The sequence below is a fragment of the Siphonobacter curvatus genome (genome assembly GCF_002943425.1).
Lineage (GTDB): Bacteria > Bacteroidota > Bacteroidia > Cytophagales > Spirosomataceae > Siphonobacter > Siphonobacter curvatus.
This window is the reverse complement of sequence record NZ_PTRA01000005.1, coordinates 115,344-173,014: the sequence shown is the minus strand read 5'-3', so window position 1 is coordinate 173,014 and position 57,671 is coordinate 115,344. Positions and strand designations below refer to the sequence as shown.

General features: G+C 47.6%; 48 protein-coding genes and 1 riboswitch (2 of these 49 cut by a window edge). Of the genes, 25 read left to right on the top strand and 23 right to left on the bottom strand.

Features of this window, described 5'->3' with window-relative positions:
* From C5O19_RS20830 to C5O19_RS20820, 3 genes are all read left to right on the top strand, one after another.
* Positions 1-731: the 3' portion of an SDR family NAD(P)-dependent oxidoreductase gene (locus C5O19_RS20830; protein ID WP_104715312.1), read on the top strand. 271 nt of this gene lie to the left of the window's left edge; the window shows 731 of its 1,002 coding nt (coding positions 272-1,002); its start codon lies off the left edge, out of view; the stop codon is at positions 729-731.
* Positions 732-1,151: 420 nt separating this feature from the next.
* On the top strand, positions 1,152-3,503 hold the full coding sequence (locus tag C5O19_RS20825) for a GH92 family glycosyl hydrolase (protein WP_104715311.1): 2,352 nt from the start codon (positions 1,152-1,154) through the stop codon (positions 3,501-3,503).
* 196 nt (positions 3,504-3,699) lie between these two features.
* The gene (locus C5O19_RS20820) at positions 3,700-4,797 is read left to right on the top strand and encodes a serine hydrolase domain-containing protein (protein ID WP_207766484.1); all 1,098 of its coding nucleotides are present in this window, start codon (positions 3,700-3,702) and stop codon (positions 4,795-4,797) included.
* 318 nt (positions 4,798-5,115) lie between these two features.
* On the opposite strand, the gene uvrA is transcribed toward C5O19_RS20820, so the two are convergent.
* Both uvrA and C5O19_RS20810 read right to left on the bottom strand, forming a co-directional pair.
* Positions 5,116-7,638, bottom strand: a complete 2,523-nt coding sequence (gene uvrA, locus C5O19_RS20815) for an excinuclease ABC subunit UvrA (RefSeq protein WP_104715310.1) — start codon at positions 7,636-7,638, stop codon at positions 5,116-5,118.
* Positions 7,639-8,048: 410 nt separating this feature from the next.
* Positions 8,049-8,528, bottom strand: coding sequence for a DUF3108 domain-containing protein (locus C5O19_RS20810; protein WP_104715309.1), 480 nt, complete (start codon positions 8,526-8,528; stop codon positions 8,049-8,051).
* 900 nt (positions 8,529-9,428) lie between these two features.
* Here C5O19_RS20810 and C5O19_RS20805 point away from each other — a divergent pair.
* The 6 genes from C5O19_RS20805 (at position 9,429) to C5O19_RS20780 (ending at position 20,120) form a co-directional block, all read left to right on the top strand.
* Positions 9,429-11,711, top strand: a complete 2,283-nt coding sequence (locus tag C5O19_RS20805; protein WP_165796083.1) for an ATP-binding protein — start codon at positions 9,429-9,431, stop codon at positions 11,709-11,711.
* Positions 11,712-12,194: 483 nt separating this feature from the next.
* Entirely contained in the window at positions 12,195-12,785 is a 591-nt protein-coding gene (locus C5O19_RS20800; RefSeq protein WP_104715307.1) for an RNA polymerase sigma factor, read from the top strand.
* A 72-nt stretch (positions 12,786-12,857) separates the two neighbouring features.
* Positions 12,858-13,949: a FecR family protein gene (locus C5O19_RS20795; protein WP_104715306.1), complete on the top strand. Its 1,092-nt coding sequence runs from the start codon at positions 12,858-12,860 to the stop codon at positions 13,947-13,949.
* Positions 13,950-14,077: 128 nt separating this feature from the next.
* The gene (locus C5O19_RS20790) at positions 14,078-17,518 is read left to right on the top strand and encodes a SusC/RagA family TonB-linked outer membrane protein (RefSeq protein WP_104715305.1); all 3,441 of its coding nucleotides are present in this window, start codon (positions 14,078-14,080) and stop codon (positions 17,516-17,518) included.
* Between the two features lie 21 nt (positions 17,519-17,539).
* Positions 17,540-19,387 carry a RagB/SusD family nutrient uptake outer membrane protein gene (locus C5O19_RS20785; RefSeq protein WP_207766482.1) on the top strand — a complete coding sequence of 616 codons (1,848 nt, stop codon included), beginning with the start codon at positions 17,540-17,542 and terminating at the stop codon, positions 19,385-19,387.
* Between the two features lie 10 nt (positions 19,388-19,397).
* Positions 19,398-20,120: a DUF3823 domain-containing protein gene (locus C5O19_RS20780; protein ID WP_104715303.1), complete on the top strand. Its 723-nt coding sequence runs from the start codon at positions 19,398-19,400 to the stop codon at positions 20,118-20,120.
* 304 nt (positions 20,121-20,424) lie between these two features.
* Here C5O19_RS20780 and C5O19_RS20775 read toward each other — a convergent pair whose 3' ends face one another.
* On the bottom strand, positions 20,425-21,393 hold the full coding sequence (locus tag C5O19_RS20775; protein ID WP_104715465.1) for an aldo/keto reductase: 969 nt from the start codon (positions 21,391-21,393) through the stop codon (positions 20,425-20,427).
* 80 nt (positions 21,394-21,473) lie between these two features.
* On the opposite strand from C5O19_RS20775, the gene C5O19_RS20770 reads away from it, so the two are divergent.
* Positions 21,474-21,836: a winged helix-turn-helix transcriptional regulator gene (locus C5O19_RS20770; RefSeq protein WP_104715302.1), complete on the top strand. Its 363-nt coding sequence runs from the start codon at positions 21,474-21,476 to the stop codon at positions 21,834-21,836.
* 336 nt (positions 21,837-22,172) lie between these two features.
* Positions 22,173-22,547: a VOC family protein gene (locus C5O19_RS20765; protein WP_104715301.1), complete on the top strand. Its 375-nt coding sequence runs from the start codon at positions 22,173-22,175 to the stop codon at positions 22,545-22,547.
* Positions 22,548-22,605: 58 nt separating this feature from the next.
* Here C5O19_RS20765 and C5O19_RS20760 read toward each other — a convergent pair whose 3' ends face one another.
* A complete protein-coding gene (locus C5O19_RS20760) occupies positions 22,606-23,349 on the bottom strand; it encodes a helix-turn-helix domain-containing protein (RefSeq protein WP_104715300.1) in 744 nt (247 codons plus the stop codon).
* 181 nt (positions 23,350-23,530) lie between these two features.
* A complete protein-coding gene (locus C5O19_RS20755) occupies positions 23,531-24,460 on the bottom strand; it encodes a helix-turn-helix domain-containing protein (protein ID WP_165796082.1) in 930 nt (309 codons plus the stop codon).
* A 118-nt stretch (positions 24,461-24,578) separates the two neighbouring features.
* On the opposite strand from C5O19_RS20755, the gene C5O19_RS20750 reads away from it, so the two are divergent.
* A complete protein-coding gene (locus C5O19_RS20750) occupies positions 24,579-25,751 on the top strand; it encodes an FAD-dependent monooxygenase (protein WP_104715298.1) in 1,173 nt (390 codons plus the stop codon).
* A gap of 474 nt (positions 25,752-26,225) precedes the next feature.
* On the opposite strand, the gene C5O19_RS20740 is transcribed toward C5O19_RS20750, so the two are convergent.
* Positions 26,226-26,690 (bottom strand): MarR family winged helix-turn-helix transcriptional regulator, encoded by a 465-nt coding sequence (locus C5O19_RS20740; protein ID WP_104715296.1) that lies wholly within the window; start codon positions 26,688-26,690, stop codon positions 26,226-26,228.
* Positions 26,691-26,724: 34 nt separating this feature from the next.
* The gene (locus C5O19_RS20735; protein WP_104715295.1) at positions 26,725-27,087 is read right to left on the bottom strand and encodes a VOC family protein; all 363 of its coding nucleotides are present in this window, start codon (positions 27,085-27,087) and stop codon (positions 26,725-26,727) included.
* Between the two features lie 298 nt (positions 27,088-27,385).
* On the opposite strand from C5O19_RS20735, the gene C5O19_RS20730 reads away from it, so the two are divergent.
* Entirely contained in the window at positions 27,386-27,742 is a 357-nt protein-coding gene (locus C5O19_RS20730) for a winged helix-turn-helix transcriptional regulator (protein ID WP_104715294.1), read from the top strand.
* 233 nt (positions 27,743-27,975) lie between these two features.
* On the opposite strand, the gene C5O19_RS20725 is transcribed toward C5O19_RS20730, so the two are convergent.
* Positions 27,976-29,022 (bottom strand): LLM class flavin-dependent oxidoreductase, encoded by a 1,047-nt coding sequence (locus C5O19_RS20725; RefSeq protein WP_104715293.1) that lies wholly within the window; start codon positions 29,020-29,022, stop codon positions 27,976-27,978.
* Between the two features lie 478 nt (positions 29,023-29,500).
* On the opposite strand from C5O19_RS20725, the gene C5O19_RS20720 reads away from it, so the two are divergent.
* The gene (locus C5O19_RS20720; RefSeq protein WP_104715292.1) at positions 29,501-30,667 is read left to right on the top strand and encodes a hypothetical protein; all 1,167 of its coding nucleotides are present in this window, start codon (positions 29,501-29,503) and stop codon (positions 30,665-30,667) included.
* Positions 30,668-30,753: 86 nt separating this feature from the next.
* On the opposite strand, the gene C5O19_RS20715 is transcribed toward C5O19_RS20720, so the two are convergent.
* From C5O19_RS20715 to C5O19_RS20710, 3 genes are all read right to left on the bottom strand, one after another.
* Positions 30,754-31,695 (bottom strand): NAD(P)-dependent alcohol dehydrogenase, encoded by a 942-nt coding sequence (locus C5O19_RS20715; RefSeq protein ID WP_104715291.1) that lies wholly within the window; start codon positions 31,693-31,695, stop codon positions 30,754-30,756.
* Between the two features lie 288 nt (positions 31,696-31,983).
* The gene (locus tag C5O19_RS26485) at positions 31,984-32,136 is read right to left on the bottom strand and encodes a hypothetical protein (protein WP_317046520.1); all 153 of its coding nucleotides are present in this window, start codon (positions 32,134-32,136) and stop codon (positions 31,984-31,986) included.
* A gap of 44 nt (positions 32,137-32,180) precedes the next feature.
* Positions 32,181-33,059 (bottom strand): alkene reductase, encoded by an 879-nt coding sequence (locus C5O19_RS20710; RefSeq protein WP_317046517.1) that lies wholly within the window; start codon positions 33,057-33,059, stop codon positions 32,181-32,183.
* A 247-nt stretch (positions 33,060-33,306) separates the two neighbouring features.
* Between C5O19_RS20710 and C5O19_RS20705 the strand changes: the two genes are divergently transcribed.
* Positions 33,307-33,807, top strand: a complete 501-nt coding sequence (locus C5O19_RS20705) for a cupin domain-containing protein (RefSeq protein ID WP_104715290.1) — start codon at positions 33,307-33,309, stop codon at positions 33,805-33,807.
* A gap of 4 nt (positions 33,808-33,811) precedes the next feature.
* Here the strand turns inward: C5O19_RS20705 and C5O19_RS20700 are convergent, their stop codons facing one another.
* The 6 genes from C5O19_RS20700 to C5O19_RS20675 all read right to left on the bottom strand — a co-directional run bounded on the left by C5O19_RS20700 (position 33,812) and on the right by C5O19_RS20675 (position 40,601).
* Positions 33,812-34,792: a helix-turn-helix transcriptional regulator gene (locus C5O19_RS20700; protein WP_104715289.1), complete on the bottom strand. Its 981-nt coding sequence runs from the start codon at positions 34,790-34,792 to the stop codon at positions 33,812-33,814.
* Positions 34,793-35,068: 276 nt separating this feature from the next.
* Positions 35,069-35,863 carry an SDR family oxidoreductase gene (locus C5O19_RS20695; protein WP_104715288.1) on the bottom strand — a complete coding sequence of 265 codons (795 nt, stop codon included), beginning with the start codon at positions 35,861-35,863 and terminating at the stop codon, positions 35,069-35,071.
* Between the two features lie 94 nt (positions 35,864-35,957).
* On the bottom strand, positions 35,958-36,536 hold the full coding sequence (locus tag C5O19_RS20690) for a TetR/AcrR family transcriptional regulator (RefSeq protein WP_104715287.1): 579 nt from the start codon (positions 36,534-36,536) through the stop codon (positions 35,958-35,960).
* Between the two features lie 280 nt (positions 36,537-36,816).
* Entirely contained in the window at positions 36,817-38,919 is a 2,103-nt protein-coding gene (locus tag C5O19_RS20685; RefSeq protein WP_243406464.1) for a TonB-dependent receptor, read from the bottom strand.
* Between the two features lie 79 nt (positions 38,920-38,998).
* The gene (locus C5O19_RS20680) at positions 38,999-39,628 is read right to left on the bottom strand and encodes a cytochrome c biogenesis protein CcdA (RefSeq protein ID WP_104715286.1); all 630 of its coding nucleotides are present in this window, start codon (positions 39,626-39,628) and stop codon (positions 38,999-39,001) included.
* Positions 39,629-39,737: 109 nt separating this feature from the next.
* Positions 39,738-39,993: riboswitch (cobalamin riboswitch) on the bottom strand.
* A 59-nt stretch (positions 39,994-40,052) separates the two neighbouring features.
* Complete coding sequence (locus C5O19_RS20675; RefSeq protein WP_133163411.1) at positions 40,053-40,601, bottom strand: hypothetical protein; 549 nt, start codon at positions 40,599-40,601, stop codon at positions 40,053-40,055.
* A 774-nt stretch (positions 40,602-41,375) separates the two neighbouring features.
* Here C5O19_RS20675 and C5O19_RS26405 point away from each other — a divergent pair.
* Positions 41,376-41,501 carry a hypothetical protein gene (locus tag C5O19_RS26405; RefSeq protein WP_262509737.1) on the top strand — a complete coding sequence of 42 codons (126 nt, stop codon included), beginning with the start codon at positions 41,376-41,378 and terminating at the stop codon, positions 41,499-41,501.
* A gap of 9 nt (positions 41,502-41,510) precedes the next feature.
* On the opposite strand, the gene C5O19_RS20670 is transcribed toward C5O19_RS26405, so the two are convergent.
* The 3 genes from C5O19_RS20670 to C5O19_RS20665 form a co-directional block, all read right to left on the bottom strand.
* On the bottom strand, positions 41,511-42,599 hold the full coding sequence (locus C5O19_RS20670; protein ID WP_104715284.1) for a glycosyltransferase family 4 protein: 1,089 nt from the start codon (positions 42,597-42,599) through the stop codon (positions 41,511-41,513).
* Positions 42,600-42,796: 197 nt separating this feature from the next.
* Entirely contained in the window at positions 42,797-42,931 is a 135-nt protein-coding gene (locus tag C5O19_RS26400) for a hypothetical protein (protein WP_262509736.1), read from the bottom strand.
* A 62-nt stretch (positions 42,932-42,993) separates the two neighbouring features.
* Positions 42,994-44,076: a fatty acid desaturase family protein gene (locus C5O19_RS20665; protein ID WP_104715283.1), complete on the bottom strand. Its 1,083-nt coding sequence runs from the start codon at positions 44,074-44,076 to the stop codon at positions 42,994-42,996.
* 491 nt (positions 44,077-44,567) lie between these two features.
* On the opposite strand from C5O19_RS20665, the gene C5O19_RS20660 reads away from it, so the two are divergent.
* Positions 44,568-45,023: a GNAT family N-acetyltransferase gene (locus tag C5O19_RS20660; protein WP_133163410.1), complete on the top strand. Its 456-nt coding sequence runs from the start codon at positions 44,568-44,570 to the stop codon at positions 45,021-45,023.
* On the opposite strand, the gene C5O19_RS20655 is transcribed toward C5O19_RS20660, so the two are convergent.
* Entirely contained in the window at positions 45,012-45,419 is a 408-nt protein-coding gene (locus tag C5O19_RS20655; RefSeq protein ID WP_104715282.1) for a winged helix-turn-helix transcriptional regulator, read from the bottom strand. The genes C5O19_RS20660 and C5O19_RS20655 overlap by 12 nt on opposite strands.
* Positions 45,420-45,574: 155 nt before the next feature.
* Between C5O19_RS20655 and C5O19_RS20650 the strand changes: the two genes are divergently transcribed.
* Positions 45,575-46,696 (top strand): NADH:flavin oxidoreductase, encoded by a 1,122-nt coding sequence (locus C5O19_RS20650; protein WP_104715281.1) that lies wholly within the window; start codon positions 45,575-45,577, stop codon positions 46,694-46,696.
* Positions 46,697-46,805: 109 nt separating this feature from the next.
* Here C5O19_RS20650 and C5O19_RS20645 read toward each other — a convergent pair whose 3' ends face one another.
* Positions 46,806-48,068, bottom strand: coding sequence for a PepSY-associated TM helix domain-containing protein (locus C5O19_RS20645; RefSeq protein ID WP_104715280.1), 1,263 nt, complete (start codon positions 48,066-48,068; stop codon positions 46,806-46,808).
* Between the two features lie 285 nt (positions 48,069-48,353).
* On the opposite strand from C5O19_RS20645, the gene C5O19_RS20640 reads away from it, so the two are divergent.
* The 7 genes from C5O19_RS20640 (at position 48,354) to C5O19_RS20610 (ending at position 57,145) form a co-directional block, all read left to right on the top strand.
* Positions 48,354-48,923 carry an RNA polymerase sigma factor gene (locus C5O19_RS20640; protein ID WP_104715279.1) on the top strand — a complete coding sequence of 190 codons (570 nt, stop codon included), beginning with the start codon at positions 48,354-48,356 and terminating at the stop codon, positions 48,921-48,923.
* A 138-nt stretch (positions 48,924-49,061) separates the two neighbouring features.
* Positions 49,062-50,057, top strand: a complete 996-nt coding sequence (locus tag C5O19_RS20635; protein ID WP_104715278.1) for a FecR family protein — start codon at positions 49,062-49,064, stop codon at positions 50,055-50,057.
* A complete protein-coding gene (locus C5O19_RS20630; protein WP_104715277.1) occupies positions 50,054-53,305 on the top strand; it encodes a SusC/RagA family TonB-linked outer membrane protein in 3,252 nt (1,083 codons plus the stop codon). The genes C5O19_RS20635 and C5O19_RS20630 overlap by 4 nt, the downstream gene beginning before the upstream one ends.
* 7 nt (positions 53,306-53,312) lie before the next feature.
* The gene (locus tag C5O19_RS20625) at positions 53,313-54,773 is read left to right on the top strand and encodes a RagB/SusD family nutrient uptake outer membrane protein (protein WP_094815875.1); all 1,461 of its coding nucleotides are present in this window, start codon (positions 53,313-53,315) and stop codon (positions 54,771-54,773) included.
* A gap of 41 nt (positions 54,774-54,814) precedes the next feature.
* A complete protein-coding gene (locus C5O19_RS20620; RefSeq protein ID WP_104715276.1) occupies positions 54,815-55,429 on the top strand; it encodes a hypothetical protein in 615 nt (204 codons plus the stop codon).
* Between the two features lie 87 nt (positions 55,430-55,516).
* On the top strand, positions 55,517-56,638 hold the full coding sequence (locus C5O19_RS20615; RefSeq protein ID WP_104715275.1) for a cytochrome-c peroxidase: 1,122 nt from the start codon (positions 55,517-55,519) through the stop codon (positions 56,636-56,638).
* A gap of 84 nt (positions 56,639-56,722) precedes the next feature.
* Entirely contained in the window at positions 56,723-57,145 is a 423-nt protein-coding gene (locus C5O19_RS20610) for a hypothetical protein (RefSeq protein WP_104715274.1), read from the top strand.
* A 121-nt stretch (positions 57,146-57,266) separates the two neighbouring features.
* Here the strand turns inward: C5O19_RS20610 and C5O19_RS20605 are convergent, their stop codons facing one another.
* A protein-coding gene (locus tag C5O19_RS20605) for a Gfo/Idh/MocA family oxidoreductase (protein ID WP_104715273.1) crosses the window boundary here: on the bottom strand, positions 57,267-57,671 show its end. It continues 933 nt past the right edge of the window; the window shows 405 of its 1,338 coding nt (coding positions 934-1,338); its start codon lies beyond the right edge, outside the window; the stop codon is at positions 57,267-57,269.

Genomic DNA, 57,671 nt, shown 5'->3' with positions numbered 1-57,671 from the left:
TAATCGATCCGAACTCTATTGATCGTTTTGCCGCCCAATTTATCGCCTCGGGTAGACCCCTGCATTTGCTCATCAATAACGCTGGAATCATGTTTGTCCCCTTACGCCGGGATTCCAGAGGTTTTGAATCGCAATTAGCGGTCAATTATTTGGCTACATTCCAGCTAACGGCCCGTTTGTGGGATGCTCTCAAACAAGCGGACGGAGCTCGGGTCGTTAATGTTTCTTCATTAGGGCACCATTTTGCCCCTTTCAATTTCGACGATCCAAACTTTGATCGCCGGAATTATGAAACCTTACAGGCCTACGGGCAATCCAAATCTGCCCTCAACTTATTTTCTCTTGAATTGGATAATCGGGCGAAATCCTTCGGGGTAAGGAGTTACTCGCTTCACCCGGGTAATATCTGGGGAACGGAATTGACCCGCGAAGCACCCTTGGAAATACTCCAGCAACTGGGCTTTTACGATGAGCAGGGCAATCCCATTGCGGAAGTCATCGACTCGCTTAAAAGCATTCCACAAGGAGCAGCGACAACGGTTTGGTGTGCGACCAGCCCCTTGCTGGATCAGCTGGGAGGTGTGTATTGCGAAGATGTAGAAGTTGCTGATTTAGCTACGGATGCTTCTCCCATGCGTGGCGTACAACCCTATTCATTAGATGAAGCCAATGCCCGGCGATTATGGAAATTAACCGAAAACTGGACGGGCGTCTCCTTTACCATTCATTGATAGAACATTAGGAAAAGGACTTTCCAGTCTCTCTCTCCTGTGGTATTGAACCTTTTTATAGTCCAGAGCGAGGCGGTTCTTGTACCCTCGCTCTGGACTATTTTTCTGATAAACGGTTCACTATCAGCCTCCTGTTCTAGTAACTAATCATTTGAAAGTATGAGCTTCCGCGTAATTGGAATAAACGTATATCCCTAACCCATCCAGCTTTCGCTTCGCATTTACGTATATCAATAGACGAATCCTAAGCATTTCTTTGCAATTTCGGCCTGCGGTGTAAGTCTGCCTTCTGATCGGCAACCTACGCTAACCCAATCGAAAAGCATACGAAGGCGAATAAGCTCGTCCGATTGAATTTCGCTCTCGTAACGTATACGACCTCAAAAGGGCGATTGCCCGCTTGTTTTTATTGAATCACGAATGAATTACGCGAAGCTTTTAAGTAGCATTTTGCTGGCTGTGCTAATAACCTCTTGTGCAGCCAGGCGTCCAGACGTTCTCCGTTACGTAGATCCCAACATCGGTACAGCTCACAGCCGCTGGTTCTTCTATACTCCCGCTGCTGTACCCCACGGAATGGCTAAATTGGCTCCATCCACCAACGGGCACTACGGCAACAAGCAGGGCTGGGAAGCCGTGGGGTACGACACTCGGCATCAATCCATTGAAGGCTTTGTGCATTTTCACGAATGGCAGGTCGGTGGCGTAAGCGTGATGCCCGCAACCGGATCCCTTAAAGTAAAACCAGGCGATCTGGAAAACCCCGATAACGGCTACCGCTCCCGTTTTGACCGGAAAAATCAGCGGGCTGAACCCGGTTATTACAAAGTTTTGCTGGACGATTACCGGATTACGGCGGAACTGACGGCTACGACGCACGTCGGTTTTCACCGCTACACGTTCCCTAAACATGATCAGTCAAGGATTATACTCGACATTGGAAATGTACAGGGCGAAAGTGGCGAAGTAAGGAAGGCCGAAGTACGCATGACCGACGCGACCCACTTTGAAGGATTCGTTACTACCTACCCCAAGTACGTAAAGACTTACGATCCAAAGGGACTGATTTCCATGTACATCTGGGGCGAAGTAAGCAAAGCTCCACGGTCGGTAGGTGCCTTCACCGAAGCAGGAATTCAGGCTCAACGCAACACGGCTCAGGGTAAAGGAGCCGGGCTTTTCCTAGAGTACACGACCAGCGATAATGAGGCTATTGAATTGAAAATAGGATTATCCTATACCTCCATTGCCAACGCCAGGGCAAACCTGGACGCGGAGGCATCGGGCCTTTCGTTTGAGAAAGCCCGGCAAAAGGCTAAGAACACCTGGCAAAAAGAGTTAGGCAAGCTGGCCGTTGAGGGCGATCAAGTGAGCAAGGTTAAATTTTACACCGGCTTATTCCATGCCTTACTCGGACGCGGCGTAGCTAACGACGTAAACGGCTCCTTTCCCCGGCACGATGGCTCCATTGGCCAGTTGCCCCGCGATAAAAACGGGAAGTTCAGTCATAATTTTTACAATACCGACGCCATCTGGGGTGCCTACTGGAATCTGACGCAGCTCTGGGCTCTTTCCTACCCGGAGCGGTACAGCGATTTTGTCCATACCCAGCTGGAAATTTATAAGGAACGGGGTTGGTTTGGCGACGGCATCGCCAATAGCAATTTCGTGTCGGGCGTAGGGACCAATTTCGTGGGTCTGGCCATTGCAGCCGCTTATCAGGCGGGCATCCGGGATTATGATACTGATCTGGCCTTTCGAGCCATTCAGGCGAATGAATTAAGTGGTCGTAACCGACCCGTTGGCTCGGGCAAGCTGGACGTGGAAGCGTTCGTGAAGCGAGGGTACGTACCCTACCTCGATGCCGACAAAACCGATTCGACCGGCTCTCATTTTTCGGCCTCCCATACGCTGGAGTATAGTTTCAGTACGTTTGCGGCGGCCCAACTGGCCAGGGCCATGGGCAAGCAGCCCGAGTACGAACAGTTAATCCGGCTTTCCAACGGCTGGAAACTTCTGTATGAACCGAAGCAAAAACTGGTTCGTCCCAAGCGAGCGGATGGTACCTTCATTGACACGTTTGACCCTTCTGAACCCTGGCGGGGCTTTCAGGAAGGGAATGCCATCCAGTACACCTTCTTCGTTCCACAAAATCCGAAAGCTCTGATTGAGGCAATCGGTAAAGACGAATTCAATACCCGGCTCGACGACATTTTTACCACGGCTCAGAAAAATGGCTTTGGGGGTGGAAAGGAAATCGATGCGTTTGCGGGGATCAAGTCGTTGTACAACCACGGCAATCAGCCCAATTTACACGTGAGCTGGCTCTTCAATTTTTCCGGAAAACCCTGGCTCACCCAGAAATGGACCCGTGCCATCTGCGATGAATTTTACGGTACCGAGCCTATTCATGGCTACGGGTACGGCCAGGACGAAGATCAGGGCCAATTGGGTTCATGGTACGTCATGGCCTCCCTGGGCCTGTTTGACGTGAAAGGTTTTACGGACTTAAAACCCGTCATTGAATTAGGAAGCCCCGCTTTTGACCGGGCTACGATTCGGCTGGGCAATGGTAAACAACTCCGCATCGAGGCTAAAAATAATTCGGCAACGAATGTATACGTACAGTCAGCGACATTCAACGGTAAAGACCTTCCCCATTGCTGGCTCTACCGTGACGAACTGATGCGGGGAGGTAAACTAACCTTCGTAATGGGAAGTCAGCCTAACACCACCTGGGGTACGCAGACACCCCCACCCTCGGCTCAGTAAGTAGCGTTCAGTCACCGGATCCCATCTAACAGGCTTCAAAACGTTCTGCTATCAATAGTCTGCCAACCAGACTACTACTCTAAAAAAGATCCGGAGAAAAATTAAAAGGACGTAATAACTAAATTTTTAGTTATTACGTCCTTTTCTTTGTATCCTTGCTACTACCAAGCACTTAAACCTTCTAAATCCTTACCTTATGCAAAAGCTGCTACTGCTGATGAGTACGCTCATGTGCCTGAGTCTGCCAAGCCTTGGCCAAACGAAACCCGCTCAACTGGACAGTCTGTTTACCGAATTGTATCGTCAGGGATCGTTTAATGGCAATGTTCTGGTTGCCGAGAACGGCGTTCCAATTTTTGAAAAATCCTACGGCAAAGCGGATGAGCAATCGGGTCGGCCGTTGAATGCCGAATCCGTTTTTGAACTAGCCTCTTTATCCAAAGCGTTTACGGCCATGGGCATTGTCCTCCTCCAAAAACAGGGCAAGCTCCACTACGATGACCCGATCGCAAAACACCTGCCCGAACTGGCTGGTTATGACAAGATTACTATTCGGCACCTCCTGCATCATACCAGTGGCCTGCCCGACTATACAGATTATTTTATTGAACACTGGGACAAAAGCAAGTTTGCCACTAATCTCGATCTGATCAATGCCTTTGGCCAGGTTCGTCCGCCCGTTCTTTTTCAGCCCAACGAGCGATTCAACTACAGCAATACCAATTACGCTTTACTGGGAACCATCATTGAACGGGTATCGCATCAATCCTACGCTGATTTTCTGGCCCTGTCTATTTTTAAACCCCTGGGCATGAAGCGATCTCTGGTATACCAAAGCCGGTATAAACCCCAGAAGGTTGAAAACTATGCTCTAGGTCACCTGATTGATAGTACCGGTCATAAAGTGCAACCGGATGCGTACGGCAAAACGTTCTTCACGTATTTTCTGGATGGAATTACGGGAGATCGTACGGTGAATTCCAGCGTTCGGGACTTACTACTCTGGGACCAATCCCTGTACTCGGATCGATTGATTAATGATCGGGAAAAAGAAGAAGTATTCAGCGGCGTTACGTTGTTAAATGGTCAGACGACAGATTATGGCTTTGGATGGATGCTAAAACAAGATCCGACCTATGGAAAGCTCGTTAGTCATTCGGGTAGTTGGGCGGGCTATATTCACTACATCGATCGGCACGTCGATTCGAAAAAAACCATCATCATCCTGCAAAACATGGATAATTTCAATAACCGGGTGGCGATGGACCGCGTACGAAAAATTCTGTATCCCTGAGATTAGTCTTAGGATATGGAAAAGCCCGCTTAACGCAATAAACCTTTCTACATTGGGCGGGCGTCATAGATTCCAATGTTTCTCTATAGTTTTAACCTAGTCGAATGGACAGGAGCCCAAACCTCTCGCCATTCGAGCGGGAGAGGATTTTGATGGATTGGTTTTCATCCGGGAAACGACGGCCTCGAAACCCAAGCCCCCCATTCACTAAATGGTACTGGCTAGCATCGAAAACTTTGGGAAAAGAAAATCAATGTTTGAATGGTTACTACTACCCATCATCATTAGGGTAGTAGTAACCATCTTTTAGCTCGTGTATCACAGATAACGGTCTAAATAGGGAGCCGTGCGACTGTGAGCGTTTTGTGCCACCCGTTCAGGTACACCTTGAGCCACTACCTTTCCGCCCTGATGACCCGCTCCTGGCCCCATGTCAATCACCCAGTCACTAGCGGCTGCTACACTCATATCATGCTCAATGACCAGGACCGTGTTACCAGCCTGTACTAACCCATGCAATTGGATCATGAGTTTTTCAATATCCGCCGGGTGTAGTCCCGTGGTCGGTTCATCCAGAATATAAAGCGTACTCCCCTGCTGAGGTCTTTGTAACTCCGTGGCCAGTTTAATGCGTTGGGCCTCGCCTCCGGAAAGCTCCGTAGCGGGTTGCCCCAGACGCAGGTACCCTAGGCCTACTTCCCGAATGATCCCAAGTCCATGAGCGATGGAGGAATTATCCTTAAAAAAAGTGAAGGCCTCATCGACCGTCATCGCTAAGACGTCAGCAATATCTTTGGCATTGTATTTGACTTCTAGCGTTTCCGGATTGTACCTTTTCCCCTGGCAGGTAGGACAGGGAGCATAAACGCTGGGCAGGAATAGTAACTCAACCATCACTGAACCCTCGCCCTGACAGTGCGGACACCGGCCTTTTGCGACGTTAAAGGAAAACCGGCCCGCGTCATATTTTCTGGCTTTAGCCATTTTAGTAGCCGCAAACAATTTACGAATCGCGTCAAAAAGCCCCGTATACGTAGCCAGATTTGATCGGGGCGTTCTCCCAATCGGTTTCTGATCCACAACAATTAACCGCTTGAGGAATGACATTCCCTCCGTAATCGTACCTCCTAAGGTCTCAACCGTATGTTGCTCTAAAGGATTTTCATCTTCAACGTCCGTAGCCACAGCTAAAGAGGTGCCCAAAGCAGTGGCGACCAGGTCCACTAGTACCTGGCTGACTAGGCTACTTTTTCCAGAACCAGACACACCCGTAACGCAGGTAAACACCCCTAAGGGAAAGTCTACGGCCAGATGATCCAGATTATTTCTGGTGACGTCCGCTAATTTCAGCCAACCGGCGGGCTGACGATTGTAACGGGGTAGCTTGAAGACATCAAAAATATAGTTTCTAGTAACAGAAGCAGCTACGTCTTTTAGCCCCGCTGGTGGTCCGCTATAGAGCACTTGCCCACCCGACTCTCCCGCTGCGGGCCCTACGTCAACAATCCAGTCGGCGTGTTGAATCACTTCAGGCTCATGCTCGACGACAAATAATGAATTTCCGGCTGCTTTCAGTTGATCCAAGGTTCGGAGTAAGGCTTCGGTGTCGGCCGGATGAAGGCCCGCCGAAGGTTCGTCGAGTACGTATACGACGCCAAATAAATTGGAATACACTTGGGTAGCCAGACGTAACCTTTGCAATTCGCCCGGCGATAGCGTAGGGGTCGTGCGTTCAAGAGTTAAATACCCCAGTCCTAAGTCCAAAATCACCCGAAGACGGGCGAGCAGATCTTCGGCAATTCGATCCGCAACTATTAGCTTTTCAGGGGATAGGACGTCTGACTCGGGCGGCTTTTTTTCCTTAAGGAACGCCGAGAACAGATTAGCCATTTGTTCTAAGGAAATGCGACCCATCTCAGCAATATCCAACCCAGCAAAGGTTACACTTAACGATTCCCTTTTAAGCCGTTTGCCCTGGCAGACCTTACATTCACTACTGAGCATGTATTGAGCCACCCGCTTTTTCATCAAGGGGCTTTGCGTAGTGGCGAAGGTCTGCATGACGTAACGCTGTGCACTGGTAAACGTACCCATGTAATCAGGCGTGAGCTTTTTCCGAATGGCCTCCTGGACTGCCTCCCGGCTACGATTGGCATACACGGGTACTACGGGTTGCTCCTCGGTAAAAAGTATCCAATCCCGGGTCTGTTGGGGTAAATCTTTCCAGGGAACATCAACGTCGTAACCTAGCGTAGTTAGAATATCACGTTGATTCTGACCCTGCCAAGCCGGGGGCCAAGCCGCAATGGCCCGCTCCCGAATCGTAAGGGATGCATCGGGTACCATCGAACGCTCCGTTACTTCATAGACTCTTCCTAAGCCATGGCAATGCGGACAGGCTCCTTCGGGTGTGTTAGGAGAAAATCCTTCCGCGTAAATGATCGACTGTCCCTCTGGATAGTCCCCAGCCCGGGAATAGAGCATCCGTAAGAGGTTGGCAATTGTCGTTATACTGCCCACCGAGGAGCGAGTACTGACCGTTCCGCGTTGTTGCTGTAAAGCGACGGCCGGGGGTAACCCATCAATCTGGTCCACCTTGGGTACCTGCATTTGATTGAAGAGTCGCCGAGCGTAGGGCGATACCGAATCCAAATACCTCCGCTGAGCTTCGGCATACAGGGTTCCAAAGGCCAGTGAAGATTTTCCAGACCCGGAAATCCCCGTAAATACAACCAGGGCATCGCGGGGTATTCGTACGTTTACCGCTTTAAGATTATGCTCAGAAGCACCCCTCACCTCTATAAAACCAGAAAGTTCTTTATCTCGACCAGGCTTGTTCATGCGGTTGAAACGTATACTTGTGCAATTGATGGTTCAACATCATCGCTTAGTAAACCAATCAAGCGGATGCTTCACGTAAGCTATACCTTCTTTAAAAGGTTGGGCCACTCCAAAGATGGGAGCTCTACCCTTTCTATAAAAGCGGAGATCCCTCTAGGGTTTGCAAGCATCTTTGATTAGCATAGACTAGTATTCTCACTTCTATAGCACCTCGAGTCCCTCTACTCTTTACCTAAATGAATCCGCCTACCATCCAAAAAAAGTACTGGAATAGCAGCCCGGTCGCCAAGCCTTGGGTTGAAACATTGGTAATTTCTGCTGATGACCCTTATTTATATACTGACTCTACGGTGAATTGATCTGCTTACCTCTAGAAACGATGAGAAGTAAAGAGGTTAAGCTATTACATTTTACTCAACTGTCATCATCATCATGGCTCGTCCTTTCCCTGCCTCCATCGTTTGTTTCCAGAGTTTCCTATCTGTTTTGTCAATGAAGTAGGTAGAGGTGCCGTTGCTTATTTCATCCGTAACCGTGACAACCCACACTTCTTTTAAGCCATTTTTCTGGGTGGTATGCTGATCACTACTGACCCCAGTAATCGAAGCAGTAATGACTCCTATTTTAGCAGAAGGATTATAATCATAAATCGCTAGTTTCTGAGTAAACCCTTCTTTTAAAGGAAGCCACCGGATCAGGGTAGGGTAGAAATTGCTATCGAAATAAGTCGTTTGGGTAGTATCCGAAATAACGGTCTTTTTGCCCTGACGTTTGTCCGTATAAACCCCGGTTACGATTGGACCAAAATTGAGTATGATATCTCTTTGAGCATTATAGGAAGTATGACGAATAGGGCTGAAGGTTGCTTTTTGACACGTTGAGGAGTCCACCCAAATGCCGTTAGTTCCTTCATTGCCACGGTCGTAATCAACGTAATTTTATATTTACTATCGATTAATCTAGAAGAAACCTTACCTATTTCGAATTTAGCCGTATCGCGAAGCATATACCAAACCATATCATAAGCCTCGGTTTTGACCCGATTTTTCTCAACAATTTTATTAGCGGGTCTGAGCTGGGCATTCGCTAACGTAGCGTATCCTAAGCAAAACAGAAGTAGTATGTACTTCATGGGGTAAGATTTGATAGTGATGGGACAAAGTCACTATCAAATCGTGAAAAAATAAGCAGTTCTTTGACAAGAGGGAGAAAGAAAGGACTACTGGCAGAAGCTATTTTACAGCCGTTTAGAATCAATCCCACCCATGAGGGCAAATGGATTTTAGCGATCGTTCGTAAACTTTCGTATCCATTGAATGCCACTCTTTACGCAATTGGCCCTCCATAGAGGTTGTAGTGGCGATGGCACTGCTTAGCTACGGGAGGCGGTCAAACAGGGGTGGCTCATCAAAGCTCTCGCCGGGACCGCATATCCCTTGAATATATCCCTGCCTGTCCTCTTTAGACATTTATCCACGTATTCTTTCAGCTGTGTAACAGAGAACTCTTAACCCTTGTCAATTCGTACGCCCTAGGGCCTGATCAACCGAGATAGGGCATCTCTTGTCTTCACTCAAGGATCGCTAGATTCAAGAACTTTTTTTTAACAGAAAACGATTTCTCCTGCTCCTATCATACTATTTCAGTAGAAAATCGATAACTTTTTCATTTCAAATGGGTTTAGTTAATGCTTAAGTAGTCTTGCTCTATTGATGTCTTCTTCGAATCTACCTCCATCGATACTTTTAGCTTTGAAAGCCGCCAGATTAGGGACGTGGCAGCTAGATTCAATGACAAAAACGTTGCATGCGGATGCTTATGCTCAACAGTTATTGGGTGTCTCGGCTAATGCTGACTACCAAACGTTTTTGGATAGCCTCCATCCCAGTTCTCAACATCAGGTTAGTCAGTTGATTGAACAGGCTTTATACGAAGAAATACCGATAGACTTCACGTTTCAACGGAACGGCGATTCCAATCAGTGGATTCGCTGGTGGGGGGCATCGGAGCGGGAAGCCGGAAGTTTGGTACTTCGGGGCGTTGCTCAAGCAGTAACCCCGCCCGCCCCATCCAATCATTTCAATTCATTACAACCCCTATTTGAGCTATCGGATGATTCCGTAGTGGGTCTGGCTCTACTGGATGAAAATGACTTTACTTACCTTCGGGTAAATACGTGTTATGCGACCTTGAGCGGCAGTACGGTAGAAAAGCTTCTGGGTAGTTCTTTTATGAGAACCATTCCGGAAACGAAAAGAGTAGATCTTGAGAAAAGCTTACGACAGGTGCTTTCTTCAGGGGAAGTTCTTCGGGTTAATGAAGTGGAAATACCGCTGAAGTCTCCAGAAAAACGATCCTCTCATTACGTTGACCTTACCTATCAGCCTCAATGGAATGAGGACAGCCAGCGGTATACGCAGCTTTTAGTGCTTGCTACTGATGTGACCGGGCAAGTCTACATGAGAAGGGAGTTAGAAAACCAAAGGGCTCAACTTGAACACGTCATCCAATCGGCTCCTGTATCCATTGCCCGCTTGGTTGGACCTGAATTTAAGCTGTCCACCGTCAACCAAGCTTTCATCGAAATTGCCGGAAAAGGACCTCACATCTTGAATAAGCCTTTGATTGAAGTGATGCCAGAAATTGAGGGACAGCCTTTTCTGGCATTACTCGAAGAAGTATATACCGAGCAGCACGTTTTTGAGCAAAAAGCGTTACCCGCCTGGATCGTCGAAAAAGGCCAAACCCGTCATAAGTTTTTTAATGTTTGCTATGCTCCCTTAGCCAACGAAGATGGCCAGAGTTACGGCGTACTCTGCTTTTCCATTGATGTAACGGATCAAGTAAAGCTCCAGAAGCGAATTGAGCAGTCGAGCCAATCCCTGCAAAATGCCGTGGATCTGGCGGAGCTGGGTACCTGGACGATTCACGTAGAAGATCAGCTCCTTTCTTTTTCACCGAGTGTGAGTCGCTGGATTGGCTTTTCCTCTCCTTTAACGTTCGAACAGATCAATACCATGGCTTTAAACGCAAGGGTATTGGAAGAAGCTTTTCGAAAAGCTTTATCTAAACAGGGCAAGCGGCGACTAGAAGTAGAGTTTGAAATTGTCAACCCGCAAACGAAGCAAACCTACATACTCTATGCCTTAGGTACTACTCAATTCAATGAGCAGGACCGGGCGACGTATCTGCGTGGTTTCGTTCGGGATGTAACCGCTGAGCGGAAAATGCAGCAAGTGCTTGAAAGCAAAGTAGAAGATCGTACCCGGCAGCTAGCCACTTCTAATGAAAACTTACAAGCCAGCAACGAAGAACTCGTGCTAACGAATGAACATCTGAGTCGCTCGAATGAAAGTTTAGAACAGTTTGCTTTCATAGCCAGTCACGACTTGCAGGAACCCCTTCGCAAGATTCGGCAGTTTTGTGACTTACTCGTCAAATATTACAATCGGGATCAGGTCCTGAACGAAACCTATCTGGATCGTATCCGCCAGTCCGCCTCCCGAATGAGTGAGTTAGTAAGTGATCTGCTGGCTTTTTCTCAAATTTCTAACGCCACCCCCAAGTTAAAGGATGTAGACCTGAATAAAATCCTTGAACGGGTCCAAGAAAACTTATTCGTTTCGCTGGAAGAGACGCAGGCTCAATTACAGATTGCCCCCCTACCGAAAGTAATGGGCGATGCCCTGCAGCTTGAACAGCTTTGGCAAAACCTGGTATCCAACGCCCTGAAGTTTAGTAGCAAAGATCAAACGGGTCAAAAACAAACCCCACGCATTGTCATTGACGCTCAAATTGTACCGGCAAGCCAATTACCTAATCCATTACAGGTAAAAGCCAAGCGGTATTACCAACTTAGCATACAGGACAATGGCGTTGGTTTTGAAGAAAAATATGCTGAACGCATTTTTGGAGTATTCCAAAGACTCCACGGCAAAGCCGAATTCAAGGGTTCGGGTATTGGTCTATCCATCTGTCAAAAAGTAGCCCATAACCACGGCGGCTTGATTACGGCAGAAAGTCAGATAGGAAAAGGGGCTCTATTTAATGTCTATTTGCCCGCCCAGCTCTAGTACTCATCTGTATACCCAGCGAGTACAACGAACCTCTTTCTGAAAACAAGTGCTCACTTCGACTACTAAAGAACCCTTGCCCAGTATAGATGACGAGAAAAATAGTGTCCATCACTAAGGTATACTATTTCGTAGTCTCGCTCAATTAAGTCAACAGAGAAAGCTTCATGTATTGGTTTAAGCCTTAGGGATGCTCGCAAAGCTTCCACTCTTAAACGTATAATCCTTTTTTAGTGTAAACTCCCGTTACAAAATGTCGCAAAGACATTAATTGAATAATTCATTGATAAAAATTGATTATATGAATTAATTTGCAATACTCATCAGAGCATAGATTGTATACCCAACACAGCGATCAGAACCGTTTAGCGTTTACGCTCCCTAGCGAGACCTATCCTAAAGGAAAGTTAACTCGCTCAACTGGGTACGCATGTACTTTACATTGCTCTATTCTTGTGTATGATTCATAATGTCACTTCTGCGATGCGTACGACCTGCACTGATTCTGATTTATGGCAAGAGTATCTTGCTGGCGATGAAGCGGCATTAGGCAATATTGCCGAAAGGTATTATTCCACATTAAAGCATTACGGTCAGAAGTTTTCCGTTAGCGATTTCGTTGTCAAAGACTGCATACAGGACCTCTTTCTACAACTGTGGCAAAACAGAACGCAGATCAACGAAACCATTTCCGTTAAGCATTACCTGCTCAAAGGACTACGTAACCACATTTTCCTTCACATTCGCTCTGCCAAGCGAATGGTAAATCATGACCTTGACTGGGACATGGGACCTCTGGAAAACATCAGTGGAGAATCCATCCTAATCGAGGATGAAGCCTTCTTAAGCCGCGTTCATCAATTGAAACAGTTAATGAGTCAGCTTTCTCCCCGCGAACGGGAAGCCATCTACCTGCACTACTATCAGGATATGAGCATTGGAGAAATTGCGGAAGTCATGCAAGTGAATCGGCAATCGGTTTCCAATTTTCTAACCCGAGCCATGTCTAAGATGCGGAATCACTGCCAGCCACAGCACTTGCTCATCTTTTTGTATTTATTTTTAAAATTTTAGTATTAAACAGAGTATGTCCGACGGAGGTGTTGCATATAAGCAATAGATAATGCCCATGAAGCCGGACTATCCATGACCTCTTTTGATACAGTAGAAGATTTTTTAGCCAATGACGCTTTCCGGGAGTGGATCCTGGGCCGCAAGCCCCAAGACCACACTTATTGGCAGGAATGGCTCCGGCAGAATCCGCACAAGCGGGAGTTGTATGAACAGGCCGCTGCCCTTTGCCTGGTTTTAAGTGGCGACCCTCAGCCTTTAGCCGAAGCTCAGTATCCAGAAGAGATTGAGCAGATAAAACAATCCTTACAGGAGGCCAAATTGCGGGAGCTTTCTACGGGCAAAGTTCCCGTCTACCGACCGGCACTCCGATGGCTAGCTCCGCTGGCTGGTTTGGCGGCTTTAATAGTCATTGGTTTTTTTCTGAAAGATTTCATCAAGAATTCACCCAACATTTCTAATTCAACGCTGGCGGAAAAGAAGGCTTCAGCTACGAAAGACAGTTGGGAAAAGATTGTTAATTCGGGCACGTCGGATCAACTCATCACGCTTACCGATGGCTCTTCGGTTTTACTGGCTCAGGGGGGACAGTTATGGGTTAACCTCCAGGCTCAGCAGCGGGAAGTTTATTTAATCGGGGAAGGTTTCTTTGAGGTAGTCAAGGACGAGACCCGTCCATTCTGGGTCTATACGCCCGTTCTTACCACCCGGGTCGTAGGTACCAGTTTTCAGGTTCAGGCTATTCAGGATCAGAACATTGCTTTCGTAAAAGTAAAAACGGGTAAGGTTACCGTCAACTCCATGAAAGACCCCGAGCGGTACTTGGTTCTGGCGAAAAACGAGCAGGTCGAACTCGATATTCAAACGAATCAGTTAACTAAGCAGACCTTCGCTACCAACCACCATCGCTCTAATGCTGGCTCCGTTCTAAACGACAACCAAAACTTTGAATTCACCCCAGTTACCGAGGTTCTCAGCCGACTTCAGCACACGTATCACACCAAAATCGAATTTGACCAAGCGAATTTACGGGGCTGTACCTTCACCGGCGATTTGAATGGCGTTCCCTTCGCCGAAAAAATTAGACTGATCTGTTCGGCCGTTGAAGCTTCCTATGAAAAGCAGGGGGATACCATTTATGTAACTGGCCACAGCTGTAGCCCTTAATCGTCTCTTAGTCAGCAGAATTTTTTAGTCTATCCATCTACGCTATTACTCTTTTTCTTTTCTGCTTCACGCGGAGAACAGGATTTCTATTGCTCATTTTTATACCAAACTCCAGAACTCTAACGACAATGCTTCTACTATTACACATCCCAAAAGGCTATCAGCGGATGGCCCTTCGGCTGGTGGGCTGTTTGCTAAGTCTGCTGATTTTTCTACAGACGGAAGTTTATGCTCAACAAGATCTGAACCGCCGCATTTCCATTGTAGTCAAAGATCAGAACGTTGAAGATGTACTTAAGCGAATTGAAAAACTCGTTGGCGTCAAGTTCATCTACAGTCGGGAGATTATTCAGTCGAAACAGAAAATCAGTTACGAAGCTCAGAATCAGCCCATTCAAACCATCTTGAATGAGATTCTAAATCCGATTCAGGTTACCTATGAATCATCCGGTAATCAAATTTTGCTAAAACGGATCGTCCCACCTACCTCAACCTTAAAAAAAGAAACCAGTCTAGGTGCTGAAATTCCCATCACCGGTACCGTTTCTGACGACAAAGGTAATCCGGTGGTTGGGGTTAATATCCTCATCAAGGGTACTACGCGGGGTACCGTTACGACGAGCGATGGAACCTTTAAACTCTTGGTAACCAGCGAAGATGATGTATTGCTCTTCAGTTATCTGGGTTATAAAACTCAGGAAGTACGCGTAGGTAAGCAAAGTTCAATCAGCCTGACGTTGAGTGACGACAATAAAGTATTAGACGAAGTAGTTGTCGTAGGCTTTGGTCTTAAAAACAAAAAGGAGACGCTTTCGGGGGCCATTTCAACGGTAAATGCCGATGAGCTATCGCATGCGAGCACCGTTACAGCCGCTGGAGCTTTGGTGGGTAAGATTCCGGGTATTGCCTTTCGTCAAAGTTCAGGTCGTCCGGGCAGTGCTCCCGCCATTGAAATCCGTAACTACGGGACTCCGCTGGTTATTATCGATGGGATTCAGAAAGATTATGGCAGCTTTGCCCAACTCGACTTTAACGATATTGAGAATATTTCCATCCTGAAAGATGCGTCGGCTTCTATCTACGGAATGCAGGCTGCGAATGGGGTACTGGTCGTGACCACCAAACGGGGTAAACGCAATCAAAAGCCCGTCATTACGCTGCAAAGTTATTATGGCCTTCAAATCCCGGCGGGTTACAATAAGCCCGCCGATGCGGCTACGTATATGAAAGCCATTATTCAGGACGAGACTTATAATAATGTGCCCGATGCAGCTCGAACGATCAATCGGGAGCAGTATGACCAATGGGTCAGAGGTACTGAACCAGGGTTTCAATCCTTCGACTGGTACAATTACATCTGGCAAACCAGGCCTCAGGTTTACGGAAGTCTGAACATCTCCGGCGGTAGTGACAACGCGGATTATTACATCAGTTTAAACCGCATTGAGCAGAAGAGTATGCTGCGAAATTTTCACGGATTCGATCGTACCAACTTTCAAAGTAATGTCAACTTCAACATTACTAAAAAGCTTAAGATTGGGGTACAGATGAACGGGCGTCTGGAACGAAACCGGCAACCAGGCCTTCCGGGCGATGATTACGATTTTGCTCTCCAGGCAGCCTTCCGAAATTTGCCGACCAAACGACCTTTCGTTAATGACGATCCTCGCTACCCAGGAATCTCGGCAATTGATCCTCAATTTAGTTATGGCTGGATCAATGAAGAAATGTCGGGTAAATACGAGTCTCAGATCCGCATCATGCAAATTAACGGTACTGCCGAATACAGCATTTTCGATGGACTAAAAGCACGGGCTCTGGTTAGCTACTGGTACCGAAATATTCGAAACGATTTACGGGAAAAATCTCCGCTTTTGTACCGTTTCGACGAGCCTACCAACGCATACGCCATTGCCTATCAGGGCAATGCTCGCTACTTGGAACGTTACGTACAAAACGCGGAGGAGATGACCAGTAACGTGCAACTCGACTACGAGAAGACCTTTGGCAAGCACCACGTGCATTTGGTTACGGGGATGGAAACGAAGTCGGCTAATTACCCAAGTATATATATTCTGGGAAGCCAGGAAGCAAATGGTATTCCATTCCTGACGACCAAATCTACGACCAACGTAGGAGATGGTATTCCTTTTACCCAGAGCCGTCTGGGCGTTTTGGGAAGATTCAACTACGACTTTGATAACAAGTATATTATGGAGTTATCGGGTCGGTATGATGGCTCTTACTTCTACAAAAAAGGCAAACGTTTTGGCTTTTTCCCTTCCGGATCGCTGGCGTACCGGATTTCGCAAGAGGGATTTTGGAAAAACAATGCGTTCCTGAACCAGAAAATCGATGAAGTAAAAATTCGAGGTTCCTACGGCGTACTAGGGAAAGAGTTGGGGAGTGCTCTAACTTATATTACGGGTTATAACTTCAATCAGGGCTCGGCCATTCTGGATGGCCGGGATGTGGTTTCCAGCCGTATTACGGGCCTGGCTACCGATAACATTACCTGGGGCCGGGTGTATGTACTGGATTTTGGAATCGATGTAGGCTTATTGGGCAATCGCCTCACGGCGGGTTTTGACTGGTTTGATCGCCACCAGACGGGTGAATTAGCCAGCCGGTATGACGTCCTGTTACCCAACGAAATTGGTTTTAGCTTACCCGCTGAAAACCTGAACAGTGATCATACCAAAGGTATTGAAATGTACCTAAGCTGGAAAGACAATGTGCGGGACTTCAACTACTTTGTAAGCGGCAATTTCACCTTTTCCCGCTGGATTACGGGGACGCGTTACAAACCCAGATGGGCCAATTCTTATGATCGCTATCGGGACGTATGGAACACGGAAGGCCGCTTCCGGGATGGTAGCTTTCAACTCGTAGCCAATGGCCAGTTTCAAAGCTGGGAACAGATTGCCAATCACCCCATCGATCAAGATCACTACGGGAATACCACCATTCGCCCCGGTGATTACATCTATCAGGATACGAATAACGACGGTTACATCACCGATCTGGATATGAAGAACGTTACGTACCGCCTCAATAACGGAACGCCTTGGTTAAACTTTGCCTTCCAGGCTGGAGCCAGTTGGAAAGGGTTTGATTTTAGAGCCGAGTTTGCCGGAGGTTCGAAGTTTACTTACGAACAGCAATGGGTGATGCGGTACTTCGATGGAAACACCAATGTTTCGCAGTATCTGGCCAATAACTCCACCTGGTACAAAGACATCTGGGACAAAAACAGCGGATTTAATATCGGCAAATATCCCCTGCTAACTAAGGGAGTTAATAACTGGATGAATACCCACTGGCCCAATAGTAACTGGCAAACGAATGTTACGTATATAAAGCTACGTAATATTGAGTTTGGCTATACGCTACCTGACCGGATGATCAAAAAAGCTAAACTTTCGGGCTTACGGATCTACGTATCTGCTCAGAACATCCTGACTTTAACTAATATGCCTGGTGGCTTAGATCCGGAGATGACTGCCAATTCAGGCATCGCCTACCCTAACCCGCGGTTAGTCAATGCTGGTTTTTCCCTGAAACTGTAATACCTCTATTTACGCAAGATTATGAAACTCTCTCTTGGTTTACTGGCGATGGCTTTTCTGCTGAGTCTGGCGGGATGCACGACTGAACTGGATACCGAACCCACGAATATTTTACCCGAGCAGGGTGTCTTTACGGACAAAGCCCTGGCTCAGTCGGTTCTGGCTAATTTTTACGCTTCTGTTAATTACGGACAGACCAACAGTAATCACGGTAATTATCACTTGCTGGACGAAGCGAACCTTTCTTATGGACCCGCGACCACCACGGATGCCGAAAAGATCATCCCCCGTGATTTTTTTCAAACGTATGATTATGGCTTGGTTCGCCGCATGAATCAGTTTCTGGCGGGTATCCGTTCGAATGCGGCCCGATCGGCCTTACTGGAAGCAGACCGTAGTAATCTGGAAGCTCAGTGCCTCTTTTTAAGAGCCTGGTATCATTTCTGTATGGCTCGCTGTTTTGGCGGCATGCCCATTCTGGGGGATACGGTCTATACCTATGAATCGGGCATTGATCCGGTTCGGTTTCAGGTGCCACGATCCACGGAAGCAGGCATTTACGACTACGTCATTGCCCAGTGCGATCTGGCGGCGGCTAATCTAACTTCCGCTAAAACCACCAACGGAGGCGTTGCCAATAAATGGGCTGCCCTGATGCTCAAAGCACGGGCTGCGGTCTATGCCGGTTCCATTGCCAACTATGGCAATAAAATCACGCCTAGCATCAGAACCCAGAATTGGGAAGCCGGTATTCCCGCGGACCAAGCTAGTAAATATTATAAAATTGCCTTTGAAACGGCCGAACAGGTCATTCAACAAAGCCCTTACGTTTTGCAGATTGATCCTACGAACCTGGGCGAATCCTTTTATAAAGCGACGAGTGTAAAGTCGGGGAATACAGAAGTAATCTGGGCGATGGATCGACTACGACCCAATGTGGTGACTCAGTTTACGAATTTCACCATGCCCTACTCGCACCGGGATTTTACGGATGGAAATGCCCTCGGCGTCGTTTTGAATCTGGTAGAAGCCTTTGAAAACAAAGATGGCAGTGCCCCACAAATCAAGACAAAAAATGACGATGGGAGTTATGTATTCTATAATTCCGTAGAAGATCCTTTCACGAAAAAAGATGCTCGCCTCTGGGGAACGGTCCTCTACCCTAATGCTCCTTACCGACAGACGCCAGTCATTCTACAGGCTGGACAACTTAACAAATCCGGTAATGAATACGTGATCCGAACTTCCAGCGTTGGTGGCCGGGATCCGGAAGGAAATCTCATTACTTCCATCAATGGTCCCGTAGCTAATTCGGACAATTTTGTTAACAAAACCGGGTTTCTGGTTCGGAAATTCCTGGACGAAACACCCAATGCAGGACTTAATCCGGGTTTTAGCGAAATGTGGTGGCCGAGATTCCGTATTGCCGAAGCGTATCTGATTGCCGCCGAGGCCGCTTTCGAGCTTGGTGATAAAGCCAAAGCAGTGACAAACTTGAACGCTACACGTCGCCGGGGTGGTATCACGCCCGTAACCGAATCAACAATTACGTTTAACCACATTGTCAATGAATATCGGGTTGAATTCGCTTTTGAAGATCACCGGTACTGGGACTTAAAACGTTGGCGATTAGCCCATACCATCTGGAACGGTACGCCCAATGATCCCACGGCTCAGATGTACTCCCTGTTTCCCTATAAAGTAGTGGCTGCGGGCGATGCGAATAATGGCAAATGGGTTTTTACCAAACAGGTCTCGTACAAGATGGCCCCCAATCCCCGCAATTTCCCCTTAATGAACTACTACATGGCGATTCAGCCCAGCTGGCGAGCTAATAACCCCAAACTGGTATACAACCCTTTACAATAGTATTGATCTCATGACTATACCATCCGTTTTTTACCGTCTGATCCTTTTTCTACCCGTGCTTTTCCTGGTAGGATGTAGCACGGAAATTGATAACTGGGACTACCCTTCTTCCAAGGTTTCGGGCCAGTTTCTCTATAAAGGACAACCCATGCAGCTCATGAGTACCGCTTCTGACGCGACCGGCTCCAACATGCTTCAGCTCCACCAAACGGGCGAAGGTTGGATTCAGGGCTTTGTGAAGGTATTCTCCAAAGAGGACGGCAGTTATACCATTAACACGTTCGATGGAGACTACTACCTCAACCTGACTCCGGGGCGGGGTCCGTGGGTGCCCAATACCGACACCTTGCGGTTTTCCCTGAAAGGCGAAGAGAAGAACATCAATTTCGAAGTGACGCCTTATTTCTGGCTGAGTGATTTCAAAAGTAATTATCAGGATTCGGTCTTCACGGCCACGTTCAATCTAACACAAGTGGTTGCTTCGGCTACTATGGAAAAGGCGGTGATCCACCTCGCTCCAACGGCCATCGTGGACAATACTTCTAAGGTCTACGAAAAAGCGTTTACCACCGTGGTACCGGGCAGTAATACCATCACCCTAAACTTAAAGACCTTATCAAACGCCGAAAAAACAAATCTGAAGCGAACGGGCTTTTTGTTTGCACGGATCGGAATTAAAACCCGGAATGTGTCCGATTTGATTTATTCCAAAACCGTACCGCTTACGCCCTGATTCTCTTAGGTATTTTCAAAAATACTCAGCTTCACCGGCTCATCTTTTTATTGTATTAAAGGCTGAAGGTTACATACCGGCTGGCATCCATAGATTCAGCGGGTTTCAAAGTGACGTGTTTGTACCCTGGGTGCAAAGACTGATTATTTATTTTAGCGGAAGTTTTTACATCCCGATGCCTCAGGTACCGGGATGTTTGATGATCTGCTTTATCCGTAAAGTAGGCTTTCATAGGCAGCTTTCTTCCGGCCTCGCATCCAATATTCTTTCGTAATGGTTGCTGATTGACAGCATCGTCAATCTTTTAGTATTTGGTCTGAACCTTAGCCAGTAAGTCGTGGGGGTAGCCCTTTGACTGAGCACTGACGACATCCAGTCGTGCCACTTGACTTTCACTGAGACTGATGTGGATTCCCTTTAAACTTGTCTCCAGATGATCTCGACTGCGGGCACCAATGATGGGAAAGACTCCTTTACTTCGCACCCAGGCCAGTGCCAGTTGTCCCAACGTAGCATCCATTTCGCTAGTCATTTGCTTTAATTCATCCAGAATAGCCTGGGTACGTTCGTCTTCCTGATAACCATCGGTGTTTAATCGGGTGACCCGTCCAGTAGAACCTTGTCGGTACTTACCGGTTAGTACGCCTCCCGCTAAGGGGGAATAGGCCATCTTACCTAAGCCAAAGTAATCGGCCATGGGCGTTAACTCCCGCTCTGCGGTTCGTTCTAAAAGGTTGTATTCAAATTGAATTGCTGCTAGCGGTATCGAAGTGGCCAAAGAAGCCGCTTTCCAGGCGGGGAAATTAGCTACTCCCGTGTATAAAACTTTACCCGCTTTCACCAGGTCTTCCAGCCCCCGAGCGATTTCTTCCAGCGGCGTAATGCCATCATCAAAATGTGGGATATAGAGATCAATGTAATCGGTTTTCAGTCGCTTTAAGCTACCCTCTATCGCCTGACGCATGGCTTTACGATGATTCCCGGTATGGGCTACCGAGGCCGTAGGCTGACTGCTTAGGGTGTATTTGGTACAAAAGATAAAATCCTGCCGATTAGACTCGGTGAATGCACCAATGATCTCTTCTGCCTGACCAAATTGATACCGGTCCGATACATCAATGAAGTTTCCACCCGCATCGGCATACACCGAAAGAATGCGTAGGGCCTCTTCAGGAGCGGTACCATAGCCACTGCGATCCCCTAATTGCGAGCCACCCAAAATGAGTTCACTCGCGGGTAAACCCGTCTGGGTTCCGAATAGTTTGTAGTTCATTTGACAAAGGACCGCCTTAAGTAAGGGCGAGTCAAGTACGGCTAAATTCAGCCGTACCAATTTTTTTTATCTTTGTTAGGATGTACGAACGAAAACTACCCGTTGAAATCGAATGCGGTCTGCACCTGTTCATGGAAGTACTGAACGGCAAATGGAAGATTAAACTCCTTTGGTGCATTCATTCAGGCATTCAGCGACCAGGCGAATTGCAACGCAAAATTGCCAAAGCGTCCCGGCGATTGTTGGATAGCCAGTTAAGCCAGTTAGTAGAACATGGAATCCTGATCAAAACTACGTTTGATGAAAAACCTTCAAGGGTAGAGTATACGCTCACGCCCTTAGGTGAATCCTTGATCCCCGTCATTGAATCGACAGCGAGATGGGGAGAAGCTCATCGGGAAGTATTAGAACCCTTGGTTACTAAAGAGCAATCGGCAGGTTAATCAAGCAACAGAAAAGATGGATTTTGGGGTTGGGGCTACAGGAACGAGCCATCCAAAACCCTCGTGTAGCTTATGGCTTTCGCAAGTACAGATCATTCATTTATCTTGAAACGGCTTCAGTCTCTTGAGCGTTATTCGTACCTATCTATTTCTTTGGTAGGGAAGAAAAGCGAATTGAGGAAACGTTTCGAATGATTCATGTCGGAGGCACCGATACTTAATTACTAATCACAGACGATTAGCTGGCGTATACAAGTAAAAGTTAGAATGTCCGATTTGTCCAATTTACGAGGGTGGCTGACCACCAATTTTGTAGCTCAATGAAAGACAAATCCCATGAAACTCAATCACATTAATATCGTCGTTACGGACGTTCCTCAAGCAATCCACTTGTTCGAAAACCAGTTAGGGTTTAAATGCATTGTCAATCGAAAAGATAGAATGGCTGTTTTAACCAATACGGATGAATTTGCCTTAGTCTTATGGTCCGCACAACTGAATAAGGAGCAGACCGTACACTACCCCGAAAATTTCCATATTGGTTTTTATCAACCTGACCGCGAAGCCGTAATAGCTATTTATGAAAAACTTCAGGGCGAAGCGGTGACGTTTGAGAGTGAGCCAAAGCAAATAAGAAACACCTTCGGTTTTTATTTTCATTTTGACCATTTGATGATCGAAATTAGCGTCATTCCTGCCTCATTTGAGTAGACAGGTGGTTCGTCCAGTACATCTGCCTTTGCGATCGTTACTACTTCTACAGGCGAAATCATTCGTTGTAATCATCCCCCAACTGGACAAATCGGACATTTCGTTGTTGGTAGAGCTGCTTAGGCGTATTACCCGTATGCTTTTTTGTTTGTCTGATAAAATGGGATTGATCATAGTAATACCCTTGTGGGTAGAAATCACCTGCTCCAATTTGAGGTAAGGAAGAAAAAAAGGCAAGTTGTTCTAAATACTCCTTGAGCGGTAGTCCAAACGTTGCGGTGAAGTACCGATTGATTTGTCGAGCAGCCCAACCCGTTTCGAGGGCCAACTGATGCACCGATATGGCTCCCTTCGAGCGATAGACCCAATCTAACAGCTTCTGTTTCCTAGGGTCGATGTTCAGTGAATGGAGTTGCTCCTGAAGCTGTACACTCATAATTTCAACAAAATCATCCAGAGAGGTTTGAGCAGACAATTCAAACCTCTCTGGATGATCGAGTTCTTGGCTGGAATTAGCTGGTAGTGTGGTTTTGAGTAGATACTCAACGGCTAACAGTTTAAAACGAACGCCAAACAAGACTGCCTGATCAGGAATCGTTATTTCCAGTCCGTGGGTTGATAAGCCAAAAATGTCTATCCGCGGTGGTTGGTTAGGAAGAATAGAGCAAATCCATTCAATACCTGCATCAGGAAAAATCGTATACTGGCTATGGGTGCCGCTCGTATTCTGGGTCTTCCAGAAGGTAAAGACAAAATCTTGAAGCCGTTCGCTGGGGGCATGATCTGAATAGTGAATGAGCATACGATCACTGAAATAGGGTTACAGGATGAGTTCTGATGATCTTATGACGCTGATCATAACTGTTTGTTAAGTACCCACTCGTTTGGAGCAATTCAGCGGCGACACTACTACCATGAAACTATAGCAGTTAGAATGAAGTCTACCTACTGGAAGGATGCGATCCCTGATTAGCTCCCAAACGTTAGTTTTTACTCGTCCATTTCTTAGGCTTCATCCCCATGCATTCTTCAAAGAGCCTGCCGAAATGGCTCAGGTTCGTAAACCCAAGACGGTAGCCCGCTTCGGATACTGAAAGTCGCTCCTCCTTCAAAAGGCGGGCGGCCTCCTGCATCCGCAGATGCTGAAAATAGTCATACAAGCCTTTGCCGAATATTTGCTTGAAAAGCTTACGCAATTTCAATTCATTCATTCCACTCAATTTAACCAATTCAACGATGGTCAACGCCCGATCTAGTGAGGCACTCATCGCATTCCTCACCCGGTAAATGGCCTCCACTTCCGCCGTACTCATCGACCGATAAGGACTTGCTTGCCGGTAAGCCAGATTTTTAAACAGAAAATAAAGCAGATTTAGCGATTTCAGGCGATAATAGGCATCCAGGAGTGCTCCTTCGGGAGCTGCCGTAACGATCTCATCTACCAGTACGGCAATCTCGGGTGACATGAATTCTTCAATCCAAAAGGTATTCTCTGCTTCAAAGAGCTGGCTAAACTTGGACTGATCTTTTCCAAGAAACTGTTTTAAGTAATTCATCTCGATCAATATCGTAATCTGCTTGATATGCGATCGTTTGGGAAAGCTAACTTCACTAGCTATACGTGAAGGAGTTATTCGCACGTGCGGCTTTTCCTGAACTAACTGCGTGCTAATATCTTCTACCGTTTCTTGTCCATGCTTGAACATATTCTGAAAGGAAATTAACAGCCCCTTTTCGATGATGGTAATGGGCTTACGTTCGTACGTAAATCCTTCCCTGGAAACTAGCGACCGGATCATCATCATCATTTCGGGCAGAAAGTCGACCACTCTCATTTCCTGAAACTCCAGAGAGGTTAATTCGCTTAGCTGATCAGAGGCCGATACTCCCAATTTATCTGCCAGCTGAAGCATTTGTTGGCTATCGTTAGAGACATGCATGATTTTGGACTATTATTAATCGTTTTACCGCTATTTTACTCGTAAACCTACGAATACTTTTGCCAAGTCTATCAACAAAAGACGTAGCGTCATGAAAAAGCGAATTATTATTTCAGGCGGAGGCATAGCAGGACTCACCGCCGCCATTTTTCTTCAAAAACAGGGTCACGAAATAACCGTTTTAGAACGGGCCAAGGCCTTTACGAATGCGGGCTACCTGCTCTCCCTCAAGAACTTCGGAGTGAAAATTATGGAGGAGCTTCACTTGGCCGGGCCCTTACGTCAAGCAGCAACGCCCTCTGACTTCATGGACTTTGTGGATGGTCAGGGAAACCTTATTCGGCGTATTAGTTACCAAAAAATGAGTGAAGGCATGGAGCCATCCATCACCCTCACCCGGGGTGACCTTCACCACGAAATTTATCAGGCCATACAGGACAAAGTCAATATGCGGATGGGTACCTGCATTGACTCCGTAGACCAAGACGCCCATCAAGTCAGGGTTACGTTAAGTACTACAGAAATCCTGGAAGCAGATGCTCTCATCATTGCTGAAGGCCTACGATCTACTACCCGCGAAAAGTGCTTTAAAGACAGCCAGCTAGAAGATTTTAACGTCTTTTACGTGGGAGGCCGGTTAGCTAAAAACCATTCGTATCAGGTCGGTTCCTTTAGATCCTTCATTGATGTCCACAAGATGCTTTCCATCTATCCCATCAGTAGGGATGAAGTGGCGATCCAATGCTATATTCATCAAACCCAGGAGGTTACTACCCTGCGGCAAAATGCCAAGCAGCTGTTGCAGCAATCATTCCAAAACTACTCGACAGAAGTACAGACTTTGATGGCTGAATTACTCGAAAGCGGATTGGTCTTTGCCGACAAAATGGGGATGGTTCTCGCTCCTAACCTCGTTCAGGGAAGAGTCCTCTTATTGGGTGATGCGGGCTACTGCCCTACGGCTCTATCCGGTATGGGAGCTTCCTTATCCATTTACGGGGCAAAAGCGTTGGCACATTTCTTGGCCGATTCCCCCAACGATCTCTTGCGAGCATTTTCGAATTACAATGCGGTTATGCAGCCCATCGCTAAGAAATTTCAAAGCAATGCCCGAAATAATGCCGCCTCTTTTCTACCAGAAAACGAATTGAATCTACAGGCTTTCACCTCTTCTTTCAAGAACGCTTCCGAAGCTGAGGCTCACCATCGGTTGACGGATCAAATCATTCTTACGAAGGATCAACTGCAATTTGTCCTTGATTAATGTACGCGATGAGACTCAAAAAGGCAGTGCCTGTTCTAGCTGGATTTGCTACTATCGCAGGTTTAAGTTCCGTTTTTGCCCGAATTCAGGGTACGTTTGGGCCGTCCGCTAACGCCTGGTTAGGGCAGGCTTCAGTGCCTACGACAGCTGTACCTTTCATCAGTATAAAGCTTTTGGGTCTGTACTGTAGTTGTATACTTGGTGGAATGGTAACTACGTGGTTAGGTGGTACGCGAAGGGCTAATCTTTGGGTGGGGGCTATCACGTCCTTAATGATTGGATGGCTTTGGCTGAATACGGTACATCCCATTGGCTTCTGGATTTTGTTAATGCTAGGCGTCGTACCCTGCATTTTATTAGGTTATCAATGGGTTAGAAAGACTTCATGAATTACTGAGCATACTGTTTTCATTGCAGCTATTTGGGGTATTGACCCGTTAGCCGTAATGAAAACAGTATTTTATTTAAGCCTCATTATAAGTCTTTCGCGTTCTGTTCGATCAATGCCGCCATGGTTGCATTAAAGGTGGTTAGCTCAATTCCCAACTGCTGAAAAAATTCTAAATCAGCCGTTTCCACACTAATGATGGCTTTTTGCAGTACTGTTTCTCCATCCGGCGTTAGTTTGATGGTCTTCGCCCGGGTATCGGTCGGGTGCTCCTGACGCGTAATGAATTTCTTCTCTTCCAGGGTTCTGAGTACTTTGGATACCATCATCCGATCGGCATTGCTCTGATGGGCTATATCGATCTGCGTCACCTGATCACTTTCTCTGGATAGCCAGGCTATTGCACAAAGCAATGCGAACTGCGTATGCGTCAAGTCCAAGGGATCTAAGATCCGCTTTTGTTTCCGCTGCCACAAGAGGGTCAGTTGCCCCAGCAGATAACCCGGACTATCTTCGGGCTTTTTAAAATGGAATTCTATTTTTTGGGCCATGGTTGGGGGCTAGCATTTGTGAAGAATGATCGAGCTAGTGGGCCTTTAAAAAGGTGATGCTGTATCCGTCAGGATCTTTGGCAATAAGGATTTTCCCGAAAGGTGTTACCTGAATCGGTCCTACTAGCGTTACCTGCTTGGCTACTAACTCAGCCTGCAAATCCTCTATTTCTTCATCGATAGCGAACCAGAGTGAGGTACCAATGCCCAATTCTTTTCCTTCCAAGTTACCAATGGGCGTTCGGATGGCGAAACTGGCCTCACCCTGCTTGTACTTAAAAACACAGGCTTGTGGGTTGGGAATACCTGCTTCCTCGAACCCGAGTTTGGTCGTGTAAAAGTCTTTCGAAACTTCAAGATTTGTAACTTGAAGGGAGGCAAATTCTAGTCTTCTCATCGCACATATATTTTGTTGTCACAAATATAATATACTCGACAACAATATAAAATAATTTTTTAATCCCCACGGTTTGGTCGGGGCAACCTTCTTCGAATCGATATGGAAGTTAGTTTCGCATGGATACACCATGAGGGATTACTGCGGTCCGAATACCTGACCAGCTTGCTAGTGACATTACTGAGTCCTACGATTACTGTTTTTATACTGAGCATCGATTGTTTTGCAAAAACCACGAGTATTTACTTTCCTTTGTATAGTATTCCCCCAGAGGAAAGTGAACATGGATTGAGCACGTATGGCCCCTACGAAGAAAGATTATTGTAATTGTCTGGAGACTATAAAGCCCGTTCGGGATACACTGGACGTCATTAATGGTAAGTGGAAACTGCCCATTATTATCTCGGTTTCGGTTGGTAATGATCGATTCACGGACATTCAGAACAGTGTTCCGGGCATCACGCCTAAGGTATTAGCCAAGGAATTGAAAGAATTAGAAGAGCACAAACTCATTAAACGAACCATCATTGAGGGGTATCCGGTTAAGATCTCTTATCAGGCCGAAGTTTACGCCGATACGCTAACGCCCATTATTCACGCGTTAAAGGAATGGGGACTCAACCACCGGAGAAAGATTATGCAGAAAGATCGTTAAGATGGATTTTGCCCTAATTCTAGTCCCGTAGTTCGGTACGACACGAAGCAGTAACCAGACTTTAATTCGATCGTACTCTCTTTAGAGTCTTTTTCTGACGAAGTCATCCTAAGAGTATGCTCTGGTATAATCAAAGAAAAAGGGCGTGAACTTCTCACGCCCTTTTTTGGGGATTTCGGTCCGAACGAATCGATTCCGAAAACGAATCCGTAGTAACTTGCTTGTATCAATGGTTAAGAAGCCAGTACTACATCACTTTCCATCTTTTTCTTTTCATTGATTTCCTTCATCACTTCGGCAAAACCCCGGATTGATTTTATTCGGTCTTCAAAAGCATACGTAGTGGATACGGCAATCAGCTCATTGACCTGTGTTTCGGCTAAAAATGCCTCAAGCTGCCTTTTCACTGTTGCCTTACTACCCACGAAAGAATACTTCAGCATTTGATGCAACGTAGGATGTTTCAGGATTTGTCTCAACTCGTCCGTCATCTCAGTCGGCGGTTGTAAAGCATCCTTTGCTCCCGTTAATACGCCAAGAAACATGCGGATGAGGGTCGTGAATAATTTCTCTGCCTCTTCATCCGTATCGGCAATCAATATGTTGACGCCAGCAATCGTATACGGTTGACTTAAAAACGGAGAAGGTTGAAATTCCCGGCGGTAGATCGCTAAGGCATTCAACAAATGCGTCGAAGCAAAGTGACTGGCAAACGCGTACGGCAATCCTTTTTTCGCAGCCAAATGAGCACTATCCGTGCTGGAACCCAAAATATACAAGGGCACCTCGGTACCTTCCGCAATGGGAGCCCGTACCTTCGAACCTTGGTTTTCTCGGGAAAAGTACGCTTGTATTTTCGCTACTTCCTGGGGAAATGACTGGGCTGCCTCCATGAAATCAGATCGAATGGCATGAGCCGTTTGTCCATCCGTACCCGGGGCTCGGCCCAAACCCAGATCAATACGATTAGGGTACAGCTGAGCCAGGGTACCAAACTGTTCGGCCACAATCAAAGGCGAATGATTAGGAAGCATAATCCCCCCCGAACCGACTCGCAACGTACGCGTATTTTCGGCTACGTAACCAATCAGGATGGCAGGAGCATTGCTACCGATGTGGTCCGCATTGTGGTGCTCAGCAAACCAGTAGCGGGTATAGTTTAAGGCCTCCGCTTCTTTAGCTAAGGCTAACGAATTGTTCAGGGTTTCCTTAAGTGTGCCCCCCTGAGGAGCAAGGGCCAGTTCTAAAAGGGAATAGGCTATTGTTTGATTATTGAGCATGGCTTCGTGTCATTGAATGGGTACTCAGGATCTTCTCCGGTAAGACGTTAGCTTCTCGGAAGCATGAGCCTGTAAATGTATACACGTATGCTTTCTTTTGTATAGTACTTTCCTAAAGGAAAGTGAAATGTTCTTCTAAAAGGTATGGAATAAACTAGGCGAAGAAAGACTTAGGGCATACGCGAATCCTTAGTAAACAAAAACGGCCGATGATCGTTTCCAAACTCCTCGAAAACAAATATTTTCTCACCAATTACAGGATTCAATTCAGGAAGAGGCTTACTCCTTCACCGAGGCATTTATACCTCTGAGTCGTATACGATTTACTTGATGTGCTCCCCAAGTTGAAACGTCAACGAGAGGGTGTTTCCTTATCTACAAATCCCAATCTCATTCATTATTCTATTTATTAAATAACTAATTTTTTAGTTATTTGTCTTACTTTAGCCGGCAAGTAATATCTTAAACCTTGCCAACTATGAATTATACGCTTTATGCCTGGACCTGCCTACTGATTCGCTTATTTACCCAACCCGCCGTACAGGCTCAGTCCAAAAACGACTATTTAAATAACCAGCAAATTCAGGCTACGCTCAGTGATAGTTCGGAGCTAAGCTTGGATATGGCTGCCTGGCATTACTCCTTTATCGGAGAATACAAGAAGTCTCTGTCTGCCTTTGACTATCATCTTCCAGCTGATTCGTTGACTCAAAAATCCCCCTTCCCTCCCAATAGGGTCTTTACTCCAGCTACCGCGTACATAGTAAAGCAGAGCCGGGGAAAAAAGCTCGTCATCATCAATGAAGCCCATCACCAGCCCTTGCACCGCGTCTTTACTGAATCGTTACTGGAGGGTTTGTATGCCCAGGGTTTTCGGTATTTGGGTCTGGAAACGCTGGCCGAAGACTCCCTTATCAATCTACGCAAGTGGCCACTGGTGAAGGACGGTTATTACTCAAGAGAACCGCAATTTGGAAACTTGATTCGCAAAGCCTTAAAATTAGGTTTTCGCGTGTTCGGGTATGAAGGGGATGGTAGTGGCAGCGTTCGGGAAAAAGGGCAGGCTCGGAACATTTACCAAGTTCTACAGAAAGACCCAACTGCTAAAATACTTATTCATTGTGGATTTGCTCATGTCGTCGAAGGCCCTTACCCGAGCTGGGGAAAAGCCATGGCAGGCGAGCTAAAAGCCTTGTCGGGACTGGACCCTCTGACCATTGAGCAGCAGGAACTCAGTGAACACAGTGAGCCAGCTTACGAATCTGCTTACTACAATCCGGGTACGCTAACCTACGCAGCGATTGTACTGGATAAACAGGGTCATCCGATCCGTTTGGATGGGGAACGTGAGGTAACAGACCTACAGGTGATACATCCCCGGAGTCAGTTCGTACATGGAAGGCCCCGCTGGCTACTCAGAAATGGATCCTGGAAGGAAGTCAGCTTGAAAAAACTTCGGTTTCAGGTCGCTTTTCCCTGCCTGGTCAAAGCCTACTATCCCGGTGAGGAGAACAGTGTGCCGGTGGATCAGATCGAACTCCAGAATCCTGCTCAACAATCACTCATCTTACCCCGAGGATCCTTTGTACTGGAATTAACCGATTCCCAGGGAAAAACGCAGAAAGAAACCCTTACGGTAAAATAGCCGGATCGTCAGCAGAAACTTGATGCTGACGGCTCCTCACCTAACTGACTTTTAGAGGAATAATGATTTAATGACTTGGTGAAGCATCAATCCAAAACAATGACTGACTTGCCCATACGCTTCTGGTGACGGGCTTCTTTGTAGGCTTCTCTGACGTTACTCAGGGCGTACGTCTTCGCCAGTTCAATCTGAAGTCCTGCTTCGGCTAGATCCGCTAATGCTTTGAATCCTTCCACCGTTGGTTTCAAAATCAAGATCTTATGCTTTTTACCGGAAATGAGATTGTTCACAAACGAGGACAAAAGCGTCATAGGCGAAGGTAGCGTACTGACGAAAGCCCCTTTAGGCTTCATCAAGGGTTTGGCCTCGCTCAAGGATAGCTTAGTGGATAGATCAATAAAGACGTCGAAGCGTTGCGTGAGCTGGTTGATCGATTGTTTTGTATAGTCGATGACCTTATCCGCTCCCCATTGGGTAGCTGCGGTAACGGCATCGGTGCTTACCACGGCCGTGACACGGGCCCCGCGTTTTTTGGCAATCTGTACGGCAAATACGCCGATTCCACCGCTGGCACCGTTAATTAATACTTCTTGTTTCGGCCTTACCCCGGCTAACTGATCCATGATTTGCAGGGCGGACAATCCAGTTACGGGCAAAGCAGCGGCTTGCTCGAACGAGATAGAAGCCGGTTTTAGAGCAATATCTGTCTCTTTAACGACGATGTAATCGGCTAACGCTCCGCCTTTAAATACGTCCAGTAAACCCATGACGGCTTCTCCCACCTTGAAGCGAGTAGTGGCACTACCCGCTTGTTCGACAATTCCCGAGAAATCGACACCTACTGATTTAGGGAAACGGGTACCCGACATCAATTTCATTTCTCCCCCGTACACCTTCCAGTCCAGCGGATTTATCGAAACCGCTTTTACCCGGATCAACAATTGATTGTTTTCAATACTTGGCACCGCTTGCTCTACCAGTTCAAGCACGCTTTCATCGCCAAAATGGTTGTAGGTTACTTTTTTCATGATGATAGTTTGATAGTACTTATGTTAGAATAGTGTTGTACGAATAGGTTGTTTCATTAGGTCGCCTTCAAGAGACCGAGTTTCGCCCTTTAGATACAGCGTGTCAGCCTTCCATGCGGTGGCATTCCACGCCTAACGATGGCCTGCTCTAGGCTAACGCTTTGCGGCTATCATAGGTCGTTCCGCGGCTGACATGCGGGAGAGGTTTGTTTCTTCTAGCAATAGTTATTAAGTGTTGATTTTGATCAAGTTTATGCATGGACGATGTAAACCCGAGCGGTAGTCTGGCTATGATACTGATTTGAACACTGGATAATCCGTGTACCCTTGTTCTCCCGGCGTGTATAAAGTCATATAGTCTACTTCATTGAGGGGAGCGTTTAATTCTATTCGGCTTAGGAAATCTGGGTTGGACAGGAAGTTTCTGCCAAAGGCTACCAGGTCGGCCGAACCTTCCTGTACTTTCGCCTCTGCGGTTTCAGGGGTTAATCCGTTACAATAAATAGCGTATTGGAAAAGGCCTCTCGGATTGCCTGGTGCGTTTTTTGAGGTATGGCGGGATTATCGGAAACGTGGATGTACGCAATGTCCAAGCGATTCAATTCACTACTCAGGTACGCGTAGGTTTGGTGTACTTCGAATTCGTCGTAAGGAGGCATGTCACTTAACTGAGAGTACGGAGAGATGCGTATACCTACCTTCTCCGGACCAATGGCAGCCACAATCTTTTCGGCAATCTCTAGAGTCAAACGGCTGCGGTTTTCGATACTTCCCCCATACGCATCCGTACGGTTATTGACTTGAGGATGTAGCGATTGTTCCAACAGATAGCCATTAGCACCGTGCAATTCAACTCCGTCAAAACCCGCCTGGATGGCATTTTGTGCAGCTTTTACGAAGTCATGTATTACGCGGTTGATGCCCGCTATATCCAGAGCTACGGGTACGGAATATTCCTGCATGCCCTCTGCATCAGTAAAGATTTCGCCAACCGCCTGAATCGTCGAAAGGCCCACGGGCTGATAGCCTTCCGGTAGATTAGCGATATGGGCGATCCTTCCGGTATGCATTAACTGTAGAAAGATCTTAGATCCCCCTTCGTGGACGCCCCGGGTTACCGCCCGCCAGCCCTCTACCTGTGCCTCGGAAAAAATACCCGGAATGCGTGAATAACCCAAACCCTCCGGACTGGGTGAAGTCCCTTCGGTAATGATCAGGCCGGCTTCGGAACGCTGCTTATAATAGGTGGCCATGAGGGCATTTGGGAGATTGTTCAGGGCTCGGCTGCGAGTCATCGGGGCCATGACCACATGGTTTTTCAATTGTAGTCCGCCTTTTGAAAAAGGTGTTAGTACTATTTTCATTGCTGTGTGTTTGAATGATTATACAGCAAAGGTGGCGGGACTCCAGAACTATAAATAGCACAGAAAGTCAGAAAAATAGTCGAATACGACAGAGTCGTATCATGGCCTTACGCCTCGGATAGCTTTAGTTAAAGTGAATGGAAGGCGTTAAGCTGAGTTTGTCGGATTCGACTGATTTATGGTCCTATCGGAATATTTTCCGTCCTAAAATTGCTCGAGCTTTGTGGGGTACTTAAAAACCATTGGAATGGAAAATCACATCAAACCATTGACCATTGCCCCTGAAGCAGGCAACAGTATTTCCGTCGCGGGTAACAACTATCGAATCCTGGTTACCGGAAAAGACACGGGCGGAGCTTTTGCTACGATTGATATGCTGATTCCTCCGGGCGGCGGACCCGGTCCGCATGCCCATGCGGATTTTGAAGAATCCTTTTACGTAGTGGAAGGCGAAGTAGAATTCAAATCCGAGTTTGGTACGTACGTAGCAACCCAAGGATCTTTCATTAGTATTCCCAAAGGGGGCGTGGTACACGGCTTCAAAAACAAGACGAAGCAGACGGCCCACTTACTATGCACGGTGGTACCGGCCGGCTTGGAGTTATTCTTCGAAGAGGTGGGTCAACCGGTGGCAACGGGTCAGTTTCTACCGCCACCCGTACTGGATGCTGCTACGTTGAAAAGGTTACAGGGTATTGCTGAAAAACACGGTCAGCAACTCTTTCCACCTAATTATCTAGATAAGTAGAGTCTTACGAATACGAGTATCGCTTCGGGTTTAGTCCGTAATGCTTTTCAAACAGTCGGCTGAAGTGGCTTAAATTAGAAAACCCCAGCTCGTAACCTACTTCGCCCACGGAATGCTTGCCCTGTTTTAATAGAAAAGCGGCTTCTTCCATCCGGGCTTGCTGGTAATAATTATAGATGGTCGTGCCAAAGGTTTGTTTGAAAAGCTGTTTTAGCTTGGTTTCGCTCATGGCCGCCACCTGTGCCAGGTTACGAATAACGGGCGGTACGCTCAAATCATTGATGATCTCAGTCCGGATGTGCAGGAGCCTTTCCGCATCTATACTACTGACGGTTTGGTGGGCCGTATTCTCCCGTAACGACAAGGTATGAAAAACCTGATAGAGCAATTCCTGTGCTTTGATCTGTAGGTAGAAGTTACTGAGGTGATCCTCCATGTCCACCGCGGCCATATTCTTCAGTAGTAACTTGGTCTCGGTGGTCATGCGTTCAAAAAACAGGAAAGAATTGCCGCTGCCCGTAATGGTTTGCAGGACTGAGTTAGGCTCACTGACGGCTAATAATTCATTCAACCGAGGCGGCGTAATGGCAACGACCACGTAATGAATCTGTTGGTGGGCCGGAAAGCGGATCGTTGAACTGAGGTCGTTTGACGTCACCTGGATCGCTGATTCGTCCCGTTGCGAAAACAGTATTTGGGTATTCTCATTATAAGCGATCTCCAATGCCTGCTCGTTGTTGTAAAAGAAGACGGTAATCAGATCGTTTCCCTGGCCGGAGGTATTCCGGTGGATGACTAAATCTTCCTTAAGTATATAGCGGTGAATGGTAATTTTGAAGTCCGTCCCGAAGGCTAATTTCCGAATGGACCCCTGCCCGAGATAGTCCGGAATAACTAACAAGTCATTCTGTACCGTTGCCTGTATGTGCCGGGCAAAGTACGTCATAAAATCAAAATCAGCAGAAGCAGTAAAGCTGAAGATCACAGAAAAAGGGGCTTAGGTAGTTACGGGTTAGCAAAGATTGTCATTTATAGGTTCTGGTTTGACTTAAAATTTCTGCCTTAGGACATTACTTCTAGTAACGCTCTCTTTTTCCTGAGTTAATAGACGTTATCCTTAGATGATTTTTTGAACAGGTTTAGTCTGTAAGAAGAAAATGGATTTCTTTCTTCCAGAGACTTACACTGCTACTACGGGTCATCCCCGCCGTGAAATTCTTATTGAATATTCCCGGCGGGGATGACCCGTAAACGAGACTTTTTACGCAATGGGGTACGCTCCGCCGTCGATGCTATAATTTACGCCCGTGATATACGAAGCGGCTGGAGAAGCTAAAAAGCGAACGAGTGAAGCGATCTCCTCGGGCTCTGCCATTCTTCCTAAGGGAACGCCGCTCATTTTACCCATTACCGTAGTAAAGGCATCTTCCAAGGGAATCCCTTCGTTTCGGGCAAAATCCTCCAGGAATTGCTCCATTAAGGGTGTTTTTACCGCTCCGGGCGAAACTGCTACGACCCGAATTCCCTGACTGGCTACTTCATTGGCCAGTGCTTTACTGTAACAGTTCAATGCTGCCTTAGAAACCGAATAAGCTAAATTGAGATTCCACAGGGGTTGTTTAGCGGCTCCCGTCGAGATATGAATGACCACCCCACTTTTCTGATTCTGCATGAGCGGCAGCAGGGCCCGATCCAGGCGGATGGTGGCGAGTAGGTTGAATTGCAGTTCCTGTTCCCAGTCCTGGTCACTTAATGCCTGAAAACCACCGCCGGGAGTTGTAAGGCCGCCGACGTTGTCAATGAGGATGTCAATTCTTCCATAGGTATCCTGTACTTGCTGGGCCAGTTGCGTGACCTGATCCGCCTGCGTTAGATCGACTGCTATGAATGAATGGGTTGAATCTGAATCGGCGGGGCGGTTTCGGGCCGTTACGATGACCTGGGCTCCCGCCTGAGCTAATTGATCCGCAATCGCTTTGCCAATGCCCTTGGTACCCCCCGTTACTAAAGCGATTTTACCACGAAGGTCCGTACTAAACGAAAGTTGATTTTCCATGATTTGTTTTTTGAATTGATTGTTTCAGAATAGATGCCAAAAAGTACTACACAGATTATTCTGAATTATTTGTTTCAGAATGGGTTAAAAATTTTTAGGATGAAATTTGTCGAATCAGAAGTTGAGCTAAATTCCTGATTTGCTTTGAATTAGCATACAAAACATGAAGTTCATACCAGCCGGTGTAACTCGCGACGATGAAATCAGCCAGCAAATCGGGGTCTTCTGTTGCGGCCATCTGACCGTCATTTATGGCCTGTTTCACTAATGAACTCAGATAATTACGCGTGAAATCATTATCCGCTTTCAAAATCGATTGAATACGATCATCCTTGGGAGAAACTTCGAAAGCCGTCTTAACGGCCAGACAACCGTTGGCGTCCTTAATAATTGTTTCGGATGCAGCCTCGATGAAATTAATGATAGCCGCCAGCGGTGAATCCGCACGTTCGGACTGATTTTGTAAGAATTCCCGCTTATTCTGAATGTAGTATTTCAGACACTTGACAAACAATTGATGCTTATCGCCGATGGTATTGTAAAGACTACTGCTGTTGATTTGCATGGCGTCCGTTAAATCGCGGAGGGAAGCCCCATGATAGCCTTTTTCCCAAAAGACATCGGTAGCTTTTTGAATTGCTTCTTCCTCGTTAAACTCAACGTTTCTTGCCATGCTTCAACTAATTGCTCTGCAAAGGTGTGTCTTTTTCTGAAACAAACGTTTTAGAAAACAAAATTATTTTTGAAAATTCAAAAATGTGCCTGGAAAGAGCAGGTCCACAAGAATTTATATTCTATAAATAATCTACTGTTAATGAGCATTTTATAGAATTAATATGCAAATGATTGAGAAAGATGGATCGATAGTTTTTCCTTCCAATGTTCAACAAAAATCCCCCAACCCGTTAGGTACTGGTTGAGGGATTTTACAGTAATCAAGGTTTTACCTTAGCCTAGAACGCCAGCGTGTAACGCAACGAAACCGTACGCCCCGGTAAGTTATAACCCCGCTTTTCGTAGTAATTTTCGTCCGTCAGGTTCGAAACGGACAGGGTCAGTCGATGTTTCTGCTGGAACGAATACATGGCTACGGCATCGAGTACCATGAAGGGAGCATACGTGATCTCCGGATTTTTGGCATCGGTATAGTCAATGTCCTTGCGGGAGCCTACGTAACGTCCGGTCAGTCGCATACGAACATTTTTGATCGGACTATACTCCGCCCCGTAGGAAACCAGATTCCGGGCTACGTTGGCAATATCACGGCTACTACGCGAATCATTTTTTCCTAGAATCACTTCTTTGGCTTCAAACATGGACGTCAGAGTGGCGTATACCTTCCAAACGCCTTCCTTCCCATAGCCCGCTTCGACTTCCAGACCGTTCATATGCGAGTCGGCGGCGTTCACAAAACGCGTCCGTGAAACAATGACGTCGCCATTACCCAGGGGTTCATTCACGTCAGTAACCACTCGGGCAATCTGGTCTTTTACCTGCGTAGCGAAATAGGTGGCATTGACGTAGAAGCCGTTCTCTTCAAAAGAAATCCCTACGTCCTGGCTCCAGCTGCTTTCATTCTTCAAATCGGGATTACCGCTCGTCACCGCAATTTTTCCGGTCGTCGTACGAGCTTCAGAGTACCCGGCTACGTTGTAGGCATCGGGCGTAACAAAGGCTCGTCCTACACTGGCTTTGATTCGTACACTTGGCAGAATCTCGTACCCGGCGGCTAAACTAGGACTCAAAAATGGATTCGTCTTTTTACCGGGTTGATACGTAGTCAGCAAAGGTGTTGCCTGCACATCAAACGTGATCTGATCAAACCGTAAACCGGGTTGAAGCGTCAATTTGCCCCATTTCAAATTTGCCTGAGCGTAAAAGGCTGAAGAAATCAACGCGTAATTCGGCTGCGTAGGAGCCCGTTCCGTCGTTAAGTCTGACCAGCGACGGCCTTTGGTGGAAGCCTTCAGGTAATCGTAGCCTACGACTAATGAGTGCTGCCCCAGCGTCCAGACGTCCTTGACTTGTACGCCCGTCCAGGCATTGGCGGTACGGTTAGATCGATACGGGACCACCGGTTTGCCGGAAACATTGAGGGTATAATTCGTGTTCGATTCATCCGCTGTGAACACTTTCAGACTCGGCTGATGGGCCCCCAGATTACCCGATAAAGCAACTTCGCCCGAGGCCCGCTCGACGTCCTTACTGCTGGATTCCGTAATGCCGTAAGCAATATCGCCGGGCGACTGTACATTCCGGGCCTGAAAGGTTTCGCCGCGAACATCCAGCCGCCATTTCGAACTAAGCTGGTAGCCCAGTCGCAAGGCTCCGGTATAGTAACTGAGTTGCGTATACGGCCGGGTTTGGCCATCGCCAGTACGGTCATCGACCTCCACATCCGGTTGGTTAGCGTAATGTTTGACCGCATTGCGAAAATCGAAGGCATTACGTAGCCAGTTGTTCTTCCCAATTTTATAATCATTGGCCCGCTGAAAGTAGGCAAACGACAAATCATAATCCAGTTGTTTGGTTAGATTCCCTCCCGTTTGCAAACCCGCCTGCAGGGTCTTGAAACTACCGTACTCCACATACGCGGACCCCTGGGGCGTTCCCTGGGATCGGCGAGTGATAACGTTAATCACGCCGCCCATGGCTTGCGATCCGTACAAAGCCGAGGCAGGGCCTTTGAGTACTTCAATGCGTTCGACACCGTTGAGCGAGATGGTGGAGAGATTGGTGGCTCCCGCCGGACGGCCATCGATGAGTAACAGCGTGCGTTGATTTAATCCCGAAAACTGGGGCCGAAAACCGCGAATCCCGATTCCTGAAGAAAGGTTCGGATACTGAATCACGTGTAAGCCAGCGGTTTTCTTGGCAATATCCGTTAGATCATTAGCAGGAGTTAAGGCTATGTCCTGACGAGTAATCACGCGTAAACTGCGGGGTACCTCGGCTAAGGTAACCTCCGAACGGGTCGCCGTTACCACAATGGGTTGGAGGGCGTACACCGAATCCGCTGGTGTTTGAGCGTAAGTCAGTCCAGGCAATAAAAGCATACTGGCCCAAAGGCCTTTTTTCTGGGGGGAAGAAAACATCGAAAATGAATAAAGGGTAAACGAATACTGAAGCAATAGTCTAGAATGTATCAACTAGCGTGAGAATGCCCACTGCAATCGAAAAAAAGCCAATGACGTAATTCATCCAGCGAAGCACACGTTCCGTTCGCTGGGCTACTTTTTGTAGTGAAAAGGCAAAAACGCATCCGTAGACGGTCATGGCCAGTAGAATACTCAGGCTTTGAATGATGATGATCCAGACGGCGGTGGAAGCGTCCTTGGCCGCCAGCGTAAGGGCAACTGTACAGGCCCCTCCGGTACCGGCTAGTCCGTGAATCATCCCCACGCCAAAGGAGCGGTTTAGCGGTGTAGCTGCCGCGTTGGATACCTCCGTTGGGCGGACCAGATCATTTTTGAAATTACGACGAATGGCAACAATGCCCAGATAAATCATCAATGGCCCTACCACGTATTCAACCCAGGAGGCAACTTCCAGAGATAGCTGAGATTTAAGTAGTAAGATCAGGCAGGCAAAGAGAATGAGCGAAAAGGCGTGCCCTAACGCCCAGTGCGAAGACCGCCAGGCTACCCGCCACAGCTGACCTTTCTTTTTTTCACTGGTCAGGACGGAAACAGCCGCCAGGTGATCGGGTTCGAAAGAGTGCTGAATGCCCAGTACAAACGAATCGAGCAGTAAAGGATGAATCATGTAGTTTTCCCGGATGAATTCTATTGCTTACGGGAAAACAAAGCTAGAGGATGACGCAAGCGTCTCCTCACCGATTAGGCTAGCCTCCTGCTTTTCTTCCCGAAAGCACGTTGGTATGATTTCAATGGCAGGTCTTCTGGCTCGTTCCTTTCTCAGCCCCTTCCCATGCTTGAAAGCACAGTGGTTTGTTTGATGAGAAATGTTGGGAGTTTTGAGTTTGGGGTTTAGAGTTGTTTTGCACTCTAAACTCAAAACACTAGACTCGTTCGGAACTTACAGCAGCGGGTACTGCTCCGGAATTGCACCGGATTCCCTTTTAAGCCCAATGAATAATCCACTGGACACCGATTGAGCCGCGAAAGTACGACAATTTGCAGGATTCAAAGAGCTAAGCCTATTTTTTCAGCTCAATATTTCTTCAGGATTATGGGCTCATTCGTTTCAGACGAACCGGAACCGTCGTTGTGTAGCGATGGTCATTGCTACTGGAGAAGGCACTTCCACTTTCGGTGATATACCGGAACGTAAGCGTCAGATTCAGGGCATCGGACTCCCAAGTACCCCCTTCCTCAGCGGTCATTAGGTTAAAATTATTACGTAGCCGGGTATTTTCATCCTGAAATAAAAAAGTGATCCGGCTCAGAGCTTGTTGTTGAGAATTGCGTACGACTCCTTCAAGTCGGTACTGCTCCTGACCTAACCGACTCTTTACTCGGGCGACTCCTTTAAAGCTTTGCTTATTGCCCCCCCGGCGTTTCCGATTCAGCCAATCTACTTCCGGTTTAAAAATTTCCAGTTCGAGTGTTTTGGGGATACCATCGGGGTCTTTGAAGGGCCCAAACCAGTGGCCCACTAATGAGGGCGTCACTGAGGCGTAATCCCAGGGCTGTTGCCAGCGATGATAGACGTACTGAACGCCGTATACTATCCCTAGCAGAAGAATTAATCCACCCCATAAACGAAACGCTCTCATGGTTTTCTGCATCAAAAAGTACCTTTACTCTCTTCTCAAACAAGGTAATAGAAAAGTTTCAAACTGGGAAGTAAACGCGTTGAATAGAGTGAGCGTAAGGGTTCAAAGCAAGCTTTACACGGGCGAGAAAAGTGGTCTTTAACGTTCACTAATTAATCCCTTAAAACGCTTAACGAGTAGAAGATACAATTGACAGGAAAAAGTCTGCCATTCATAGAATTAACCTTTGATTACGAGCCAGAGACCGTACTTTTGAAGCAGATAGGTTGAAGGTTGAACGTTAAAACTCCTCCGTGTTTCATGGGGAGTTTTTTTATTTTATTGGGTATATTTCTACTGTATTCGTCTGACTTAATTATCAAAATGATAAACCCTAACCAGAAACCAGTTAGGGTTTACTGCAACCAAAGTTTCGCAGTACCCTTGATACTATTAAACCGCTAGGGCACCCGAACGTAAAGTGTTTACGCCTTCAAATAGCTAGCTTTTTTATTACAAACCTAATCTTTGGTTTGCTAAAGCTCTTCTTACGAAACTAAGCGTCTGATTCAACGATATTTAACCTCAGTACTAATCTATAACCTCAGGTTATTGACCTTTACTTTAGTCGGTTTCTGACGTTGAGAAGGGAATTTTATTTTCCGTTCCCGAGTGAGTGAATGGTATGAAAAGCCCTAAGAAATCGGTTTCCAGCCTTTCGCATTGAAAAGTGGGTCTTATATTGCGGGGTCAAAAGACGCGTCTATCGAGTCTGCTGTTACGCTGCATGTACGAATGAAAAAACTATTTGAAAAGATGTCGTCCTGGAATTGGGCATGGATTCTCACCTACGCGGTGATTGTGATCCTAGCTCTAATTTGGGGCTATTACCTGAGTCAGTGGATTCGTCGGAGCCTTTAATCTACCCAATCATCGACGAAGGATCTCCTCATATAAGGTCAGATACGACTGAGCGGCTTTTTCCCAGGAAAATTCAGACACGCGATTCCGAGCCAGTTGAATTTTATTCGAAGACGGAAAATCGGCTAGCCCCTGCTTTACTACTTCACTCATGCGATCGGGATGGAAACTATCAAAGTAATACGCCGCTTCTCCGCCTACTTCCGGCAAGGCCGTATGCGTGGATAAAAAGGTAGGTTTTTCGTAGCTAAAGGCCTCCAGCACCGGTAAACCAAAACCTTCGGCAATCGAGGGAAAAACAAAGGCACTGCAATACTGATAATACCAGTGTTTATCAATTTCTGAAGTCTCCCCCAAGAGATGCACCCGCCCGGATGCGATTCCAAAGCGTTCACACTCCCGTTTAATCAGATTATAGTATTCCAGGCTATGGTCATCGATTCGTCCGGCAATAATCAGATCGTAATCCAGATTAGCCAACAGGGCTGGTAAAACATGGAAGTTTTTCTTCGCCATCACCGTCCCAACGGTAAATAAAAAGGGACGTTCAGGACGGAAGCTGGGCTGATGATGAGCTAGTTCTGCTGCCGGAATAGTCGATACGTTTACGCCGTTATAAATAACCCGAATCTGGTCCAGCGGATACTGCAGATGTTCGGAGATATCACGGGCCGCGTAATGGGAGATCGTCGTAATACCGTCTACCTGATCCATATACCGGCGTGTCTGAGCTTGAAAATGCCGATACGGCGCCGAATCAACGGGATATTCGTAGCGATAATTTAAATCATGAATGGTCAGGATTTTCCGACCGATGATTTTATGGGGCTTGAGCAGCGTCGGGTTTTGCTGCGTAAAATGAATCAGGTCAAACTCCGGAATACTTTTCCACCGCAAATTCGTAAGTACACCCCGAGTTCGGTAATGGACCTCTCCAAAGGGTTTGATCTTTGCAAACGACCGGGGGATCAAGTACTGTAAATCCATCTCGTCGATCTGGTACGCCCGGAGCTGTTTAATCAGTTCAAAGGCAAAATGATACAAACCAGTGCTCGACGTAGCAATCTGATCGGCAGTAACTAAAATTTTTCTACTCATCCCTTCTGTGGGTTTCTTTGATACCCGCCTGGAACACCATTAAACTCAAAAAAAAAGCAAGGTAGTAAAAAAACGGCACGTGGGCTTTTTATTGGCCTATGCCCAGCTACGGCGTTCTGCTTTTCGGGTAAAAAATAATCCCGGTCCGCACAAGAGGTTACTCCTGCACGAACCGGGACATTACGCTACTATAGCTTCTATTTATTCCAGCTCATCCGGATGCGATCCGGAATGAGTACGGGTCGGAATGTACGCTCGCGAAGACCGTTCCAATCCATCTTTACAAGCAAATAAGCAACGACACAACCTACGGACTGGGCGATTAGTAACATGGTTTTTCATTTTTAGGTGAACAAAAACTTTTACTTACAGGTCAACTAGTGCTGATATGAAATCAGGCCGGACGTCCTAAAAGTTTTAATAAACGATAATGGGAGTGCAAAGCCGAAAAGAAGCTCCGATTCTCCAGATAGGGCAGGTTAAAATCTTCGGCCGTCTGCTTGACCAACTGGGTAAGAGCCGGATAATGAATGTGGCAAACTTTCGGGAACAGGTGGTGTTCAATCTGCCGATTTAAGCCCCCGCAGAAAAAGGCAGCGACTGCCGAACGCGGAGCAAAATTGGCCGTGGTACGCAATTGGTGAATGGCCCAGGCTTCTTCAATGGATCCTTTATCCGATGGAACGGGAAAGGAAGTACCTTCCACCACGTGAGCTAACTGAAAGACTAACCCCAATACCAGCCCTTCAACTAAGTGCATGACTAAAAAGCCAATCCCAATTTGCCACCAGCTTAAATCCAGGACCAGGTAAGGCAAAATCAGGAACAGGAAATAGTACGCCAGCTTGGCAACGAACAGCTTTATGTATTCCTGTTTAGGGTGATTCTGGTTTTCATAATGACCAATTTCCTTCTTGAAAAACTTGACAAAGTCCTTGCGAAACACCCAGGATAAAGACGCCAGTGAGTACAGAGCAAACGCATACCAGTGCTGATACCGTTGCCAGGGTCGTACGGGTTCGTCCGTATCTACCCGAATCAGACCGGGAGCAATTTCAATATCCTCGTCATGGCCGGGAATATTGGTATACGTATGGTGGACGATATTGTGCGTAATCTTCCAAACGTAGGGGTTGGCTCCTACCAGATAAAAACTGGCCCCTAACATCCGGTTTACCCAACTTTTGGAAGAAAAAGCTCCGTGCAGGGCATCGTGCGAAATGTTAAAACCGATGAAAGCCGCAAACATCCCTAGCCCTACCGAAAAGCCAAGCATCGCCCAGACGTTAAACTGGTTGGAAAGCAACAGTCCGTACAGTAGGAAGAATCCACCCAGAAAGAAACCTGCTTTCAACCACATGGCTGAATTGGCGTGGGGTGAAATCCCCTGTTCTTTAAAGTAAACATCCACGCGTTGACGAACCGTAGTGAAAAACTGTGAACGGCTCGTGTTGGTAAATTTCAACTGGTTTTGCATGAAGATAGTATTAGCCTAACCTTTCGATGAAAGGGATCTGATGTACAGTAAATCAGGTAATTCATCCGCACGCAGAGTTTAAGCGGAGGTTAGGTACATTAAATAGATCGTAAGAGGTAAGGGTGCTGGATCCTTTGAACCAGTACACCTGTATCCGTGAAGGGAGATAAAGGTCTTGGATTAACCGAAGCGAGTCAGGTTGCTAACCCAAGCCGAAGCAGTGTAAGAACGAAATAGGCCCTTAAAGGCAATGTACTACTAGTCCCTTTTCTCGTTTGGAAATTTGCTAGTGTAGTAGTAAAACGAGTAACTACTGAACTAAGTTCAGAAAACCATTAAATAAAACGGCAGGATCAGAAATAGTCCGCTTTTACCAGGGGAGCAAGCGTAGGTCATCAAGCCTAGCTATGCGTAGGTGAGTCACACGCTGCGTACAGACGAAGCTTGCCGTGTGTACCTTTGGGTTTTGGTTATTTTTTAATCTTAAACGTGTGCCCTACTCGATTACTCCCCTCCAGCCCCATGAGCCTTTACCCATGGATCTGCTTTTGTTAGCCGATGAAAACCCTCAATTAATTAGGGAGTACTTGCCATTGAGTCAGGTTTATCTACTGAAACTTGAGGGACAAACCCAAGGCGTGGGGTTATTACAAGTTCAGGAGCAGGAAGCCGAAATCATAAACCTGGCCATTGCTCCATCCTACCAGGGTCAGGGATGGGGTAAGACGTTGCTGCTCCACTTAATAGAAGTAGCCCGCCAGCAAGGCTCCCCTCGGGTACTCATTAAAACTGGCAATTCCAGCATTAATCAATTCGCTCTCTATCAGCGAGTGGGCTTTGATCTCGTCGACGTCCGCTACAATTATTTTCTCGAAGCCTACCCACAACCGATTTGGGAGAACCAGATTCGGTGTAAACATCAACTCATTTTAGAATTACGATTCTGAAGCGGCGTCTTCCGGACCTGGAGCATTTTTTCCTTCCAGAATTTCCTCATACGCCTGCTCATAGGGGAGACCCCACGCTTCGATTGTCTGGGTAATGGGTAGTAAGGACTCCCCAAACTCGGTTAGAAAGTATTCAACTTTGGGAGGCAGTACAGGATAAATTTTCTTGGTAATGATACCGTGACCTTCCAGCTCCTTGAGTTGCTGATTGACTACCCAGCGACTGGCCGTGGTACCATCCGCTGTAGCTCGCTGGGGTCGCCGGAGTCCTTTACTGAGACAAAGAATAATCGCTGGCTTCCATTTACCTCCAATAATTTCCAGTGTAACCGCCGTACCGCAGGTGTATGGCCGGGAATTTTTACGTCGTACATACCTTTTTGTGTATGGTGACAAATTTGTCACTAGCTAATTAAATTACCCATACTTGCTTTCAGGAACCTATGCTTCGCGTTTTGCGTATTCATTAGCCCCCTAGGTTTTCCTTAAAGCCTAGGGCTCATCTAACGAATGCAATTATAGATTAGTCGGCTATTTAACCGTACATTCCCATGAAAACCCTTGCAGACCTTGAAAAGGTAGAGGCTCTTTTTCGCCCTTTCGATCTTAAATCCTTACACCTGCGGAACCGTATTGTCATGGCTCCCATGACCCGGGCCTTTTCACCCCAGGGTGTACCGACGGATGACGTCACAGCTTATTACCGCCGCCGAGCTGAAGGAGAAGTTGGTCTTATTCTTTCGGAAGGTACGGTCATTGATCGTCCCGCTTCTTCCAACGAGCCTAACATTCCTCATTTTTACGGTGATCAGGCCCTTGCTGGCTGGAAGAAAGTTATTGATAGCGTACATCAGGCCGGCGGAGCCATGGCTCCTCAGCTGTGGCACATGGGCGTGATGCAACCCAGCCAGTCGGGTTGGTTGCCCTCGCAACCCTTCGAAGGCCCTTCGGGCTACGTCATGCCGGGTCAGACGGGTGGGGTCGCCATGACCGATACGGACATTGCCGATACCATCGCCGCTTTTGCCAAAGCTGCTGCGGATGCCAAACGCCTGGGTTTTGATTCACTCGAAATTCACGGGGCCCACGGCTATCTGGTCGATCAGTTTTTCTGGGAAGGTCTCAACACCCGTACCGACGCTTTTGGTGGAAAAACCCTGGCCGAACGGAGCCGCTTTGGTGTGGAAGTCGTGAAAGCGATGCGGGCGGCCGTAGGCGATGATTTCGCCATCATTTTGCGATTATCGCAGTGGAAGCAGCAAGATTTCACGGTTCAGCTGGCTAAAACGCCGCAGGAACTCGAAGCTTGGCTGAATCCGTTGGCTGACGCCGGCGTGGATATCTTCCACTGCTCCCAACGCCGTTTCTGGGAAGCTGAATTCGAAGGTTCGGATCTTAATTTTGCCGGATGGGCGAAGAAGGTGTCGGGTAAAGCCACGATCACGGTAGGTTCCATCGGCCTGAACAGTGACTTTATGGGTGCCTTCCAGGGTCAAAGTTCTCAGGCCAGTTCGATCGATGAACTCCTTCGCCGGATGGATCGCGGAGACTTTGATCTGGTGGCCATTGGTCGTTCACTGCTTTCAGATCCCGCCTGGGTGAAAAAAGTTCGCGAAGGACGTCTCGAGGAGTTGAGCGGTTTCAACAATCAGTCACTGGCTACGCTGGTGTAAGGCGTTGGATGCTTTAGCGTCTCAGGGTTAAAGGTTTGACATTTTGAGCGTTGGTAAACGCAAAAGCCCCTCCGTTTTCAATCACCGGAGGGGCTTTTGCTATAACTACCTAGCTGTTTTCTGGAAGTGAGTGTCGGTTACTGTTCATGACGGGTTTAAAGGTTGGGCGAGCACCAGGCGTAACATTCGTAGGGCGAGTCGTACGCGTGGCATTTCCCTTCTTTTTACCCTTCCCTTTACCAAAACCTTTGCGATTCCACCAGACCAGAAATCCGGTAACGGGTAAGGAAGCTCCAATCAGGCTGGCGAGAAAGGCCAGTACTTTTCCCGGAAAGCCCAGTACACTTCCGACGTGAATATCATAATTCATGCGGCGGATTTGAGCTCCGGTGGAAGCTTCGGCAAAAGGCTTGCCATAGATTTTATCTTTCGGAAATTCCTTGAGTGTATGTTGATCGAAGGCATAACCCTGATTATCGTAGAAATGCGTACGGCTCGGATAAATGGTAATGGAAATCGGAGCTTTAGCGTCTTTAGGACTCGGATAACTGTAGTAAAATCCTTCCGCTTCGGGATGACGGCTGATGACCGTATTCCAGGCCTTGTCCATCGCCTGATCCACGGTGTAGAATTTTTGGGCTTGTAACGTATCTGAGCTATTCCGGGCAAAAGGCGGCAGATTATCGCCTCCCGAAGTAACCCAGTACAAGCCTTTACTGTACCATTCAATGCCGTATACCATACCCGTCATGGCAATGGCCAGCAAAAATAGTAACGAGTAAAAACCAAGTACGTTGTGCAGATCAAGGTTAAGGCGTTTGAACGAAGCTCCCCACTTAATTTTGAAGCTCTTATCTACCGTACTTTTATTCCATTTCTTGGGATACCACCAGATCAGTCCCGTGATCAGCAACACCACAAACACGAGGGTACCGTAATTAACAATGGGCCGACCGATGGGGTATGGTAGCCATAAAGCCCGATGGCCGTTGAGAATGAAGCGGAAAAAATCCGTTCCGTCTTTTTCTAGTACTTTCTTACCCAGTACTTCGCCCGTATAGGGATTTAAAATAACGGTATGATCGCCCCGACGGCCTTCCCCCAACGAAACCTCAGCGGCCCGGCCCATTCGGTAAATGGCGTAAACCACGCGTTTGCCCGGAAACACATTCGAGGCAATCTGCTTGAGCTCCGAGGGTTTAAGGACGGGTTTATTTTGTTTTTCAATGTGCCTATTGGGCTCCAGTAGGGCAGTAATTTCATCATTAAATACCCAGATACATCCGGTGATACAGACAATAAAAACGATTACACCAGAAATGAGTCCTAACCATAAATGGAGCCAGTTGTTAACTTTTCGAAACAGGGACATTGGTTGAGCTAAGAATTTGAAATAAGTAAGGACCGCATCTAGGAATTGAGCAGCAGAATATTCCTCGGGAGCGTTCCGCTGCGTCCTTTCTCCGTTACAAAACTAGGACGCTATTTGTAATTAGTCCAAATTAATTGGATTTTATTTTGGGAATGCGTCTATAGAGTTATAGTTCCTGAAGCTTATGATAACCCTTCTCCCAAGACGATTGCGTAGGCTTTCGGCAAGACCCGCCTATCTATTTATAATGATTATAAATAATTTTACTATTTTTGCGGCCATCTAATGGCTGACACGACCGAACATAAGCACTGGAATCAATTCCGTACAGGCGACCGAGCCGCTTTTTTAAGCCTCTATGAGTCTTATTATCAGGCTTTGTATGCGTTTGGTTGCCGGGTCAGTGGGGAACGTGAACTCGTGAAAGATGCCATTCACGAATTGTTTTGTGAATTGTGGGATCGACGATTCCACTTACCGGAAGTCACGCAGATCAAGTCCTATCTGTTTACCTACCTTAAACGGAAACTGGTGAAAGAGCAGTCGCTTTCCTTGGATTCGCTTCAGGTGACTACGCATCAGCTCAGCGAACGCTCCTATGAAGAAATGCTTATGGACCAGCAAACCGACGAGGGCAACCGCCTTCGCATGCAGCAGCTTCTGACCAAACTTACCCCCGGCCAGCGGGAAATGATCCGGCTTCGGTACTACGAACAACTCAGCTACGAGTCCATTGCCGAGCAGCTCCAGGTACAGCCCCGCACCGTATACAACCAAATATCCGAAGCCCTGAAAACGCTTCGTAAACACGTACAGGTTCTGACGAGTTTGCTCCTCTTCTTTCTGATACGGTAAGGCTTGTACTTTTCTCTTCAAAATTTACCCCTATAAGGTCCTGTCATACAGACCTTTACCTCGGCATTTTAAAAATAACTCAACATTTTCCGGTAAAAATGACCGCTTTTCTGCACTGGTTTTCAAACGCAGTCAATCATGGATCATTACCAGGCCGAAGACTTTGCCGCCGACGAATCCTTTCTGGCTTACTATTTGAAAAGCGACCCGGAGGCCGTTGCCTTCTGGGAGCATTGGATACGCACGCACCCGGAAAAGCTCGATGAAGTCGTAGCCGCCGAAAGCCTGCTTGATCTACTGACCGTACGACTTCCTTCTCTGGAACTTGAACAGGAAAAAGATCGCTTACAAGCCTACATCGATGAAGCTCCCGTGATAGGGCTGCCCAAACGAAAACCCTGGCTCATCGCTGCTTCGATTTTGCTGGTATTGAGTCTAGGAGCGGGTTTTTGGTACGCAAACCGTACACCCCGTACGGAAGCACCGGTTGAGGAATGGGTTCATTATTCAACCCCAAATGGCAAGAAGACCAAACTTACACTATCGGACGGCAGTACGGTGATTCTGAACGCCGCCAGTACCATTCATTACCCTAAGGCTTTTGTTTCAGACATCCGCGAAATTCGACTTGAGGGAGAAGCCTACTTTTCCATCCACCATGATGCCCAGAAACCCTTTCTGGTACGTACCGACGGCTTAACAACCCGGGTACTCGGAACTGAATTTAATGTGTCAGCCTATCCGGAAAAGGCGGAGATTTCTGTGGCTTTACTCAAAGGGAAAGTACAACTAGAAGATACGCTTCATCAACAGCTTCAACTTGTACCGGGTCAGCAGGCCGTGTATCAGCGGACCCGACATGAGCTCAGAAAAAACAGCTTCGATTCTCTGGCCGTCAGCGGCTGGAAGGACGGCTACCTGGTTTTCAAAAATGCTGATTTCAAAACCATTGCAGAAGCCTTGGAGCGAATCTACGGCTACCAACTGATTCTCCAACACCCCACCCAACCCTGGCAGTATACGGGCACCTTCCATCGGGAAGACGTTCGCCAGGTCCTTGAAACTATTTGCTTCTCTAAACACCTGACTTATAGCATCCATCAGCGTACGATTTATTTAAGAGCGGAGCAATGATTACACGGGTACCTGGGCTGCTTGTAGCCCTTTGGATTAGTTTTGGCATATGGAATCAGGCGGGAGCCCAGCAGCTTACCCTACGACTCCAGCAAGCCAGCCTGACTACTATTTTTTCAGAAATCGAAAAACAGGCGGGCGTTCAGTTTCACTACGACGCCCAGGACATTCCACTCAAACGCCGATTTGATTTCAACAGCTCGGGCCCGTTACCGGTTATTTTACGGGACCTCGCCAGCCTCAGCAATTTGGCTTTTCTGCAAAAGGGCAACCGCATTCTGGTACGTAAGCAAGCTCAGCGACGCGTAAGCGGCCGCGTCATAGATCGTTCTGAAAAAACGCCCTTACCGGGGGTTTCGGTACGTTCGTCTACGGGACGGGTGTTGGCCGTTACGGATGCAGAAGGTTACTACACGGGTACGGTTTCGGCAACAGACCTAAGCCAGGCCCGGCTGGAGTTTCGGATGGTGGGCATGAAGCCGATCCTTTCTCCGCCCCTGGGCTCATCGGCCACGCTGGATGTGGAAATGGAGCCGGAATCCCGACAAATGAATGAGTTGGTCATCACCAATGCTTATACCAACGGGACACCCAAAGAGGAAGTAATCGGTAGTATTTCGCAGATCAACGCGAAAGAATTGCAGCCGTACCGGCCCATTGAGAGCTTCGATAAAATGCTGGAAGGACTCGCCGCTGGCGTGTACGTGGAGCCGACAACGCAACTGGGTACTCCCGTGAAAATTAACATTCGCGGTCAGGGTACGCTTACACCCGTTGGTGGTACGCGAACGACCTCTACGCAACCGCTCTTTGTCATCGATGGTATCCCCATCATGGAGCAGGAACGCGGCGATGCCGCTCAAATCTTCTCCGGTGAAACGCTGATTAACCCCATCGCGGGCATTAACCCGCAGGATATTGCTTCCATTTCCATTCTCAAGGATGCTTCGGCGACGGCTATTTACGGAGCTAATGCGGCCAACGGAGTCATCATCATTACCACCAAGGCGGGCTCGGCGGGCCGGACAGCGGCCCACGTCTCCGTCTCCCGGGGCGTGTCAACGTTCATCAACCGCATGAAGCTGTTGAGTGGTCCGGAATATTTCACGCTCAAACGGGAAGCCTTGCTCAACAGTGGTTTCACGGAATCGCAGGCCGCCGACCAGGCCGGTAGCTCTACGATTGATACCGACTGGCTGGGCCTTACCACTCGGAATGCTTCCTACACGGCGATCAATGCGGATGTATCGGGAGGTAAGGAAGGCACCACCTACCGCTTTTCAACGGGCTATCGTTACCAGCAGGCCAGTGCACTGAAGAATGATTTGCAACAGCTCAATTTGAGTTTGAAAGTAAATAGTATCCTGAATCGGAAACTTAAACTCGGGGTAACATTATCGCCGACGATTATCAAAAAGAGCGGACTCGATAACTTTAAAAACAACGCGTACCTACCCCCTAATCTATCGCCTTACGATGCGGAAGGGAACTTTACGACCTTACTGGGCGTACCCAATCCGTTAGCCGTACTAGCTCAAAACGAAGCGTTTACTGATGCTCTGGCTTTTAATGGCAATGCCAACCTGCACTACGCGGTTACCCCGAACCTTACGATTTCGGGAACCATCGGGACTAACTTTTCGCAGAGTAAGGATGTAAGCTACGATTCAGCCAAAAACGCGACGGGCAGTACCAAAGGCGGACAGTTGCAGATTTTCGACCGGCAGACCCTGGGCTGGCTGGGCTATCTGCAGGGTACGTATGCCAAAACCTTCCAACAGAACCATTCCGTGCAGGTGATTGCGGGGCTGGAGGCTCAGGACCAGCGAACCGTGTTACTAGCCGGATCGGGCACGAACTTTACCTACGATCGCATTCGGGAAATCAGTCAGGCTACCCGCCAGTCCGCTTCTTCTTCCAAACAGGAAAACGCAACTGTTTCGTATTACGCTCAGGCTACGTACGATTTTAAGAAAAAGTACCTGCTTACCAGCAGTATCCGGGCCGATCAGTCGTCCATGTTTGGCAGTGATTTCAACCTGGCCCTTAATTCCGCCGTCGGCCTAAGCTGGATTATCAGCAAAGAGCCGTTTTTACAAAATCATCCGGCGTTTACCTTTCTGAAACTTCGAACCAGCTACGGCTCAACGGGCAATTCCCGCATTGGCTCGTATGCCGCCCGGGGTCTGTACAATTTCAGTTACGGCAACTATAACGGCTACGTAGCCGCTGTACCGGAAACTTCTTCCGCTCCCAACCCCAATTTAAGCTGGGAAAAAAACCTGAAACTCAACCTGGGACTGGATCTTACGCTGTTTGACCGCCTTTCAATTACAGCGGAATATTATCAGAATACGATCCACGACCTGATTTCCAACGTAGAAGTTCCGCTGGAAACGGGTTATGGTAGCATTTCCTACAATACCGCTAAGATGCGTAATCAGGGCTTTGATCTCACGCTGCAAACGCACTTCATTCAGAGCAAGCACTTTAAATGGCGTTCGACGCTGACGACGGGTTTTAACCGCAACCGGATTTTGCAGTACAATCAGGGTTTTACTTCCGTATATAGCGACCCGGCCTCTACTACGAGCGAAGCCAACGCCGCCATTCGGGAAGGCTACAGTACCACGGCGATCTGGGGGATCCGCTGGGCGGGCGTGAACCCGGAGACGGGTAATGAGCAATTCTATGCCCCCGATGGCTCTGTCGTGGACCGAACCACCATTCGCACCTATCCCCGTTCGAGTTACTTCGTGCTGGGCGATCGCCTGCCCAAAGCTCAGGGGGGCTGGGTGAACGATTTGAGCTACAAGCAATTTTCTCTGACGCTCAATATCCTGTATAACCTGGGCGAAAATCGGATGGAGCCTACGCAATTTATAGGTGATGGAAGGAATCTACGGCATTCCAACATGAGTGTCAATCTGCTGGATCGCTGGCAGAAACCCGGGGATGTAGCACCCGTCTCGAAGTTGTTGATTGAAAAAGGATTGGTAACCAACTCCTCCCGGTACCTACAGGATCTGACGCACCTGAAGCTTTCCAACGTTACGCTCCATTACAGTCTGGCTTCCGCCTTGAGCAAACGACTTCGGATGCAGGGTGTCTCCGCCTTCCTCAATATCACCAACGTTGCGTACTGGTACAAAGACAAAAGTCCCGCGGGACGTAATGGCGTACGAGAAACCCGCTTTGCCTTTCCCGAAGCCCGTACGCTCAGTCTAGGTCTAAATCTTAGTTTGTAAACGCATCATGTTTTCTTTCATACTATCATACAAACGCCTCGTGCGAAAACTGGGAGTCCTGGGCTTGCTGGCGGTATTGGGCAGTTGTCAGGCTTTGCTTGATAAAGAGCCTCAAAATAAAATTTCACTGGAAGAAACCTTTCAGGACATTGAGTCCGCTACGGTAGCCCTGAGCGGAGCCTATCGTTCGCTGTTTGAAAGTAATTACCTGAACGGAAACCGGACGTTTTATCCCGATCTGGCAGGGGGCAATCTCAAGTATTCGGCAACGAACCGGCAGATCCTGGGCGATGTGTACAACTTTACGGCCGATCCCGACGCCGGGAGCATGAACAGTACCTACGCCCAGCTGTACTCAATTCTCAACAACCTGAATAACATTATTACCCGGGCTCCGCAGATACCCAATGGCTCCGAACGTACACGAACACGGCTCGTTGCCGAAGCAATGGCACTGCGGGCAATGATTCATTTCGATCTGGTCCAGTTGTACGCCCAGCCTTATACGTACACAGCAGATGCGTCGCATCCGGGTATCATCCTGAATTTGAAACCCATTTTAGTGACGGAATCGCAGCGTCCCCGATCCAGTGTCGCGGAATGTTACGCAGCAATTCTCTCGGATTTGGAACAATCGCTGGTGCTTTTTGAAAACAGTACGGCGATTTGGAGCTCGGGTAGCACGAAAAACTACATGAACTCCTCGGTAGTGCGGGCCCTGCTGGCCCGGGTGTACCTCCACAAGGCCGATTACCAGCAGGCGTATAACCAGGCCAACGCCGTCATTACCAGTGCGGCCTATCGCCTGTATACGAATCAGAATTACGTGGAATCCTGGTCACAGAAGAATACATCCGAGGCCATTTTCGAAGTCTCTGTTCCGGCCAATTATACGGGTACGAGCCTGGGCAGTTACTTCGATGCGACCACGGCGGGCGTTTCTACTACCTATTTGCAAATGGCCGCCACCAACGACTTATTGCAGCTGTACTCGCCCACCGACGTGCGGGCCAAAGCCCACTTGTACAACACCCTTACCATTGCGGGTAGCGAATATTCTTTCAGTAAAAAGTACGCCCGGGGAGAAGCCAATGCAACGGGTGTAAAAGTCATCCGCTTGTCCGAACTCTACCTGATCCGGGCTGAAGCGTCCGCCCGCCTGGGCCAGTTGAGCCAGGCCTACCAGGATCTGAATACCATCCGGACGCGAGCCGATGCCGAGGCCATACCCTTACAGGGGACCGATCCCGAGGCGGCCTTGAAGCTGATTTGGCTCGAACGCCGTAAAGAGTTGTGTTTTGAAGGCTTCCTACTGCTAGACCTTTCACGAACCCACCAGCCGCTACTTCGACAGGACTGCCAGGGCCTACGGTGTAGTTTGCCGTATCCCTCGCACTTTTATATCCTTCCCCTACCCGCCCGAACGGTGCTGGTCAACCCGCTCATTTCCCAAAATCCGGGGTATTAATTCGTTCATTTCAATCCCTTACTACAAATCCTACATACACCATGAAGTTGTTTCGCTTACTTCCCTTACTGATGGCCGGCCTTTTAGGGTTGCACAGTTGTTCCAAGGATAATTCCATCGAACCCGAAAAACCAGCTGAGGAGCAGGCTTCGAAGGATGTCGTTTCGGTCTTCCATAAAACCGACCAGTATTACCAGCCCTACGTTTATCGTTACGATTCGACCGCAAGAAAATGGACAAACCGGATTGCTTCCCACTTTTCAACAGTTCCGGCCAACGATCCTACCTACATCGGTTTCACCAACCCCAACGTGGTAGACAGCGGCGTTAATCTTTTTGGAATGGTTACCCTGTACGCGACTCAGATTGGTACCAACAACATCAAGGAAGCAAAAATTAACGCTGAAAAAGTCCTGCAATTTTTTCCGGATGCCGTTGGTGCCACGAAGGGTAAAGTCAAAGTACTAACTCAGGACGTAACCATTTCGCGTAAAGACGGTGCTCCTTTCAACATTGGTATTAGCGGAGAGGGTACGTACGATACGCAAACCAAGGTCATGGATCTGGTAGTGAACTTTAACGAAACGGCTATTGGCGGTGCGGCAAAAGTCTCGCATACCTACAAAATCAGCGTGGACGCGCTAAGTCTGAATTAAGTAGCTCTCATACTGCATTAACCGTAGTGATTCTTTATTGCTTCCCGAAGGCTTTTCATAGCTTTCGGGAAGTTCAGCATACTGCTTATGCGATTTTTCTTTCTGCTTTCGGTAACCATTTTCATCGGACTTACGGCCTTCCAGCACGAGTATTCCGTGGATGAACTCCGGCAATTGTACAGCAGTGGAGACGTTTCCCGTTGGCCTAAACCGGAAATCGATTCTTCCGTTCTAGGTACGTTTCAGGAAATCGGGGTACTGGGAAAGGTTAACCATCCGGCTTCCAACCCGTATTCGGAAGCAAAAGCGAAACTGGGCAAGCTACTCTTTTTTGATCCGCGACTTTCACAATCCAAACAGATTGCCTGTGCGTCCTGCCACGACCCGGAGCTGGGCTGGGGCGATGGCCGGCATTTGTCCTTCGGTCACAATCGCCAGAACGGCAAACGTAACGCCATGACTATTCTCAATACGGGGCATTACCAGCGGCTGTTCTGGGATGGCCGGGCGGCGAGTCTGGAAGAGCAGGTGAACTTCCCGGTACAGGACCCGCTGGAAATGGCTCAGAACCTGAAAACCATGCAGCGAAACATTCGCCGGGTAAAAGGGTACCGACCGCATTTCGCCGCCGCCTTTGGCACGGAGGAGGTGACGGTTGAACGCATTCAGCAGGCTATTGCCACGTTTGAACGAACAGTCGTTAGTCCGCCAAGTCGTTTTGATCGTTTTGTTCAGGGAAACGCCCGGCTATTGAGCGACGATGAAGTGCTGGGCTTACATTTATTCCGTACCAAAGCCCGCTGCATCAACTGCCATAACTCACCTTTATTTTCAGACAATCAGTTTCATAACGACGGGCAAACCCTGTACGGCTCTTCGCAACAGGACTTTGGAAAATATCTTCAGACGGGTGATCCAAAGGACGTTGGCAAATTTCGTACGCCTTCGCTGCGGGAGGTAGCTCGTACCGGCCCCTGGATGCACCACGGCAATTTCCCGACGCTCCGGGATGTTATTGAATACTACAACCTGGGCAACCCCTCGCCCATTCAGCGAAGGGTAGTCGTAGACGAACGACTGCGGCCTGTCACCTCACCCCTGCTCCGGAAACTTCATCTTACCAAAACGGAGCAGCTTCAGCTGGAAGCGTTTCTGAAAACGATTTCGGTGCCTTCCCAGAAAATCAATCCTTTTGAACTGCCTCAGTAGCGATCAGATGGTTCGACTGCCCATTTTTTTAGCTCTTCCAACGTATAGGCCGGACAAAGGGTCTTAGACAAAAACGTATAGACGATGAGACTCCTTTGTGTTCTGCTTATTGTTTTAAGTGCTTTACTCATGGGCATGCTCGGCTGCAAAAAAGAGCATGAATTGACGTGCAAGACCGTTAGCGAAGAGGTAGACAACCGTAATGCCTCCGAGCTTTTTCACCGCGATTCCTCACGGGTTTTCACGTTCGAGATGTATTTCAATGACTCTGTATCGATTGCCGTGGGAAGCCGGGTAGCCGCCACTGGACGTTTGGTTTCTGACTTTACCAACGGAATGGCCAGAAGCTTTCTTATTAAAGCACAACCTCGGGAGATCATTATGATTCAAACGACTAGTGACTGTGCTTACTTTCCACTAAAAGACGGCTACAAATACCTGTATTTCAATCGCAATAAGGGGAAATGGAAAGTCACCTACTCGAATGTGGGCCGGGGATATTTTTAACCAAAGTTACGGAAGCATACTTATCGAATGCTACTCGCTCCAAGCCATAGATGATGCGTAATGTTCAGCATCAAAAAAGCAGCCTCTGAAGGGCTGCTTTTTTCGTAGTTAGCTAAAAAAACTAAACGGGTGGTTCCCAGCCTTTTTCGTAAGTGCGGCTCCAGAGCTTCATGGCTTCTTTATCCCGGATATGGCCGTTTTTGGTATCAACTTCGAAGGGTTTATTAACGCGGTAAGAAATGTTCGCTAAGTGGCAGAGCAATACACTTTTGGCTCCTTCATCGATGGGTGAATTTTGTTTGGCTTTTCCGCGAATGGCTTCAAAAAAATTAACCATGTGGCCAGTCGTCATATCACCGCCACCGCCCAGTGCCGTGCCCGCTTCGGAACCCTTGGCTTTGCTGTCTTTCACCAGCTTGCCTTCCCGGCTGAAGAGCTTATAGCCATCCCGATCAACGTATACCGTACCCGTCGAGCCGTAGATTACGGTACCACGGTCAGTACCGTAGGTTTTGTAACCCGACCG

What these genes read in the sequence shown, in the direction of transcription:
- C5O19_RS20825 (WP_104715311.1), top strand. Translation starts at nt 1,152, where the DNA reads ATGAATTACGCGAAGCTTTTAAGTAGCATTTTGCTGGCTGTGCTAATA.
- C5O19_RS20820 (WP_207766484.1), top strand. Translation starts at nt 3,700, where the DNA reads ATGCAAAAGCTGCTACTGCTGATGAGTACGCTCATGTGCCTGAGTCTG.
- uvrA (WP_104715310.1), bottom strand. Translation starts at nt 7,638, where the DNA reads ATGAACAAGCCTGGTCGAGATAAAGAACTTTCTGGTTTTATAGAGGTG.
- C5O19_RS20805 (WP_165796083.1), top strand. Translation starts at nt 9,429, where the DNA reads ATGACAAAAACGTTGCATGCGGATGCTTATGCTCAACAGTTATTGGGT.
- C5O19_RS20800 (WP_104715307.1), top strand. Translation starts at nt 12,195, where the DNA reads ATGCGTACGACCTGCACTGATTCTGATTTATGGCAAGAGTATCTTGCT.
- C5O19_RS20795 (WP_104715306.1), top strand. Translation starts at nt 12,858, where the DNA reads ATGACCTCTTTTGATACAGTAGAAGATTTTTTAGCCAATGACGCTTTC.
- C5O19_RS20790 (WP_104715305.1), top strand. Translation starts at nt 14,078, where the DNA reads ATGCTTCTACTATTACACATCCCAAAAGGCTATCAGCGGATGGCCCTT.
- C5O19_RS20785 (WP_207766482.1), top strand. Translation starts at nt 17,540, where the DNA reads ATGAAACTCTCTCTTGGTTTACTGGCGATGGCTTTTCTGCTGAGTCTG.
- C5O19_RS20780 (WP_104715303.1), top strand. Translation starts at nt 19,398, where the DNA reads ATGACTATACCATCCGTTTTTTACCGTCTGATCCTTTTTCTACCCGTG.
- C5O19_RS20775 (WP_104715465.1), bottom strand. Translation starts at nt 21,393, where the DNA reads ATGAACTACAAACTATTCGGAACCCAGACGGGTTTACCCGCGAGTGAA.
- C5O19_RS20770 (WP_104715302.1), top strand. Translation starts at nt 21,474, where the DNA reads ATGTACGAACGAAAACTACCCGTTGAAATCGAATGCGGTCTGCACCTG.
- C5O19_RS20765 (WP_104715301.1), top strand. Translation starts at nt 22,173, where the DNA reads ATGAAACTCAATCACATTAATATCGTCGTTACGGACGTTCCTCAAGCA.
- C5O19_RS20760 (WP_104715300.1), bottom strand. Translation starts at nt 23,349, where the DNA reads ATGCTCATTCACTATTCAGATCATGCCCCCAGCGAACGGCTTCAAGAT.
- C5O19_RS20755 (WP_165796082.1), bottom strand. Translation starts at nt 24,460, where the DNA reads ATGCTTCAGCTGGCAGATAAATTGGGAGTATCGGCCTCTGATCAGCTA.
- C5O19_RS20750 (WP_104715298.1), top strand. Translation starts at nt 24,579, where the DNA reads ATGAAAAAGCGAATTATTATTTCAGGCGGAGGCATAGCAGGACTCACC.
- C5O19_RS20740 (WP_104715296.1), bottom strand. Translation starts at nt 26,690, where the DNA reads ATGGCCCAAAAAATAGAATTCCATTTTAAAAAGCCCGAAGATAGTCCG.
- C5O19_RS20735 (WP_104715295.1), bottom strand. Translation starts at nt 27,087, where the DNA reads ATGAGAAGACTAGAATTTGCCTCCCTTCAAGTTACAAATCTTGAAGTT.
- C5O19_RS20730 (WP_104715294.1), top strand. Translation starts at nt 27,386, where the DNA reads ATGGCCCCTACGAAGAAAGATTATTGTAATTGTCTGGAGACTATAAAG.
- C5O19_RS20725 (WP_104715293.1), bottom strand. Translation starts at nt 29,022, where the DNA reads ATGCTCAATAATCAAACAATAGCCTATTCCCTTTTAGAACTGGCCCTT.
- C5O19_RS20720 (WP_104715292.1), top strand. Translation starts at nt 29,501, where the DNA reads ATGAATTATACGCTTTATGCCTGGACCTGCCTACTGATTCGCTTATTT.
- C5O19_RS20715 (WP_104715291.1), bottom strand. Translation starts at nt 31,695, where the DNA reads ATGAAAAAAGTAACCTACAACCATTTTGGCGATGAAAGCGTGCTTGAA.
- C5O19_RS20710 (WP_317046517.1), bottom strand. Translation starts at nt 33,059, where the DNA reads ATGAAAATAGTACTAACACCTTTTTCAAAAGGCGGACTACAATTGAAA.
- C5O19_RS20705 (WP_104715290.1), top strand. Translation starts at nt 33,307, where the DNA reads ATGGAAAATCACATCAAACCATTGACCATTGCCCCTGAAGCAGGCAAC.
- C5O19_RS20695 (WP_104715288.1), bottom strand. Translation starts at nt 35,863, where the DNA reads ATGGAAAATCAACTTTCGTTTAGTACGGACCTTCGTGGTAAAATCGCT.
- C5O19_RS20690 (WP_104715287.1), bottom strand. Translation starts at nt 36,536, where the DNA reads ATGGCAAGAAACGTTGAGTTTAACGAGGAAGAAGCAATTCAAAAAGCT.
- C5O19_RS20685 (WP_243406464.1), bottom strand. Translation starts at nt 38,919, where the DNA reads ATGCTTTTATTGCCTGGACTGACTTACGCTCAAACACCAGCGGATTCG.
- C5O19_RS20680 (WP_104715286.1), bottom strand. Translation starts at nt 39,628, where the DNA reads ATGATTCATCCTTTACTGCTCGATTCGTTTGTACTGGGCATTCAGCAC.
- C5O19_RS20675 (WP_133163411.1), bottom strand. Translation starts at nt 40,601, where the DNA reads ATGAGAGCGTTTCGTTTATGGGGTGGATTAATTCTTCTGCTAGGGATA.
- C5O19_RS26405 (WP_262509737.1), top strand. Translation starts at nt 41,376, where the DNA reads ATGAAAAAACTATTTGAAAAGATGTCGTCCTGGAATTGGGCATGGATT.
- C5O19_RS20670 (WP_104715284.1), bottom strand. Translation starts at nt 42,599, where the DNA reads ATGAGTAGAAAAATTTTAGTTACTGCCGATCAGATTGCTACGTCGAGC.
- C5O19_RS26400 (WP_262509736.1), bottom strand. Translation starts at nt 42,931, where the DNA reads ATGTTACTAATCGCCCAGTCCGTAGGTTGTGTCGTTGCTTATTTGCTT.
- C5O19_RS20665 (WP_104715283.1), bottom strand. Translation starts at nt 44,076, where the DNA reads ATGCAAAACCAGTTGAAATTTACCAACACGAGCCGTTCACAGTTTTTC.
- C5O19_RS20650 (WP_104715281.1), top strand. Translation starts at nt 45,575, where the DNA reads ATGAAAACCCTTGCAGACCTTGAAAAGGTAGAGGCTCTTTTTCGCCCT.
- C5O19_RS20645 (WP_104715280.1), bottom strand. Translation starts at nt 48,068, where the DNA reads ATGTCCCTGTTTCGAAAAGTTAACAACTGGCTCCATTTATGGTTAGGA.
- C5O19_RS20640 (WP_104715279.1), top strand. Translation starts at nt 48,354, where the DNA reads ATGGCTGACACGACCGAACATAAGCACTGGAATCAATTCCGTACAGGC.
- C5O19_RS20635 (WP_104715278.1), top strand. Translation starts at nt 49,062, where the DNA reads ATGGATCATTACCAGGCCGAAGACTTTGCCGCCGACGAATCCTTTCTG.
- C5O19_RS20630 (WP_104715277.1), top strand. Translation starts at nt 50,054, where the DNA reads ATGATTACACGGGTACCTGGGCTGCTTGTAGCCCTTTGGATTAGTTTT.
- C5O19_RS20625 (WP_094815875.1), top strand. Translation starts at nt 53,313, where the DNA reads ATGTTTTCTTTCATACTATCATACAAACGCCTCGTGCGAAAACTGGGA.
- C5O19_RS20620 (WP_104715276.1), top strand. Translation starts at nt 54,815, where the DNA reads ATGAAGTTGTTTCGCTTACTTCCCTTACTGATGGCCGGCCTTTTAGGG.
- C5O19_RS20615 (WP_104715275.1), top strand. Translation starts at nt 55,517, where the DNA reads ATGCGATTTTTCTTTCTGCTTTCGGTAACCATTTTCATCGGACTTACG.
- C5O19_RS20610 (WP_104715274.1), top strand. Translation starts at nt 56,723, where the DNA reads ATGAGACTCCTTTGTGTTCTGCTTATTGTTTTAAGTGCTTTACTCATG.